The sequence below is a fragment of the Niabella terrae genome (genome assembly GCF_054783135.1).
In genome coordinates this window covers 1-57,671 of sequence record NZ_BAAGRD010000003.1, presented here as the reverse complement: position 1 = coordinate 57,671, position 57,671 = coordinate 1, and the positions used below count along the sequence as shown (strand labels likewise).

The 57,671-nt window shown below is 47.7% G+C and carries 47 protein-coding genes (1 of these 47 running past the window's edge); 22 read left to right on the top strand and 25 right to left on the bottom strand.

Translation table 11 applies throughout. The features are described from left to right. The 6 genes from nadC to ACYVI9_RS02975 all read left to right on the top strand — a co-directional run. Nucleotides 1–65 carry the 3' end of a carboxylating nicotinate-nucleotide diphosphorylase gene (nadC, locus tag ACYVI9_RS03000; RefSeq protein WP_460760476.1) on the top strand. 796 nt of this gene lie to the left of the window's left edge, so 65 of the gene's 861 nt are visible here — the last part of the coding sequence; the start codon falls outside the window, past its left edge; its stop codon occupies nucleotides 63–65. 18 nt (nucleotides 66–83) lie between these two features. Continuing rightward, nucleotides 84–425 carry a translation initiation factor gene (locus tag ACYVI9_RS02995; protein WP_460760474.1) on the top strand — a complete coding sequence of 114 codons (342 nt, stop codon included), beginning with the start codon at nucleotides 84–86 and terminating at the stop codon, nucleotides 423–425. Between the two features lie 107 nt (nucleotides 426–532). After that, nucleotides 533–919: a Co2+/Mg2+ efflux protein ApaG gene (gene apaG / locus ACYVI9_RS02990; RefSeq protein ID WP_460760471.1), complete on the top strand. Its 387-nt coding sequence runs from the start codon at nucleotides 533–535 to the stop codon at nucleotides 917–919. A gap of 176 nt (nucleotides 920–1,095) precedes the next feature. After that, nucleotides 1,096–1,713: a 2'-5' RNA ligase family protein gene (locus tag ACYVI9_RS02985; protein WP_460760469.1), complete on the top strand. Its 618-nt coding sequence runs from the start codon at nucleotides 1,096–1,098 to the stop codon at nucleotides 1,711–1,713. Nucleotides 1,714–1,745: 32 nt separating this feature from the next. After that, on the top strand, nucleotides 1,746–2,855 hold the full coding sequence (locus ACYVI9_RS02980) for a PA0069 family radical SAM protein (protein WP_460760466.1): 1,110 nt from the start codon (nucleotides 1,746–1,748) through the stop codon (nucleotides 2,853–2,855). Nucleotides 2,856–3,124: 269 nt separating this feature from the next. Beyond that, nucleotides 3,125–3,613, top strand: coding sequence for a ribonuclease H-like YkuK family protein (locus ACYVI9_RS02975; protein WP_460760464.1), 489 nt, complete (start codon nucleotides 3,125–3,127; stop codon nucleotides 3,611–3,613). Between the two features lie 290 nt (nucleotides 3,614–3,903). Here the strand turns inward: ACYVI9_RS02975 and ACYVI9_RS02970 are convergent, their stop codons facing one another. The 11 genes from ACYVI9_RS02970 to ACYVI9_RS02920 form a co-directional block, all read right to left on the bottom strand. After that, a complete protein-coding gene (locus tag ACYVI9_RS02970; RefSeq protein WP_460760461.1) occupies nucleotides 3,904–5,901 on the bottom strand; it encodes a SusD/RagB family nutrient-binding outer membrane lipoprotein in 1,998 nt (665 codons plus the stop codon). Between the two features lie 20 nt (nucleotides 5,902–5,921). Continuing rightward, nucleotides 5,922–9,080: a SusC/RagA family TonB-linked outer membrane protein gene (locus ACYVI9_RS02965; protein WP_460760458.1), complete on the bottom strand. Its 3,159-nt coding sequence runs from the start codon at nucleotides 9,078–9,080 to the stop codon at nucleotides 5,922–5,924. Nucleotides 9,081–9,578: 498 nt separating this feature from the next. After that, on the bottom strand, nucleotides 9,579–10,328 hold the full coding sequence (locus tag ACYVI9_RS02960; RefSeq protein WP_460760455.1) for a DeoR/GlpR family DNA-binding transcription regulator: 750 nt from the start codon (nucleotides 10,326–10,328) through the stop codon (nucleotides 9,579–9,581). Nucleotides 10,329–10,447: 119 nt separating this feature from the next. Beyond that, nucleotides 10,448–11,866 carry a glycoside hydrolase family 10 protein gene (locus ACYVI9_RS02955; protein WP_460760453.1) on the bottom strand — a complete coding sequence of 473 codons (1,419 nt, stop codon included), beginning with the start codon at nucleotides 11,864–11,866 and terminating at the stop codon, nucleotides 10,448–10,450. Nucleotides 11,867–11,896: 30 nt separating this feature from the next. Next, nucleotides 11,897–13,324, bottom strand: coding sequence for a DUF4623 domain-containing protein (locus ACYVI9_RS02950; protein WP_460760450.1), 1,428 nt, complete (start codon nucleotides 13,322–13,324; stop codon nucleotides 11,897–11,899). 26 nt (nucleotides 13,325–13,350) lie between these two features. After that, nucleotides 13,351–15,159 carry a RagB/SusD family nutrient uptake outer membrane protein gene (locus tag ACYVI9_RS02945; RefSeq protein ID WP_460760447.1) on the bottom strand — a complete coding sequence of 603 codons (1,809 nt, stop codon included), beginning with the start codon at nucleotides 15,157–15,159 and terminating at the stop codon, nucleotides 13,351–13,353. Nucleotides 15,160–15,178: 19 nt separating this feature from the next. After that, a complete protein-coding gene (locus tag ACYVI9_RS02940; RefSeq protein ID WP_460760445.1) occupies nucleotides 15,179–18,583 on the bottom strand; it encodes a SusC/RagA family TonB-linked outer membrane protein in 3,405 nt (1,134 codons plus the stop codon). Nucleotides 18,584–18,614: 31 nt separating this feature from the next. Further along, nucleotides 18,615–19,364 carry a DeoR/GlpR family DNA-binding transcription regulator gene (locus tag ACYVI9_RS02935; protein WP_460760442.1) on the bottom strand — a complete coding sequence of 250 codons (750 nt, stop codon included), beginning with the start codon at nucleotides 19,362–19,364 and terminating at the stop codon, nucleotides 18,615–18,617. 259 nt (nucleotides 19,365–19,623) lie between these two features. Then, nucleotides 19,624–20,247, bottom strand: a complete 624-nt coding sequence (locus ACYVI9_RS02930; protein WP_460760439.1) for a SprT-like domain-containing protein — start codon at nucleotides 20,245–20,247, stop codon at nucleotides 19,624–19,626. Beyond that, on the bottom strand, nucleotides 20,240–20,647 hold the full coding sequence (locus ACYVI9_RS02925) for a hypothetical protein (protein WP_460760437.1): 408 nt from the start codon (nucleotides 20,645–20,647) through the stop codon (nucleotides 20,240–20,242). Before ACYVI9_RS02925 ends, ACYVI9_RS02930 begins: the two co-directional genes overlap by 8 nt. Beyond that, nucleotides 20,644–20,844, bottom strand: a complete 201-nt coding sequence (locus ACYVI9_RS02920) for an AtpZ/AtpI family protein (RefSeq protein WP_460760434.1) — start codon at nucleotides 20,842–20,844, stop codon at nucleotides 20,644–20,646. The genes ACYVI9_RS02925 and ACYVI9_RS02920 overlap by 4 nt, the downstream gene beginning before the upstream one ends. Nucleotides 20,845–21,011: 167 nt before the next feature. Between ACYVI9_RS02920 and ACYVI9_RS02915 the strand changes: the two genes are divergently transcribed. Together ACYVI9_RS02915 and ACYVI9_RS02910 are read left to right on the top strand one after the other, a co-directional pair. After that, nucleotides 21,012–23,438, top strand: coding sequence for a penicillin-binding protein 1A (locus ACYVI9_RS02915; protein WP_460760432.1), 2,427 nt, complete (start codon nucleotides 21,012–21,014; stop codon nucleotides 23,436–23,438). A gap of 30 nt (nucleotides 23,439–23,468) precedes the next feature. Continuing rightward, nucleotides 23,469–23,996, top strand: a complete 528-nt coding sequence (locus ACYVI9_RS02910; protein WP_460760429.1) for an RDD family protein — start codon at nucleotides 23,469–23,471, stop codon at nucleotides 23,994–23,996. A 234-nt stretch (nucleotides 23,997–24,230) separates the two neighbouring features. On the opposite strand, the gene atpC is transcribed toward ACYVI9_RS02910, so the two are convergent. Together atpC and atpD are read right to left on the bottom strand one after the other, a co-directional pair. Continuing rightward, nucleotides 24,231–24,488 carry an ATP synthase F1 subunit epsilon gene (gene atpC, locus ACYVI9_RS02905; RefSeq protein WP_460760427.1) on the bottom strand — a complete coding sequence of 86 codons (258 nt, stop codon included), beginning with the start codon at nucleotides 24,486–24,488 and terminating at the stop codon, nucleotides 24,231–24,233. A 36-nt stretch (nucleotides 24,489–24,524) separates the two neighbouring features. Further along, complete coding sequence (gene atpD / locus ACYVI9_RS02900) at nucleotides 24,525–26,024, bottom strand: F0F1 ATP synthase subunit beta (protein ID WP_460760424.1); 1,500 nt, start codon at nucleotides 26,022–26,024, stop codon at nucleotides 24,525–24,527. A gap of 279 nt (nucleotides 26,025–26,303) precedes the next feature. On the opposite strand from atpD, the gene ACYVI9_RS02895 reads away from it, so the two are divergent. Further along, nucleotides 26,304–28,223, top strand: a complete 1,920-nt coding sequence (locus ACYVI9_RS02895; protein ID WP_460760421.1) for a L,D-transpeptidase family protein — start codon at nucleotides 26,304–26,306, stop codon at nucleotides 28,221–28,223. Here the strand turns inward: ACYVI9_RS02895 and ACYVI9_RS02890 are convergent. Genes ACYVI9_RS02890 through ACYVI9_RS02880 form a run of 3 tightly spaced genes read right to left on the bottom strand, consistent with a single transcriptional unit; the run spans nucleotide 28,176 to nucleotide 32,716 of the window. Further along, a complete protein-coding gene (locus ACYVI9_RS02890; RefSeq protein WP_460760419.1) occupies nucleotides 28,176–29,705 on the bottom strand; it encodes a PepSY-associated TM helix domain-containing protein in 1,530 nt (509 codons plus the stop codon). The genes ACYVI9_RS02895 and ACYVI9_RS02890 overlap by 48 nt on opposite strands. A 45-nt stretch (nucleotides 29,706–29,750) precedes the next feature. Next, nucleotides 29,751–30,173 carry a hypothetical protein gene (locus ACYVI9_RS02885; protein WP_460760416.1) on the bottom strand — a complete coding sequence of 141 codons (423 nt, stop codon included), beginning with the start codon at nucleotides 30,171–30,173 and terminating at the stop codon, nucleotides 29,751–29,753. An 11-nt stretch (nucleotides 30,174–30,184) separates the two neighbouring features. Further along, the gene (locus ACYVI9_RS02880; protein ID WP_460760414.1) at nucleotides 30,185–32,716 is read right to left on the bottom strand and encodes a TonB-dependent receptor plug domain-containing protein; all 2,532 of its coding nucleotides are present in this window, start codon (nucleotides 32,714–32,716) and stop codon (nucleotides 30,185–30,187) included. Between the two features lie 292 nt (nucleotides 32,717–33,008). On the opposite strand from ACYVI9_RS02880, the gene ACYVI9_RS02875 reads away from it, so the two are divergent. Then, nucleotides 33,009–34,205: a hypothetical protein gene (locus ACYVI9_RS02875; protein ID WP_460760411.1), complete on the top strand. Its 1,197-nt coding sequence runs from the start codon at nucleotides 33,009–33,011 to the stop codon at nucleotides 34,203–34,205. 145 nt (nucleotides 34,206–34,350) lie between these two features. Here ACYVI9_RS02875 and ACYVI9_RS02870 read toward each other — a convergent pair whose 3' ends face one another. Continuing rightward, nucleotides 34,351–34,731: a hypothetical protein gene (locus ACYVI9_RS02870; RefSeq protein ID WP_460760409.1), complete on the bottom strand. Its 381-nt coding sequence runs from the start codon at nucleotides 34,729–34,731 to the stop codon at nucleotides 34,351–34,353. A 558-nt stretch (nucleotides 34,732–35,289) separates the two neighbouring features. Between ACYVI9_RS02870 and ACYVI9_RS02865 the strand changes: the two genes are divergently transcribed. From ACYVI9_RS02865 to ACYVI9_RS02840, 6 genes are all read left to right on the top strand, one after another. Continuing rightward, a complete protein-coding gene (locus tag ACYVI9_RS02865; RefSeq protein WP_460760406.1) occupies nucleotides 35,290–38,490 on the top strand; it encodes a SusC/RagA family TonB-linked outer membrane protein in 3,201 nt (1,066 codons plus the stop codon). A gap of 19 nt (nucleotides 38,491–38,509) precedes the next feature. Then, a complete protein-coding gene (locus ACYVI9_RS02860; RefSeq protein WP_460760404.1) occupies nucleotides 38,510–40,390 on the top strand; it encodes a RagB/SusD family nutrient uptake outer membrane protein in 1,881 nt (626 codons plus the stop codon). Between the two features lie 143 nt (nucleotides 40,391–40,533). Then, nucleotides 40,534–42,318, top strand: a complete 1,785-nt coding sequence (gene dnaX / locus ACYVI9_RS02855) for a DNA polymerase III subunit gamma/tau (RefSeq protein ID WP_460760401.1) — start codon at nucleotides 40,534–40,536, stop codon at nucleotides 42,316–42,318. A 192-nt stretch (nucleotides 42,319–42,510) separates the two neighbouring features. Continuing rightward, on the top strand, nucleotides 42,511–44,157 hold the full coding sequence (locus tag ACYVI9_RS02850; protein WP_460760399.1) for a pyruvate dehydrogenase complex dihydrolipoamide acetyltransferase: 1,647 nt from the start codon (nucleotides 42,511–42,513) through the stop codon (nucleotides 44,155–44,157). 73 nt (nucleotides 44,158–44,230) lie between these two features. Continuing rightward, nucleotides 44,231–44,701: a GNAT family N-acetyltransferase gene (locus ACYVI9_RS02845; RefSeq protein ID WP_460760396.1), complete on the top strand. Its 471-nt coding sequence runs from the start codon at nucleotides 44,231–44,233 to the stop codon at nucleotides 44,699–44,701. A 22-nt stretch (nucleotides 44,702–44,723) separates the two neighbouring features. After that, a complete protein-coding gene (locus ACYVI9_RS02840) occupies nucleotides 44,724–45,089 on the top strand; it encodes a CoA-binding protein (RefSeq protein WP_460760394.1) in 366 nt (121 codons plus the stop codon). 17 nt (nucleotides 45,090–45,106) lie between these two features. Here ACYVI9_RS02840 and ACYVI9_RS02835 read toward each other — a convergent pair whose 3' ends face one another. Then, entirely contained in the window at nucleotides 45,107–45,592 is a 486-nt protein-coding gene (locus tag ACYVI9_RS02835) for an META domain-containing protein (RefSeq protein ID WP_460760391.1), read from the bottom strand. A 124-nt stretch (nucleotides 45,593–45,716) separates the two neighbouring features. Here ACYVI9_RS02835 and ACYVI9_RS02830 point away from each other — a divergent pair, with 124 nt between their 5' ends. Further along, nucleotides 45,717–46,256, top strand: a complete 540-nt coding sequence (locus ACYVI9_RS02830; protein WP_460760388.1) for a YceI family protein — start codon at nucleotides 45,717–45,719, stop codon at nucleotides 46,254–46,256. A 220-nt stretch (nucleotides 46,257–46,476) separates the two neighbouring features. On the opposite strand, the gene ACYVI9_RS02825 is transcribed toward ACYVI9_RS02830, so the two are convergent. Further along, nucleotides 46,477–48,033 (bottom strand): DUF6600 domain-containing protein, encoded by a 1,557-nt coding sequence (locus tag ACYVI9_RS02825; RefSeq protein ID WP_460760385.1) that lies wholly within the window; start codon nucleotides 48,031–48,033, stop codon nucleotides 46,477–46,479. A 193-nt stretch (nucleotides 48,034–48,226) separates the two neighbouring features. On the opposite strand from ACYVI9_RS02825, the gene ACYVI9_RS02820 reads away from it, so the two are divergent. Then, nucleotides 48,227–48,868: a J domain-containing protein gene (locus tag ACYVI9_RS02820; RefSeq protein WP_460760383.1), complete on the top strand. Its 642-nt coding sequence runs from the start codon at nucleotides 48,227–48,229 to the stop codon at nucleotides 48,866–48,868. A gap of 47 nt (nucleotides 48,869–48,915) precedes the next feature. Continuing rightward, entirely contained in the window at nucleotides 48,916–49,620 is a 705-nt protein-coding gene (locus ACYVI9_RS02815; RefSeq protein ID WP_460760380.1) for a rhomboid family intramembrane serine protease, read from the top strand. 8 nt (nucleotides 49,621–49,628) lie between these two features. Here ACYVI9_RS02815 and ACYVI9_RS02810 read toward each other — a convergent pair whose 3' ends face one another. The 5 genes from ACYVI9_RS02810 to ACYVI9_RS02790 are packed head-to-tail and all read right to left on the bottom strand — an operon-like array spanning nucleotide 49,629 to nucleotide 54,036. Beyond that, nucleotides 49,629–50,396 (bottom strand): LytR/AlgR family response regulator transcription factor, encoded by a 768-nt coding sequence (locus tag ACYVI9_RS02810; RefSeq protein WP_460760378.1) that lies wholly within the window; start codon nucleotides 50,394–50,396, stop codon nucleotides 49,629–49,631. 5 nt (nucleotides 50,397–50,401) lie between these two features. Next, the gene (locus ACYVI9_RS02805; RefSeq protein ID WP_460760375.1) at nucleotides 50,402–51,499 is read right to left on the bottom strand and encodes a sensor histidine kinase; all 1,098 of its coding nucleotides are present in this window, start codon (nucleotides 51,497–51,499) and stop codon (nucleotides 50,402–50,404) included. A gap of 41 nt (nucleotides 51,500–51,540) precedes the next feature. Next, on the bottom strand, nucleotides 51,541–52,545 hold the full coding sequence (locus ACYVI9_RS02800) for an NAD-dependent epimerase/dehydratase family protein (protein ID WP_460760373.1): 1,005 nt from the start codon (nucleotides 52,543–52,545) through the stop codon (nucleotides 51,541–51,543). 43 nt (nucleotides 52,546–52,588) lie between these two features. After that, nucleotides 52,589–53,386 carry an SDR family NAD(P)-dependent oxidoreductase gene (locus tag ACYVI9_RS02795; RefSeq protein WP_460760370.1) on the bottom strand — a complete coding sequence of 266 codons (798 nt, stop codon included), beginning with the start codon at nucleotides 53,384–53,386 and terminating at the stop codon, nucleotides 52,589–52,591. Further along, entirely contained in the window at nucleotides 53,386–54,036 is a 651-nt protein-coding gene (locus ACYVI9_RS02790) for an SRPBCC family protein (protein ID WP_460760367.1), read from the bottom strand. The genes ACYVI9_RS02795 and ACYVI9_RS02790 overlap by 1 nt, the downstream gene beginning before the upstream one ends. A 213-nt stretch (nucleotides 54,037–54,249) precedes the next feature. On the opposite strand from ACYVI9_RS02790, the gene ACYVI9_RS02785 reads away from it, so the two are divergent. The 3 genes from ACYVI9_RS02785 to ACYVI9_RS02775 are packed head-to-tail and all read left to right on the top strand — an operon-like array spanning nucleotide 54,250 to nucleotide 57,210. Further along, the gene (locus ACYVI9_RS02785; protein ID WP_460760364.1) at nucleotides 54,250–55,827 is read left to right on the top strand and encodes a M1 family metallopeptidase; all 1,578 of its coding nucleotides are present in this window, start codon (nucleotides 54,250–54,252) and stop codon (nucleotides 55,825–55,827) included. A gap of 8 nt (nucleotides 55,828–55,835) precedes the next feature. Next, entirely contained in the window at nucleotides 55,836–56,621 is a 786-nt protein-coding gene (locus ACYVI9_RS02780; protein WP_460760362.1) for an SDR family oxidoreductase, read from the top strand. A gap of 4 nt (nucleotides 56,622–56,625) precedes the next feature. Further along, the gene (locus tag ACYVI9_RS02775; RefSeq protein WP_460760359.1) at nucleotides 56,626–57,210 is read left to right on the top strand and encodes a carboxypeptidase-like regulatory domain-containing protein; all 585 of its coding nucleotides are present in this window, start codon (nucleotides 56,626–56,628) and stop codon (nucleotides 57,208–57,210) included. On the opposite strand, the gene ACYVI9_RS02770 is transcribed toward ACYVI9_RS02775, so the two are convergent. Further along, entirely contained in the window at nucleotides 57,107–57,544 is a 438-nt protein-coding gene (locus tag ACYVI9_RS02770; RefSeq protein ID WP_460761694.1) for an RNA-guided endonuclease TnpB family protein, read from the bottom strand. The two genes, ACYVI9_RS02775 and ACYVI9_RS02770, sit on opposite strands and share 104 nt — an antisense overlap. Nucleotides 57,545–57,671: the final 127 nt, after the last annotated feature.

The following is a 57,671-nucleotide window of genomic DNA, read 5'->3' as shown; positions in this document are numbered from 1 at the left end:
TAAGTGTTGGCGGATTGATCCACCAGGCCCGTAGCCTGGACCTGAGTCTGAAAGCTATTGTATAATACAAATCAATACCATTTATGTCCAAAAATAAATCGAACAGTCCATTTGTATTCAGCACCAATCCTGATTTTAAATTTGAAGACGATAGCGCAACTGCCACCACCCTGCCGGCTGCGGCGCAAAAACTCCGGATACAGCTGGAGACCAAACATCGCGGCGGCAAGACGGCTTCGGTTATAAAGGGATTTATAGGAACTGACACAGACCTGCAACAGCTGGCCCGCCAGTTAAAATCCCTCTGTGGCACCGGCGGTTCAGCCAAAGAAGGTGAAATTATTATCCAGGGGGACCACCGCGAAAAACTGGTTACCTGGCTACAGCAAAAAGGCTATGCTCAAACCCGGAAAAGTGGCGGTTGAGGCCCTGAATCGCCTAGATTGTCCCGCTTTCTTCCCCCGCCCGGTAAAAGCGGGGTATCGGAACCAGGATCAATTAAAATATGTATATTTACTAAAACACATGGTTTATGGGCAGCATGATTTCCTCAGGCATTATGGTAAATGTGGAGGTTTTTTACCAGCCTGAATATAGTAATCCCTTACAGAATGAGTACATGTTTGCTTACCGTATCACGCTGGAGAACTATAATAGCCACCCGGTAAAACTGCTGCGTCGTAAATGGCATATTTTCGACAGCAATGGCACTTACCGGGAAGTAGAAGGTGAGGGTGTAGTCGGCGTCCAGCCGACACTGCAGCCGACAGAAAGTTATCAGTACATGAGTGGCTGTAACCTGAATTCTGATATAGGTAAAATGAGTGGTTTTTATGAAATGGAAAACCTCGATGATCATAAAAAATTCGAAGTTCAGATACCGGAATTTGTAATGATGCTTCCCGCAAAAGCCAACTAATCCGATCCATTTTAGGCCCATCTTAACGGCGATTTCCTGCTAGCAGGCCCGTCGCCTTCGTTCCATTTGTCCAACTGTTTCCCCGTCTATCGCTGTTCCGCTCAGAAAATTAAATTCGAATCAACCGTATTACTAATATATTTAGTATATTGCACTAATTTTATTAGTCATTTTAAATGGTCAATGATCCGTTAACGCTGTCCACAGCGCCGCCAATTCTTGCGGAATACCAGCTTACCCTGCCCCTTCGGGCAGATCTGGGGAATTTAATCCGCGACTTACAGCAAACTTTTATAGCACGCTATAAAGCCAGGGAAGCTTTTCGTATTCCTGCTGTGATCACCCTGCTACATTTTCATCAATATACTACCCTGGAAGCACGTATCCAACAGCGGCTGGTGCAATTTGCCCGACAGCAGCATCCGCTGATGATAACACTCAATGGTTTTGATGTGATGCCGACGCACAGCCTTTATATTCAACTGGGACCAAGATCCGTAATGCAACAACTGAGCAGCAACCTGAAAACCGGCTTACAGGGTCTGCTTAGTCCAGACAGGGAGCACAAAGCTTTTTTTCCGGATGCGACCCAGCTTACGATTGCCCGTAAACTGAAGCCCTGGCAATTCGATCAGTGCTGGCCCGACTTGAAATATCAGGAGTTCTCTGAAAGATTTATTGCCACTAAAATTTGCCTGATTAAAAAGCGCGCTAATGGCAAAGGCTCATCCCAGTTCAGGGATTTTGAATTTGAAGGGCGCGCCGCCGAATGCCGGCAGACAGCACTCTTTTAAATCCGGAATAACTCCGGGAAAAAACACGCAGTATGAAAAAAAAATTACCCCAGGACCCGTTGCCCGTCACGATAAACCAGTCGCAGTCAAAGAAACCTTATCTCAAAGGAAGGGGTGCCCAGATGAATACGCCCAACAGGTTTACCAAGACCGAACTGCGACAGGATGATCCCGAATGTATTGATGACTGGGAACAGCCTGATCCGGCAACGACTTATATCGAACAACAGGCCCGAAGCATTGTCAATAAAGTAGACAGCCCTGATGTGGGAATGGCGTATAGCATGAATCCCTATGCCGGTTGTGAACATGGCTGTATTTACTGCTATGCCCGGAATGCGCATGAATATTGGGGTTATAGTGCGGGGCTGGATTTTGAACGCAAGGTGATTGTAAAATTAAATGCGCCCCTATTACTGAGAAAACAGCTGATGCATCCCAAATGGGAAGTCATGCCGATCATGTTAAGTGGCAATACCGATTGTTACCAGCCAGCCGAACGAAAATACCGCCTGACCCGCCGCCTGCTGGAAGTCTGCAGGGATTTCAATCAACCAGTAGGAATCCTGACCAAAAACGCAGCCATTCTGAAAGATCAGGATATCCTGCAGGAACTGGCTTCCCGGAAACTGGTACGCGCGATGGTTTCCATAACCAGTTTTAATGAAGGGCTCAGAAGTGTGATGGAGCCCCGCACTACCACCGCTACACAGCGATTGCGGGTCATCGAACAGCTCAGCAACGCGGGCGTACCCATGGGTGTTATGCTGGGGCCCATGATCCCCGGACTGAATGATCATGAAATACCACGGATCATGCAGGCAGCCGCTGACGCAGGTGCCCGTTTCAGCGCTTATACTTTTATCCGCCTGAACGGAGCGATCAAGCTGCTTTTTCGTGACTGGCTTTATACCAATTTTCCGGACCGTGCCAACCGGGTCTGGCACCTTATTGAACAAAGTCATAAGGGGCAGGTAAATGACAGCCGTTGGGGACTGCGCATGCGCGGCGAAGGACCTGTCGCGGCAATGGTGGCAGCGCAGTACGCCCAGTATGGCAAAATGTATCAGCTGGACGGAGAACGGGTGCCATTGGATCGTACCATCTTTCAACGACCCGGGCAGCAGGGCCTGTTGTTTTAGGCAATATTCATCCTGTTTCCGTGAACTGTTCATTGGCCAAAGACCAATGGGCTTCGTGCTGCAGCGCAATTTGCTTACTGCTCCGAAAAGCTATAAGTCTTACTGTTTTTCCCTTTATCCACAGATTTCCGATAGTGGTGGATAAACTGATGGCGGTCCATCAGTCCGGTTGTTGTAATTTCCCTCCTAATTCCGAAGCACCAGAAAGCCGGTTCACAGTTCTTTCGTTCCTTGCAATAGTTCACCATCCAATTAATCAATCGATTCCTATGCAGTATCAACAGAAACAATGGAGAAAACTGACAGGCGAGTTTGTGAAAACGATTATTGAAGACGAAGTCAAAGAAGTCATTTTACGCGAAAAAGACCAGGGGCACCAGTTACGGGTTTGCATTGGCACGGACAGCCAGGTGAAAGGATCCGCCACAGAATTCGCGACCGCAATCGTATTTATCCGCAAAGGTTGTGGTGGCTTTATGTATCTGAACAAGGAAGTCTCCAATGAAAAAATGAGTATCAAACAGCGGATGATGAAGGAAGTGGCAAAGAGTATCGATGTGGCCTATCACCTGAGCGGTGTATTTACCAACCACAATATCGATATGGAAGTTCATGTGGATATCAACACCAGTCCTTTATTCAAAAGCAACGATGCGCTCCGGGATGCCATCGGTTATATTACAGGAATGGGATTCTCTTTTAAAGCCAAACCGGATGCATTCGCCAGTTCCAGTTGTGCCAATAAGGTGGTGCAGTAAACCTCCCATTCGTTAAGGACAGCAGGATTCCAACTTCAAGGCCACCAGCTCTCTTTAGCAAGTCTTAGCTAAGGCTCCGCCGTTGTAGTCGGAGCGTTTTGCCCCGCTCTTAATTCTCATTCAGTGATATTTTTCCTGCATTGAGGTCCCTGACCAAAGCATGTCCACTCGGACAGGTTTATGCACGCAGCCCCTTTTACCGACAAAGAAAATCCTGACCCCACCAAACTTTCAAAAGAAAATTCAGGGATCAGGATTTCCAGTGCCTGATTCGGTAATGAATCCTTGGCCTATTTCAAGTAGTTATAATACTCGTCATCGGTACTGCAATCCCACCAGATCGGCATGCTCCAGATATTATCATCTCCGGCGTGCGGATTCAGTGCCAGGGTATTGATAGAGTTGTAATTGATCTCATATGTAGGCGGTAAAGCCCAGCGACGCATCCAGTAGCGGGGATCAGTAGGCCCGGATCCGGTCAATTGGGCGTCACCGGAAAACAATGGTCCGCGTTTATAATCCGGGTAAATGACGCCATAGCTTCCGATATCGCCGGCACTGAAATTCAGGCGCCGCATATCATTCCAGTTTTCAATACTGCAACCCATCGCAATATACTTCTGCAACATAATATCAGACAGGGTGAGTGCTCCGGCGCTCTGGCAGACCGCGTTGCTTGACATATAAGTGTTGATGGCTGCGGCATCCATGGGTGCCATATCGGGATTGGAACTGGCAAACCCGCCCGCCTGCCATTCGCCCAATTTCACCTGCATCATATCCATATGCGCTCTGATCCCGTCTTTATAGGCAGTAAAAGCGTTACCCGTCTCCCCTTTTCTGAAATATACTTCAGCCTTAATAAAGCACATTTCATGGTAAGTCACCAGCTCCTGATCCGACACCGGACGTATCTGGAAAGAGCCTGTGGAACCGACCACACCTGCATTAAATGCAGCTTCAGACGGGTACCAGTTAACATTATTGGCCGGTTGCGCCGGTATGCCGGAAGTCGCCAACGCACTGCTGCGTAGATTTACATAAATGGTATCGCCCGCATAGAGGTAGTTGGTACTGTTGACATAAATAGATCCTTCAGGATACACCACTTTTACCTCTTCACCACTGGTGGTAAAAGTCTTGCCACCCGCTACCAATGCCGCAATAAATGCGCTCCGTTCGCCTGCGTCGCTGATCTTATAAGTTACCTCCGTATTTTCAGCGGCATACGATGCGGTAGCAATCGAGGTTGCACCGCCCTTGGTCAACCGGTTGGGACCCGGACCATAGGAATCCACACCAATGGAACGGTTCCAGGTATAAGAACTCACTTTGCCGCTGCCATTTAACTTCACATTCGCCATGGAGGCGGGTACGATTTTGCTCATGCGGGGATCTGTTACATTCGATCCACGTAAATCCGTCAGCAGGTCATAATAGTAGTGTGCAATCCGCTGGTTGCTGCCATAGGCGGCATAGTTAAAGTTGCCATTGGTAACCACAGGATCACCGATCAGATAGTCGGTAACGGTGCTGTTATTCAAACCTGGCCCCAACACATTGTCGGCTACCGATTGCGGGCCTTTGGACAAACAATACAAAATCGAATCCGGATTATAGAGATCAGATTTTTTTGACAATTTAAGCATATAACGGGCCTTCAACCCATAGCAGAATTTGATCCATTTACTCAAATCACCTTTATTGATCATATCCCCTTCTGACAGATCAGGTGCACCCGCCTGCTGCTGCATGTTGAACAGACTGATGGCGTCATCCAGCTTGGACATACATCCATAATAAATAGCTTTACCATCATCTGGTTTGGGACTGGGATTTCCTGTAGCAGCTTCCGTATAGGGCATTTCCCCATAAATATCCAGCATCTGCATAAAGCCCAATGCATGGAATACATTCGCAGCGCCCATATAATGGTACGCGCCTTTCTGTTCTGCAGATTTATACAGATCAACCACATTGGAAGATACCGCTACAAACCAGGTCTGGTAAGGTGTCGTGGAATTGGCATTAGAGCAGGCCCAGGTGGTACTAAAAGTATTCTGGGTTGCTGATCTGGCATAATAGACGCCTACCATACAGGCAGTCCGGTAATTGGCGACACCGGCGGAATACTGGTAAAAATGTTCGATCCAGGGCAGTCTGTTTTCTATTAAAACCGTCTGATTGTTGGGGTTATCCGGATCCGTATTCACATCCAGCCACTTCTTACAGGAACCCAGCGCCAATACCATCAGGAAGCCCAACAGAGTATATTTTAAACTATTCATAATCTAAGCTTTTTCAATAATTAAAATGTGAGGTTTATACCAAAAGTGAAACTGGAAACAGCAGGCACGCCTAAATAATCAATACCTGTGGATCCGGATCCTCCTGTACCTCCCGCGGCGCTTACTTCAGGATCCATTCCTTTGTAGTTCGTCAGTGTCAGTAGATTGGTACCTACAGCCGTCGCTGAAATACCCTTGATGATTTTACTGGATTTCAACATATCTGTAAAATCATAAGTCAGGGAAAGTGACCGGAGTTTGAGCCAGTTGACCGATGTAATCAGGTTGTAGGAATTAGCTGCGTAATTGGCCCAGTATTGCTGGATCATATATTGTCCGGAATAGGTGGTACTGCCAATCGTATAATTATCATTGGCATTATAAGTCTGGGTAAAGTCCTCGCCGGTCTGGCTGTTCACCCCGCTGACCGTCACCGATTGGCGATCATTGAGCAGGGTTTGAGGACTCAGTCCGTTGACCAGCAGGGCGTACTCCGTACCATTATATACATCACCGCCTTTCCGGAAATCAAACAGAATCGACATGGACAGATTTTTATACCGCAGGGTATTGTTGAAACCCAACAGAAAATCCGGTTCCCGGTTGCCCACCACCTGATCATTCGCAGAAGATGACAGCAGGTATAATCCGGTATTGGGATCCACTTTATAGCGACCGTTGGCAATTTCATTGCCGTCAGCGTCGGTTTCCCGCATCGCTTTACGACCAATCAGTGCCAGGAAAGCACCTCCATTGGGAATAGATGCGGCCCGAACGGTACCAAACTGTGCATCGGTCGGATAGAAATAGGCGATACCAGGGATAAAAGCACCCAGGGTGCCTTCATTATGAGAATAGTTCAACATAGATTCCCAGGTAAAGTTCCGGCCTACTACCGGCTTACCGGTCAGTGCGATTTCCATACCCTTATTAATTACGGTACCGGAGTTCAGGGTACTGAAAATAAATCCGCCCGACTGCGCCAGACGGGGTTGACCGATCTGGTTCTTGGTCTGGCTGTGGTAATAAGTATAATCCAGGTTTAAGCGGCCTTTCAGGAAATGAAACTCACCGCCCACTTCCCAGGAATCCTGTATCTCCGGAATTAGGATGGGATTACCCGCTGCCCACTGATTCCCAACGGCAATATAATCACCAATGGAATAGGGCGCCCAGACATAAGTATTGGTTGCATAAGGATTGGCGTCCTTACCTACTTCGGCCCAACTTGCCCGAACCTTACCAAAAGACAATATATCGTTCTTAGGCATCAGTTCCGTAAATACGAAGGAACCGCTGATGGAAGGATAGAAATAGGACCTGTTTTCAATAGGTAAAGTGGATGACCAGTCATTTCTTCCGGTCAAAGTCAAATACACCATATTCTTATAAGAGGCACCGAATTCCCCGTAAGCACCCACCAGTCTTTTTTTCGTGGTGGCATCCGTGAAAAATTTATTCTCGGTGCTGATATTATTAAAGCTGATGGTACCTGCCGTTATAAAACTGTATCCCCAGTGATTCTGTGTCAGCCATTCCGTGCTTTCAGAAGTCGTTCCCAACATCAGGTGGGTATCAAAATCCCCAAATTTCTTGTGAAAATTACTCATCAACGTAGTGGAAATATAACTGTAATCCAACATGCTCTTGCTCAGTCTTCCGTTCTGATACAAAGGCGCTACGGCAGAGCCTGGTGCGATATAAGTATAATCGTCCGTGCCGTACTGATCATATCCCAGTCGTCCGATCAGGTCCCACCATTCAGCTATTTTGAAATTGGCATTGATACCTCCGGTAAACCTTTTTGTTTTGGAAGTCAGTTTATCCTGATTGATGATCCAGTACGGATTGTCAATATCGTCTTCCAGATCGGTGATATTACTGGCGTAAATCCGATGCTGTGATCCGTCTTCGTTGATATAGTTTTTGATGTCAAAAGTTGTCGGCCAGGTATACAGGGCGCCCATAGTTCCATTACCGCCGCCTGAATACAGACCTGCTGTGGTCAGGGTCCGGTCAGTGTTGGCGATGGAATAGGCCACGTTGGCATTCAAAGTCAGCCTGCCATACTTCTGTTCCCCGTTAAACCGAAAAGTAGTCTTATCATAGCCGGTACCCGGGACGATCCCTTTTTGATCAAAATTGGACCCGGACAGATAAAAGGATCCGTTTTTGGTTCCCCCGGAAACATTGACATTATTATCCAAAACAGTTCCGTTACGGAAGAAGCGGCCGATATTGTCATAAGTTTCGCCGGAAATTTCCTGCCCCCAGCTACTGTAACTGATATCGTTAAATACGCCGTTACTGGAATAAACACCATTCCCGAAGCGGGACTGGACTTCAGGTAATTTATTCGCCCATGAATTACTGACCTTGCTGTTTACACTCACCGTCACGCGACCGGCAGCTCCCTTTTTCGTCGTGATGATCACGACGCCGTCAGCCGCCCTGGATCCGTACAAAGCTGCGGCAGCAGCCCCTTTCAATACGGAAAGGGTTTCTACATCCTCGGGGTTAATATCCATGATCCGGTTGGAATAAGTGGTATTGCTGCGTGACATACCATCAGTGCCGGTATTGCCCGTAACCGAAGTGGAGTTATCATAAATAATACCGTCGATGACAAAAAGCGGCTGGTTCTGCCTGCCTTCGGAAGTAGAGTTACCACCCCGGATTGTAATGGAGGCACCGGCACCGGCCGCCCCGCTGAACTGGGTGATATTCACCCCAGGTACTTTACCGGTCAGCGAATTGACGATATTGGTATTCTTATTCTTCATGAGCTCCTGGGAGCTTAGATCCGATACGGCATAACCCAGTGCTTTACGCTCCTTTTTGATACCCATCGCTGTTACCACCACTTCTGATTCCAGGGTACCTGTGCCCCGTACCAGTATGATCCGGATATTATTATCGGTCCCTATGGTATACTGCTGGGGCAGGTACCCGATGGAAGTAAATTCCAGTACCTGCCCCGTCTGGACTTCAATGGTGAATTTTCCTGACTCATCCGTAGCAGTCGCATCGCCGGAGCCGGCCACGGTGACTCCTGCAATCGGACTTCCGTCTTCTCCTACAACCGTTCCGGTTACCTGCCTGGTCTGGCCGAAGGCAACTCCGACACTCACAAAACAGAGCAACCAAAGCGCTGCAAACTTTAGAATTGTTTTCCGCATAAATATTAATTTAAAAAAGTAAGCTAATCAATCGACTCCAAAAATGCCGGTCATCCTTGCCCCGGCCAATGACTCCAAAATACCAACCGGCTCTCCATTAATCCCTAACCGGCCGTTAAACAACCTCCGTGTTTAGGGGACACAACGACCCGAATTGAATTCTCGGAGAACTGCCGGAATTTGCATTAGCGATCGGATGGTGGAAAAGGATTGCTGCTCTCCTGCCGTTCCGCAGGTATGGAACAACCGGTCTTCCGTTGAGGGGGCATTTGCTGTCCCTGGAAATTTTCCGGACAAAACTTTAGCTGCCATTGGCCCAGCAGCCAATATGCTGTTAGTCGGGTTGAACAAATGACACCCATTTTCCGAAAGCAGATATCTAAGCAATGCTTGAGAGAATTTGTTAATTACTCATTAAAGGTAATGCAATTTCATGCACAAAAACGCAAAAACCGGAAAAATATTACGTTGCGAAAACAGGGGTACTTTGCCCGCAGTTTAGAGAATCCGGACCCCCTTCGACTGAAAGGGTCGCAACTGGGAATCTTCAGGTTCCAGTTCGGTAATCAGGTAATCGATTTGTTCAATTCCACATACAGTAATCGGCTGGTAGGTTTCCAGTTTCTCCGAAATGGTCATCGAAATGACTTTATCCGCCGCCTGGATCATTGCTTTTTTTACCTGTACCACTTCCCAGTCATTATCGGTCAGTCCATGGGCTACGTCAATCGCATTGGTTCCCAAAAAACAGAGATCTGCATTGACCTGATGGATTCGGGCAATGGCTTCGGCACCAACTGTCAGTTTCGAATCCTTGGAAAGCCGGTCGCCAATAACCATTACATCCACATTGGGATGGGAAAGACACTCATTAACAACAGGAATACTTCCGGTAACAACGGTAACCTGTAACTGGTTCGGCAGACTGCGGAACAATTCCAATATGGTGGTCCCGCCGGTAGTCAGGATGAACATGCCATTCTCAATCAGCTTCAGGGCCTTGTTGACGATATTTCTTTTATTGATCTGCGAGTAAACACTCCCCGATTCAAATTTTACCTGACTGAACACATTGGACAGGGCACCGCCATGCACTTTGATCAGCTGACCGGCACCGGCCAGTTCCAGCAAATCCCTTCGAATGGTATCTTCGGAAACGCCAATTTCTGAGCTCAGATCGGCAGATAATATTTTGTTATGCAGGTTCAGTTGGTGCAGGATATATGCCTGCCTTTCTTTCTTTAACAAGGTAAATTATTTGAGTTAAAGATATGTAATCGCCCGAAATCAGTAAAAAGCCTCCTGAAATAATTCAGGAGGCCTTTGGCGCAGACCTGTTCAGGAACTGCACTTATAAGTCATTATCCTTATTTTTTCTGAACCGGATTCGTAGCTGCACTTTGTTTGTTATCCGCATTCAAAGTTACGACGGCATAATATCCCGCTGCTGATACCGACAGCTGCTGTTCCGTAGTAATTGTCAGCACTTTGGCAGTATTCTTTAAATCGGAGGTAAAATATACGACGGATCTGAGGTTGGCGCCACGGCTCCATTTAAGGATACCGCCTTCCAGTCGCAGGTTGGTGGCAGTCGTGGGATCAGGTGCAATGGCCCGACCCAGAAATGGTATAACGGCAGGATCTGCAAAGCGGTCCTTCACTATATCTGCCATCCCGGCTTTGGTATACAGGAAATGCGCACTGTAAAGCAGGTTACCCATGACCGCTTTCTTCAAAGCCGTCTGTTGCAGCTGGCTGCCGATCTGGGCTACACTAGACAGATCCAGTGAATGCCCGACCATTAGCGGTGGTTTATTGTTAAACCGGTCCCACTCGGCCAGTTTACTGGCAAAAGTATTGTCATGGTATAATTGCGGAATCACGATATCCATCCAGCCTTCACTGGCCCATTTCACGACATCAGCATACAGGGTATTCTTATTGGTCGTAAAATCTGAGCCGGGCGAAATTGAAAATACGACTTCCGGCTTATTGGCGACGATTACATCGTGGACCAATTCGATCGCCTTATCAACATTTCCCCTTCTAAAATCCTCAATCGTACTGTAGCCCGCACCGTAAGTCTGATAGTCCGCCTGATCGGAAACCATCTGACCGGCCTGGCTCGGATACGGATAAAAATAATCATCAAAATGAATCCCGTCCACCTCATACTTGGTAATGATATCCTTTACGATATCGGCCAGTCGCTGACGTACTTCCGGCACCGCCGGATTATAAATCTGTAGCTTCTCATGACTGACGACCCAGGAAGGATCCACCGAAGGATGGAGTGCCGGATAAGGCACACCGCTATTAGCTCTGGTCCCGATCCGGTAAGGATTCAGCCAGGCATGAAATTCGATGTCACGGGCATGGGCTTCATCGATCATAAACTGCAGTACATCATAACCGGGATCCTGGCCCCGGGTGCCGGTAATGGATGCACTCCAGGGCTCATACGCAGAATTATAAAAGGCGTCTCCCTTGGCTTTGACCTGTACAAATACCGCATTCATGTTCATTGACTGAAACAGCTCGAGATAGTCGATATATTGCTGTTTCTGGGTGGCCGCATTATGGTCACCGCGTGGCCAGTCCAACTCGAAAACAGTTGCCATCCAGGCTGCCCGCAATTGATTTTTGGGCAATTTCATGGCACCGGTGGGTGGCGGATCCGGATCAGGATCCGGATCGACGGGATCCGGCCCTGAACCGCTCTTACTACAGGCCTGCAGTAGCAACACAAAAAGCAGGGCCAGCAGGTAATATGTACTTCTTTTCATGGTTACTCAGATTAAAAATCAGAAACCTAATTAATCTTCCAGTTTCTTTTTAGGAAAATCAATCAATACAAATCCGGCATCCGCAGAAGCCGTATAAATCGTCAGCCTTTCATCTTGACCTTCACCATCTTTGGTAACGGCCCAGCCTGTTTGTGTTGAAGGCGCACTGTTGGCAGGTCCCAGCAAAGGATATTCGAATATGGCATTGTGGCTACTTTGTTCATCAAAGAGCTTTAATGCTTCGGTGGTATTACTGCCCTTCGTGATATCATATATATATAATACAACGGCATCAGAGCCACTTCGGGCTGCCGTAGTCATGATCAGGTAGCGTTCACCGTTAAACTGAACAATCCTGGCATCCGAACCCCGGATCGGCACCGTCGTACTGCCCAGGGTATAACTGATACCGGCCGATTCATTCGCCACGCGGATGGGTGCCTCGTATCCGGTAAACAGATAGTCGTCGGTATTGCCCACCCGGTTAAAGGACATTACAAAAGTGGCTCCGGCTATACTCGGCAAAATGGTCGGATTGGTGACCGTGGTAAAATTGGCAACTTTTAATCTCAGGATAGAAGTGACGGCATTGTCTCCAAAATACATATAACCATTACCGTTTTCATCCAGACTCAATGACATATTATCGCCATGCCGGTTGCCGGCACCCGGTATCGTCGCAATGTTTAAATCAGCAATCAGTTCCGGTGCTGCAGCCGGATCCGTCCAATGATAGATTCTGAAAGGTGAAACCTGACCGCCTGAAAGGTTGGCAATATAACTATGCCCGTTAATCTGTGCGCCCACGTTAACCGGGAAAGTACCGCCGGATACACCGGTCAGGTTCAGTGGAATCGGTTCGATTTTGTTCTGACGAAGATCGTCCGCTTTCAACAAATGCGACCCGTCACCGGCGCGGGTAACGATCAGTACATGTTCCCCGTCGAATCCGGAGCCTCTTGTCTGTAAAGACACGAAACTGGGATACACCGGGCTGCCCAGATCGTTGTTCGTGTAATCAAATATTTCAGGCTGGGTAAAATCAGCACCAAAAACCGGAATATTCAGCCGGATGGTTGCCAGATATTCCCGAAATCTTTGATTGTTCACTACTTTAATGATCATCCCTTTAGAGGATTGGCCGGGATCAAAGGAGATGGCATAGGATTCCTGATCCAGTTTGGCGCCATTAGACATGACCGCCTCAAACATCAGATTGCCAAAATCCGTCAGCGTATCAAGGCGCGGAAAGGATATGGTTTTCTTGTTCTCGTCAATCGTACCTTCCACTACCGTATTGCCACCAGCGCCGGCGTTGGTAATCTTTATGGATTCCAGAACGACCAGATCGGAAGATTCCACATTCCCGGGATAATCTTTCTGACAGGCCGGCAGCAAAAGCAGCATGGCTGCTAAAAATACCAACCCGGATTTGAGTATGTTTCCTAATCTTTTCATGAGCTATAAAATTTGCAGTTACCGATTTAATTATTTTGAGGCCAGCCCTCGGTTTGTTCCAGCACATATCCATGACTGGCATAATCATCCATCTGTACTTTTCCTATCGGCGACAGATAGGGGTTGACATTTGTTTGATTAAGATAAGGCAGGCGGCCATTGGTATTGGTGAGCCGGAAAAACCCTTTAAGTGCTGCACCATTGTTGCCGTCATAAACGATGACATTACCATCCAGGTCCACCACAGAAATTCCCGATTTCAGTTCACTGGCAGGCAGTTCCGATGTAAAGTTCACCCAGCCGCCCGACAGCAGGTCTCCGTCTGTGTCTGTATCCATATAGGCCAGTTTGCTCCAGCGTTTCAGGTCTTCAAACCGGGAATGCTCGAAACTCATCTCCATCCGGCGCTCGCGGCGGATCTCCCAGATCAGCGCCGGCACCGTCGCATCGCGGGATGGATCCACTGGCAGACCGGCCAGCATCAGGTGCGCTGTTTTCTTCACCCCCTTATCGGAAGCTTCTTTGGCAAGTGGCCGGTCCCGGATCTTATTGACTGATCGGTCCAGATCATCCTGGGTGACAGCAGACCCGCCAACAGTGGCCAGTTCCGCTTTGGCTTCTATCCAGTTCAGCAATACTTCCGCATAACGGAGGACCGGATAGTCATTGATATTATTCTGACTCGTATAAGGAATGGGTGCGGTACCGGTCGCTTCGACTTCTGCAATGGCTGATCGCGGTATAAACTTGATCGTATACCAGTAAGCAGCCCGGTTTTTGGAAGTAGGCTCATCATAAAAAGTAGCTTCCAACCGGGAGTCACGGGTGGTAATCATTTTAGACAGTGTAAAATCATCGGCATCCGCTTCCGAAGAATTCTGCCAGGCCTGACCATCTGCACAGATAAAGGATTTGATCAGTGCGGTGCTTGGCCCGAAAGCCAGTGATTCAGAGAGATTATTATAGGATGCGACGGAATGCCGGATGCCCACGGCTTCATCATAAGCCCGGTACAGTAAAACATCCTTATTACCGGCTAAATTTTCTGAACCAAATAGCGTACGGTAGTCAGAAACGATATCGTATTTCCCACTGCTCATTACGATATTACCGGCTTCAACCGCCAGGTCCAGAAACTTTTTTGCACGCTCGTTATTATGATAATAATATTTCTGCCAGGTACCCTCATACAGCGCCAACCGGGAAGTTAAGCCTGCTGCGATATAGCGATTGATATACTGAGCACCGTCATCGTTGCGGATATTTGCCAGCGCAAAAACCAGATCCTCATAAACCGCGTCCATCACATCATTACGCGGTGTACGTGGCATATATAAGGTTTCCAGGTCTTCGGCATCAGGCACAAAATTGATATAGGGTACATCGCCATAACGGGTCGCCAGTTCGCTATACTCCATCGCCCGGAACAGCCGACCAACACCCAGCCAGTGATTGCTGGCCTCTTCTTCCAATATTCCGCTCATCCGGGTTTCGATACGATCCAGTAAAATATTGATGGCCCGGACATTCGAATAGCTCCAGATCGCACTGGCAGGCACGGCGCGGGTGAAATTTCCCTGATTGCCCATCACAAAAATATCATCGCTGAACTGGTAGCCCATATAGGCTGCCCCGGCGGTATTGAAACCCTGGCCATATCCCGGAAAAAAACCGGTATAAAAGCTATTGGCATAGAGCCGCACATTGTCTTCTGATGTCCAGGCGGTCTCATCGGTTACTTCTGAAAGTGGAGGCCGTTCCAGGAACTTTTTACAGCCTGTGCTAACAGTAATCAACAAAACCATCCAGATTGCATATTTATTAATGTATTTCATATTCATTACCGTTTAGTATTTATAAGGAAATATTCAGACCCACTGATGCGATTTTGAAAACAGGGGTAGAAGTACCGGTACGACCCAGGTTGTAGTTCCCATTCAGCATGGATTCACCCGAGATCGCTTCCGGATCAATGGGCAGGCCGCGGAGTTTATCAAATGTGATAAAATTTTCCAGAGACACGAATACACGTGCCTGCCGGAGCCGGATTCTTTCGAGTATCTGGGGTGCCACATTATAACCGAGTGTGATATTCTTGATCCTGAAATAAGACATATTCAGCAGGTAGCGGGTTTGTGGTACCATCACAAAACCGGAATTGCTGCCGTTGAGGTTCCAGGCCCTGGGATAAAATGCATTGGTGCGGTCTTCACGCCAGTAATCCTCAGCGATGGCCTGTGGCATGGCACCGTCCTTCACGTGATAACCGGGTATCGCCAGCTGACCAACGCCCCAGATATGTCTTCTGCCTACACCCTGTGCCATGACAGAAAAATCAAAGGATTTATAGTCAAGACCGATTCGGAAACCGTATTCATAGCGCGGGAAAATATTTCCAATCACTGTCCGGTCGCCGGTATCTCCAAAAGTGCCATTGCCCGGCGTGATATAGCCGTCTCCGTTGAGGTCCACAAATTTCACATCACCCGGACTGATCAGCAGGATCTGGTTACCGTCCTCAAAATATGTCTGATAGACCGGATTGGCTCCGGCCAGTTTATTGGTGACTTTGGCAGATCCCTCCCAGATAATGGTTTCCTGCACAAAGTTGCCTGCATCATCATATACAAAATCTTCTTTCTGGAACAGGCGGTCGGTCACGTACCCATAAATATCACCATAACGCTTGCCGGTGGTAAAGGATCCGCCAACAGAACGGTTCGCCCAATCGATATTCCAGTCCGGTCCGCGGGTAACATCGGTCACCGCATCAGATATATTGGCCCTCAGGTTGATACCCAGCCCGCTCTGGAACCGGTGGTTGAAATCCACAATCAGTTCCCAACCCCGGGTCTTCAGGTTGCCATAGTTGCCCAGCGGGGCACTTGCTCCGAAGGTATTAGGCGGTGTCAGGCCCGCCACAATCATATTTTTTGTCTGACGCTCAAACCAGTCAAAAGTGACACCCAGTTGCCCTTTCAGGAAACGCAGGTCGGCACCCAGGTTCAGGGTGACAATATCCTGCCAGGTCAAACCGCCCAATACCGGACGGGGCTGGCCCAGGTAAAAAGTCTGCGCGCCCTGACTATTCAACCAACTGGTTTTTCCGATATCCAGCACCGGCATATATAAATCATTGGCTACTGACTGATCCCCGATGGAACCCCAGGATCCCCGGAATTTGGCAAAGCTGATCACAGAACTGAGGTCCTGCATAAAATCTTCTTCGGAAAGTACCCAGCCCGCAGAGAAGGAAGGATACCATTTCCAGCGCATAAATGCCGGAAAAGTAGAAGTCGCATCGTAACGCAGATTACCTTCCAACAGGTATTTATCAGCAAAGGCATAGTTTACCCGGCCGAAATAACCCAGCTGGGAACTCCAGTTGGCATAACCGCCCGATGTTTCTTCGCCCACGGCAAAGGCAAATTCCGGCTTGTCATTAGAAATCAACTCCGTTCTTTTGCTGTAGTGGTTGTCCCATTTATTAGCGACGATATTGCTACCCAACATGAACTTAAATGCATTCTTTTCATTAAGGTTCAGCCGATAAGTTGAATAAGCATTGACTGTATGCCTTTTTTCGGTGGCTGTACTCTGATAGACATAGGACTGGGCCTTCCCGAAATACTCACCTACCGGGAACCGGAAGCCGGGTATACCACCGGTATCGGTAATATTACCTTCCTCATCTACATAGACCCGGTCGCCGTTTTCGTCAAACCATTCCACAGGTTTATACCAGTGCTGGGCACCGGTAAAGGTCGGCATCGAAGACTTCAGGCTTTCCTGACGGACATCATAAGTATAGTCCGCAATGATGTCCCAGTTGCTATTTAATTGAATAGTGGTTCCAAAATTATAATTGCTGTATTGCTTATCCAGCACGGCCGTATGGGCGTCTTTGGTATCCCAGTAAGGATCCCGGAAACGTTCCCCGTGTTCAGTTACTCCGGTGGGGAAATAACGGCTCCAGCGATACAGGTACAGCCAGGGATCAGCGCCGAAGCCGGTCGCGGAATTCGCATAGCGTTTCACCCTGTCGGAAAACAGCACACCGCCACGGATGGTGATAAAATCAGTGACTTCGGTCGAAAGTTTCAGATTTGCGGTATAGCGCTTGTGATCATCGTATGGCGCTGGCTTCATCATCCCTTCCTGGCCCAGAAAGCCCACACCGGCATTATAAGTTGTTTTACCCGTTCTACCGTTCAGCGATAAATTGTGATTCTGTGAAAACGTTTGGTCCTTGATCATGGCTTTTACCGGGTCATAAATCCGGATACCAAACTTATCAGCGCCATCATAGTACCAGTCTCTTTCAAAAACCACAGGATCAAATGCACCTACCGTGCTACCATATTTCTCCTGCCATTCTCTGGACTTCTGCAGGCTTTCTTCGCTGATGCGCCAGAAACCACCCGCGGGACCGCTGGCTTTCATATTATTATGCGCATCCAAAGTGTATTGCAGGCCATCGATCCCCGCTATTTCATGTTTTTTAGCAGATTGTTGCCAGGAGAGATTATTGGAGTAATTCAGCTCGATTCCATCCTTCCTTGCCCCTTTCTTGGTGGTGATCAGGATGACACCAAATGCCGCTTTGGCACCATAGATCGAAGTCGCCGATGCATCTTTAAGTACACTAATGGAGGCAATATCATTGGGATTAATCAGCTGGATGCTGGGAACTTCCACATTGTCTACCAGGATCAGCGGCTGACTGGATCCATACTGGGATCCTACAAAACCCCGAATACGCATCAGGGGATCCGAACCCAGCTCCCCATCCGGCAGTCTGACGGACAGGCCCGGTACCACACCCTGCAGGCCCCGGCCTGCATCCGCGATCGGCCGATCCCCGAATTCCCTGGCTATATCCACATTACTGACAGCCCCGGTAATATTCGATTTTTTCTGGGTACCATATCCCACAACAATCACCTCGTCCAGATCAGTTGTCCGTTGCGCCAAGATCACGTCAATCGCACCGGCCGCAGTAACAGTTATCTGCTGGGTTTCGTAACCGGTTGAACTGAATTCCAGCACCTCTCCGGTTGCAGCAGCGATCGTATAATGACCCGCCGCATCTGTAATAGTGGCACGGGGCGTACCCTGTACCGCAACGGTTACGTTGGACAGCGCGGTTCCCTGCGCCGAACTTACCGTACCCGTAATGTCTCTGGTTTGTGCCATCACGGAAAAGCTGCATAATAATAAGAAGGGCAGCCATACTCCCAAGCATACTAATTTTCTCATACACTTACAATTAAAAAATTAAACTTGATTCCTACAGCACCGAAATACCGGTGTCTGCAAATGCATGAAGCTGGTCATTCTCAGGGTCCAGCTCCGTTATTAAACAATCGATTTTATTCATCTCACATACCTGAATGGGTTGTACGGTGTTGAGCTTTTCAGAAATAGACAGGCAAACCACTTTAGCCGATGAAGCTACCATGGCTCTTTTTACCTGCACCACTTCCCAGTCGTTATCAGTCACGCCCCGTTTCAGATCAATCGCATTGGTACCCAGAAAACAGAGATCAGCATTCACCTGGCTGATTTTTGAAATCGCACCCGCACCCACCGTCAGTTTGGCATCTTTGGACAAGCGGTCACCTATGACCACCACCTCAATATTGGAATGGGAGAGACAAGCATTAACAACCGGAATACTTCCGGTCATAACCGTAATTCTGAGTTGGGGGGGCAGGTTGCGGAATAGCTCCAATATGGTGGTACCCCCACTGGTCAGAATAAACATACCGTTTTCGATGAGCCCCATGGCTTTGCCGGCAATACTACTTTTGTGATGCTGGGAATAAATGTGTTGGGGTTCGAACTGTACCTGATTAAAAGCCATGGACAGCGCACCACCATGTACTTTGATCAGATGTCCGGTTGTCGCCAGTTCATTCAGGTCTCGTCTGATGGTATCCTCTGAAACAGCGATCTCCTTGCAGAGATCACCGCTCAATACCTTGTTGTGCAGATTGAGCTGGTGAAGGATATAAGCATGTCGTTCTTTCTTAAGCAATTCGTTAGAATTTTGTTATCAGTATCCTAAAGATAGGTAAAAAAAATGCAGAATACCGCAAATTCCAGAAAATATTTGCAAGCCGTACTCAGTTTTTAACGCTAAATACTTCATTTTCTGAGACTAATAAAAGCAGCCTTTCTCAAAATTCCGGAGAAATTCCAGCTGAAAAACCGCAGAAAGCCGCTAGGAGCCGCAAGGTAATCAGGTCAACGCATACAATGGAAACGAGCAAGAGCGCACCCTCGCAGGAAAGTCCCTAACCTACCCGGGTGCTTACTTCATATACCCCGCTAAACAGATAAACTTTATTGGTAGCCAGTTCGGTACAATAGTAGCGCTTGGTACGCTTCTCTCCCCGGCGGAACACCCGCCCTCCCTTAATCATAAATAAACTGCCCACCGGCAGATCTTCGATCAACGCCATATGCGGTTGCGGCGGGTCATAACGGCGAAGGATTCTTTGCAGGCCCTCTTCGGCACAGGTGGAAGCGCCGGGGTTGTGCAGACTCTGCCGGAGCTCAGTGGCTATATCCGGTGGGAAGATGTCTTTTTGAAGGAAACGGGCCAACAGGTTGCCATACAAAGACTTCCATTCCTTGCCATGGGCGGCAATACGGGCGCCATATTGCTCAAATGCCACCAAATGCGCCAATTCATGCAATAAGGTAATCAGAAAAGCATAGGGGTTCAGGCTGCCATTTACACTGATGCGGTGGTGGCCGCCCGCGGCTTTGAACCGATAGTCTCCCAGTATACTATTGCGGGCTTTGGCAATGGTCAGATGTACCTTATAATGATTCAGATAAGACAAGACAGCTTCATAGGTATCCGGCGGCAGATAAGCAGCCAGTGCCGTCATAGGAACTTCTTTTTTAGGCATTTTTGTTCAGATTCAACGCTTTCTTCAGGGAGCGTACTTCTATAAAAGCATAGAGCACATAAATCCCGAGGCAGGCAAACAGCGAAGGCTTACTTACCGGCCCATCCGTAAAATAGATATATAGAAATGCCGCAACGGCACAAACAAAAAGCCGCAGGATAAAGCCTCCATAGAAGACCCGCACAAAAACATGGGGATTTGAGTGCTCAATCGCTTTCAGACCGCTGCGAAGGGTAAACAGCCCCACCAGGAACAACACCAAATTACCCCCCGCTACTACCCGGTAATCGACGCCCGCATTCGCCAACAGAGCTTTTGCCAGGAAGAAAAAACTGCTCAGCAGCACAAATACCAGGATCATCAGTTTAACGGGATTGAATTTTTGTTGTTCTTCACTCATTTTTTGGATTTTCTTTTATTATTCTCCCGGAGCAGCTTATAAAATACACCCACCAGGGCCAGCAAAGGTAGGATAATCGTCAAAGCAGGGCTCAGGTTCCAACGATCATCCAGCCGGATGCCCACATATACGGCAGCACCAATCAGTACCAGCAATTCGGCCGTCAGACCAAGGTATCGTAACCAGGGGTTGTTCATTGCATTTAAAACTGCCTAAATTACAGGTCTACAGTCATTTGACAGCCGCTGTCGACCGGCATCAGGTGGTCCACAGCTTTATTTGATTTTTAACAAAAGAAATAATTACTTTGAACTGTGGATTTTGGGCTATTTTGCTTCCTTCCACTGAGCGCAAAATTATAATAATGAAGAGAACTGTACGTATATTCTGGAGATTGTTTTTTATTGGTTTCGGATTGCTGATCGCCATTTTCCTCCTGGCTAATTTCGGGGTATTTGGCAAAATGCCCTCCCTGGCGGAGTTGGAAAACCCGTCAATTTCCCAGGCTTCGGAAGTATTTGCGGACGATGGCACGCTGATGGGTAAATTTTATCTGCCCAGCGGCAATCGCAGTATCGTAAAATATAAAGAAATTTCACCCAATGTAATTAATGCGCTGGTTGCCACAGAGGACAAACGTTTTTACGAACATTCAGGCATCGATCTGATTGGTACGGCCCGGGCAATCAGCAGCGCCGGCGCTGCCGGCGGGGGTAGTACTATCACCCAGCAGCTGGCATTGGCCCTGTTTAATAAGCGGGCCTCCGACCCTTTCCAGCGTGTCATGCAGAAAATCAAGGAATGGATCATTGCCGTAAAACTGGAAAGAAACTTTACCAAAGAAGAAATTCTGGCCTTGTACCTGAATGCGGTTCCCTATCCGGACAATGTATTCGGTATCCGCAATGCTGCCCGGACTTTTTTCCAAAAGGAACCGGACCAACTCAATGTAAGTGAAGCTGCCATACTTGTCGGTTCCATTAATGGACCGGGGATCTATAATCCCCGCCGGAATCCCAAAGCCGCAATGGACCGCCGGAACCTGGTGTTGAACCGGATGGCAGAGAACGGCAATATCTCGGCGGGGGAAGCCGAGCGATTGCAGGGCCAGCCCATCAAGCTGAATTATCAGAAACCCAGTGAAGAACTGGGTTATGCACCTTATTTCCGGGTAGTCCTGCGTTCAGAAGTCCGGAAACTACTCGAGGATATTACAAAACCCGACGGCTCCTCCTATAATATCTATAGCGACGGATTGAAAATTTATACTACGATCAGTCCTCAAATGCAGATCTATGCCGAGGAAGCGGTAGCCCAACAGGCACCCAAATTGTATCGGAATGTTATCCGGCAGGGCTTTATAAAAAACGGTTCGGTGTGGAAGACCCATGAGAATGTTCTGGAAGCGGCGATGAAAGCCAGTGAACGTTGGAAAAATTCAGCGGAAGACGGCCTGAGTGATAAGGAAATACGGGCGAGCTTCAATGAGAAAACACCCATGAAAGTCTTTGCCTGGAATACGGAACGGTCCAAGGATACCGTTATGACGCCCTACGATTCTATTAAATACCACCGGTTATTTACCCAGGCTGGATTCATGGCGATGGATCCGGTTACGGGTGAAGTGAAGGCCTGGGTCGGCGGTATTGACTTTAAGACTTTCAAATACGACCACGTCAATATCAATACCAAACGTCAGGTCGGTTCCACGATAAAACCATTGCTCTATGGCGAAGCGGTAGAGGAACTCGGTTTTACACCAGAAACCCAGGTACAGAATACCGCCCAGTATTTTCCCGGTAACGGTTGGGTGCCTGCCGGCAGAAGCTGTGGCGGGGGTTCGATGTCCATGGCCAATGCCCTGGCCTGGTCCAAAAACTGTGCGACGGCCTATATCATGAAACAGGTGACGCCACGGCGATTTACGGAATTCCTGAAACATATTAATATACCCACCGATATCAAACCCTACCCTTCCATTGCACTTGGTTCCTGTGAACTATCACTATTTGAAATGATGTGGGCCTATACCATTTTCGGTGGCAGGGGTTTTTCCACCAAACCCTATTTTATCAGTCGGATCGAAGACCGCAACGGCAATGTTATTCTGCGCCCGGATTTCAGCGCCAACCGGAAGGAAGCCATCAGTGAAGCAACGGCCTATATTATGAGTCGGATGATGCAGGGAGCCGTGGACAAGGGAACTGCCCGTGGACTCAGGGCGCGCCTGGGCGCAGCAGAAATGGCCGGCAAGACCGGTACCACCAATGATAACAGTGATGCCTGGTATATGGGATTTGTTCCCCAGCTTTTGGCCGGTGTCTGGACAGGCAGCGATGACCGTTTTATCCGGAATGAAGGCTATGGAGGATTTGGTAATGATGCTGCCCGGCCGATCTGGGAATATTTCTTTAAGAAAGTATACGCCGATAAAAATCTGGGTATTTACAAGGACGAGAAATTCATCGAACCGCCCAGCCTCAGCAATGAATCAGTAAGCGCCGATCCTTCCTTGTATGTTACGGAAGACAATCCGGAACCTACCGCCGAAGGACAGGATTTTGGAGTTGGCACGGAACAGGATTATATGCTGAACAACGACGGCGAATATATCGGTCCGGAATCCGCACCTTTACCGGAGGATCCGAACAAGAATAAAGTCGTTCCTAAAAAAGACACGGTAAAAAAACAGCCTGAAGTAAAACCAATCGGTTCTGAAGATGAACCCAAAAAGAAACGAGGGCTGTTTAAAAAAATATTCGGCAAGAAAAAGGATAAGGATGACAATTAGACCGGCATAAAAAAAACCAAACGATTCGATATGTCAGAACCAACATCAGGAAATCTTTATCAGGGGGATTCGGATTTATTTACTCCCAGAATGGGCCGTACGGTCCCTTACGCGAGCTTTGCCCAGCGACTGGCGGCATTCCTGATCGATTTTGTTATCCTCTGGGTAGTTGGTTACTTCCTGCAGCGTGCTTTCGGCGTACCCGACAGCCTTATGGTGTTTCAGGTCCAGGAGGAAGGGTTTTCTGATCCTGCGATGGGTTCTAACAGCTTCCTGCCTTTCCTCGGTTATTCCTTTACCTCGCTGATAGTGAACTGGCTCTATAGCGCCCTGTTGGTTTCTGGGCCATGGCAGGCTACGCTGGGTAAAAGGGCCATGGGACTGGAAGTGACCAATCTTCAGGGAGAACGGATCAGTTTTCTGAATGCTACCGGGCGCTATTTTGCTACCATGCTTTCAGCTATGATCCTTTTTATTGGTTATCTGATGATTTTTTGGTCCGACAAAAAACAGTGCCTGCACGATCAGCTGGCTGGTACCCTCGTCATCAAAAAATAATCGCGCATCGATCATCTGGTTTTTTCCAACAGTGATTCCATCCCGGTTTTTTTCTACCGTGAAAAAATTCAGCGCGGAAAATTGTGGGGAAACCGGGGTCTGGCGAACATTTCTGAGTAGGAAGTTTCCCGGTCGCATGAACCTATGTCGGGATACAGTAAGCGCTGGGGGTGAAGAAAAAAAATCCGCAACAGCAAAGACTGTTACGGATTTCAAAATGTAATATTCAATTTTTTACGCCTTACTGGCACCTTCAACTAATACAGTAACCTGGTTATTCAACACTTCTACAAAACCTCCCTGTATATTATAAAAAGTAGCAGGACCAGAAAGGCTGTTCTGGAGCACTTTTAATTTCCCTTCACGTAAGGCAGCGATCAAAGGCGCATGGCGATCGAGCACTTCGAAGGAGCCGGTGACACCGGGCATCTGCACGCCGTATGCTTCACCGCTGTAAATGCTGCCTTCAGGCGTTAATATATTGAGTTTCATTATTGCGTTTTAAAAAAATCAGCTTTAAAAAAGTGATTATGCTTCTGCCTGAGCCAGTAATTTTTTACCTTTTTCAATCGCATCATCGATATTTCCAACGAGGTTGAACGCAGCTTCAGGATAATCGTCGACTTCACCGTCCATAATCATGTTAAATCCGCGGATGGTTTCGTCGATCGGAACCAATACCCCTTTCAGGCCGGTGAACGCTTCTGCCACGTGGAAAGGCTGAGAAAGGAAACGTTGCACTTTACGCGCCCGGGCTACGGTCATCTTGTCTTCATCACTCAGTTCATCCATACCCAGGATGGCAATAATGTCCTGCAGTTCTTTATAACGCTGTAAAATTCTTTTTACTTTGTTGGCACAGTCGTAATGGGCATCACCAACGACCTGCGGCATCAGAATCCGGGAGGTAGAATCCAGTGGATCCACCGCGGGATAAATACCGAGATCCGCAATCTTACGGCTTAACACCGTAGTCGCATCCAGGTGGGCGAAAGTGGTCGCCGGCGCCGGATCGGTAAGGTCATCCGCAGGTACATAAACCGCCTGTACCGAGGTAATGGAACCATTTTTGGTAGAAGTAATTCTTTCCTGCATCAGTCCCATCTCAGTCGCCAGGGTCGGCTGATAACCCACGGCGGAAGGCATCCGTCCCAACAGGGCAGATACTTCAGAGCCGGCCTGGGTAAACCGGAAGATATTGTCTACGAAGAAAAGAATATCCCTACCCTTGCCTTCACCGTCGCCATCCCGGAAATACTCCGCAATAGTCAGACCGCTCAAGGCAACCCGGGCACGGGCTCCGGGGGGTTCATTCATCTGTCCGAATACAAAAGTTGCTTTGGAATCAGCCAGCTCTTCAGGATTCACTTTACTGATATCCCAGCCGCCTTCTTCCATGCTTTGTTTAAAGGCTTCGCCGTATTTCATAATTCCGGCTTCAATCATCTCACGCATCAGGTCATTCCCTTCACGGGTACGCTCACCCACACCGGCAAATACAGAAAGTCCACCATGCCCCTTGGCAATATTGTTAATCAGTTCCTGGATCAAAACCGTTTTACCCACACCGGCACCACCGAAGAGTCCGATTTTACCCCCTTTGGCATAAGGTTCAATCAGATCGATCACCTTGATTCCGGTGAACAGCACTTCCGAGGCAGTACTCAGGTTCTCAAAAGCAGGCGGCATGGCATGAATCGCACGGCCGTTTTCTTTCGAAACCGCGGGCATACCATCTATCGGATCACCGGTAACGTTGAACAACCGGCCTTTGATAGCTTCTCCGGTAGGCATGGTGATTGCCTTCCCGGTATCCCTTACTTCTGTTCCTCTCACCAGACCTTCCGTTCCGTCCATCGCGATGGTACGAACGCTGTCTTCTCCCAGGTGCTGCTGTACTTCCAGTACCAGTTTCTCGCCATTTTCTTTGGTCAGTTCCAGGGCATTATAAATTTCAGGGAGGGCATCGCTAAACTGTACGTCAATAACCGCTCCGATAACTTGCTTTACTTTACCAACTTTTGCCATAAATTTGAGGTATGGTTAATTTTAGGCTGCAAAAGTAAGGTTTCTACGCGTATTATTATGCAGGAAAGAGACAAATTATTCACATCTGATGGCCTTCGGCAGGCCCTGGACGCAAGCTGGTACCTGTAAAAAACGGAGGCTGGCGGCCCAGGAGCATCACAGGGGGAGAAACGGACCATCCCCACCCGTAAAATTACGGCTTAAAATCACTAAAATCAGGGAAGCCGCCCAATTGGAATAAAGCATAAATTTGTGTCGAATTGACTATTATCCCGACTTATGAATCGTAACATATCACTGCTTTTAACAGGCTGTGCCTTAACCATTATGGCCGGTTCCTGTCAACTATTTGACCGAAAAAGTCAACCGGAAATCAAAGAAGAAAAACCGGTGACCCGGGTAGATGTGACCATTGACACTACCAATTCCTTCAATTCGTTGTTTCTGGACAGCAATCAGGTCAATGAAATGCTGATGCTCAGCCAACTGGGTGATACTTTGACCAATCGGATCAAGAGCTTTTACAACAGCCGCAATTATCAATTTGCCTGGTTTTCCGGAGAAGGACTGCCCGAACACAGCATATCATTCTGGAACCTGTTGAAAAATTACCTGAATTACTCCAAGGATTCCTCGGTTTATGACCCCTGGCTGACCCAGAAAATGGAAACCCTCATACGGATTGGGAAAATCAAGCCAAAAAATGACTCGTTGTACCGCAATACCGAACTTTTACTCACCCGCTACTTTTATATTTATTATGACCATGCTTACCGGGAAGACCCGCAGTTTCATATTAAATCCCTGGAATGGTATATCCCCAAGAAAAAACTGACCCTGGAAGCCACACTGGATTCGGTACTGACCCACAGCGGTCAGTATGCCGATCAGTATGCGCCGCATAATCCCCAGTATTTACGGCTCCGCAACCAGCTCCTGAAGTATAAACGCATAAAGGATCGGGGTGGATGGCCGGTTGTATACAGTAAAGTGGAAGTGATGCATAAAGGCTACCGGGACAGTGCGGTTAAGGTTTTGAGAAAAAGACTCCAGATCGAAGGATTTCTGGACCAGGCCGACAGCCTGATGACCAGCACTTATGATTCGCTGCTGGCTACCGCCGTCAACGCCATCAAAATCAGTTATGGTTACAAACCCGACGGTACGGCTGGTAAAACCTTTCTCAAAGACGTGAATGTTCCGGTTGAGGAAAGAATTCAGCAGATTCTTATCAATATGGAGCGGATGCGCTGGCTGCCCAGCAATACCCGGGATACCGGCCGCTCCATCATTGTGAATATTCCGGAATTCAAGTTACATGTTTATGAAAGGGGCCAGCCGGCATGGAATATGAATGTGGTCGTGGGTAAAGAAGGCAACAGTACCACCATTTTTACAGGCCGTCTGAGCAATATCGTTTTCAGCCCCTACTGGAATGTACCGGCCAGTATCGTTAAAAATGAAATGCACGGCAAACCCAGTGCTGCCTATTTGCGCAGAAATCATATGGAAATCATCAAGGGGCGGGTACGTCAGAAACCCGGTCCCTGGAATTCACTGGGCCTGGTCAAATTCCTGTTTCCGAACAGCTATAATATCTATTTTCACGATTCTCCGGCCAAATCCCTGTTCAACCGGGATAAAAGAAGCTACAGCCATGGTTGTATCCGCCTCAAAGAACCCGCGAAACTGGCCCGTTATATTTTGGATGATACTGTACGCTACAGCGAAAGAAAAGTGGACAGCCTGATGCATACCTATAAAGAAAAATATGTGCGGGTTAAAGATCCCATCCCGGTACTGATTACCTATTTTACCTCCTGGGTCAATGACAGCAGTGTACTGAATTTCAGAGAAGATATCTATGGCCATGATGCCATCATTGCCAGAAAAATGTTTCTAAACAGCGTCGGAACAACTTACAGCAGACAAAAAGCCATCAAGGACAGTTTACAGAAACTGAAGGACCAGGCCCGCCAAAAAGAACAACACCGAAAGGATTCTCTGAAAAAAGTCCGGACCAGGGACAGTCTCGCAGCTTTAAAAAACGCCAGGCTGCCGGCCGGCAAAACCGACGATAGCCTCCCGGAAAAAAGACGGCAAACAGATCCACCCTCCCGTCAGGTAAATTTCCCGGACAGCCCCGGCACCTTAAAAAAGCGTCAGCCCACTGTTGGCGATCAGGAGCAGCGCCGGTAAAAATACCAGCGCCAGCGCGAGGGAATAAGCGGCATATCGAAACAGGATCCTTCCGGATTCGAATGGCACAAAGAATAACAAATTGATGACCATGGCCAGCAGGGCGATGATAAAATTTATCAGGATACAGATACCGCAATACAGTACCGAAAAAACGGCCGGCTCGAGCCAAATGCCGCTGATCAGTCCATAGAGTGCGCCGGACAGAAAACAGCAGAGCAGCAGGATCCCTCCGTATTTAAGGCCTTTACGAAATTCGCATTTAAAAAATGACCACAGTGATTGGGGCAATGCTTCCGGACCAGTCGTCTTTTTCAAGTTCCGGTCGACACCCTTCCGCTGTTTTCCCTTCTGTTTTCGATATCGCGGCCACCAGATGATAAACCCTGTAATATATAGCAATAAAGGAATCAACCCGCCCAGGCATGCCAGAATTCGTGTCGGCATTCCGCCAAAAGTGCCGTAATGCAGCGGCACCAGCCAGCCCAGATAGCTGTTGCCAATATTGGGGAAATCTTTTTCACTATTGAGCAGGAGCTTGCCGCTGTACTGGTCAAGTGTAAGCATGGCCCGCCCGCCGGTATGAGCGGTTCCCGGCATCCGCATATCTATACGATACACCCCCGCTTTCCCGTCCGGAATGGCGATACCTTCTACCCTGCCTTGGGGCAGGGCCTGTGTTGCCAGCTTGGCAACCCGCTCGGGATGCAGCGGCGCCTGGTGCAGGGTGGTATCTGAAGTCTGAGAAAATATACTGGCAACTGACTGGGGTGAATTGCCGGTTAAAAGAAACAAAAAGGCGATAAATACCGTGCTGAAAGTGATGGCAAAACCTGTGATGGAAAGCAGGATAATAACCGGCGAAGAGTAAAAGCCAAGCACATTATGCCAGTCAAAATTCTGGCGCTTCCAACCCGATCTGAAGTTAACGGTGAGCACGGATTTCCATTGTTTCCAGCGGTTGAGGCGCGCCGGAATCCATAAACGCAGGCCACTAATGGTCAGTATCAGCAAGCATAATGTAGCGAGTGCTACAATATACCTGCCCACAGGCGGCAATAGCAACTGCCGGTGCAGTCCCATGACCACCCGTACAAAAGAGCTGCTGGTGATCCGCTTGCCGCAGAGGGTCAGGTCATAAGGATTGATAAAAAACTCACGGTCGTTTTTCAGGTCATAGAACCGGTAGGAAGCATTGGGATTGTTCCGGTCCACATACATCGCATAATCAAAATTCAAATCCGGATATCGATCCTGTACCAAAGGAATACTGGCTTCAAGGCTGTATTTTTTTTGTGTTGCCATTACCCGCAACAAGTCTTTATTCAATGCCGCATCTATTTCATCCTGAAAAACCAGGATACTACCCGTCAGACCAATAATGCAGAGCAGGGCACCGGCAATAATACCCAGGTATAAATGCCATTTCCCAAACCATCGTTTCTGATGGATGGCCCATTGTAGTTTTCGAGATTTTCTCATATAAAACGCATTTATAAAGCGCGCATCCCGGCTTCTGTCATTTTCTCAGGCTGGTGGTACCGCCGGTGATTGCCGCAACAGTTTCCAGCATTTCCTGCTTTCCAGCAACAGCATCAGATTCAGCACCACAATAAAACTCAGCAGGGCCAGTTGGGAATATTCTTTCCATTCAGAAGCGATGGTTCCTCCCAGGTGCACAATATTCAGTATCAGCAAAAGCATCGCCCAGACATAACTTGATATGAAAAACCTTTTCCCGCGACCATATAGTGAAGTCAGGAAAAAAACCAGTACCGAGAGGTCCACCAGCAGGCGGAACAGATGTGTCGCCATGGGTACTTCTCCTGCCGCATCGGGCAACTTGATATCAATGCCAAAAAACAATTCTGACAAATGGTAGATGTTGTGCAGTATATAGCAAACCGTAATTGAGAACCATAAAAAACTCAGCCGTACAAAAGAATTCATCTGCGTTGATTTTAAAATTTATAGGATACTGTCCCAATCCACTGTCTTGGCATCTGGGCAATCAGATTGCTCCAGCCCATCCAGTATCTTTCATTGGTCAGGTTGTTGCATTTCAGCGCAAATCGAAATGCTTTCGTATCATAATTGATATGGGTGCCGAGGACCGTATAAGCCGGCATGGTCAGGGCGCCGTCGGGCCGGAGGTTAAATGCGTTCGTACGACCTGCGTGGTTGATACTAAGCCCCAGACTCAGTCCCTGTAAAACCGCCTCGGTAAAACTATAGTTGGTCCAGAAATTAAAACTATGATAGGGACCTGAACCTACCGGTCGCAACCCTTCCACGTCAGCATCTGCCCGGGTCATTTTACTGTCGTTATAGCCGTAACCGCCCAACAGGGTCCAGCCTTTTACGGGGTTGACACTCAAGTCCAGTTCGATGCCACGACTGAGCTGCGCACCATCCTGAATGCTGAACATCGGGTCGGTGGGGTCCTGCCGGACAATATTGTCCACCAGAATATGGTAGTAACTGATACTGCCCGAAACCTTATTACTCAGGGACTGGTATTTGATACCTGCTTCTTTCTGACGGGCATCTTCAGGCATAAATGAACGGCCCTCCTTATCGGACCCGAACTGGTTGGTAAAGGAATGTTGATAATTACCGAAAATACTCAACCGGTCCTTGACCGGCATCAGAATCAATCCAAATTTTGGGGACCATTTGGTCTGATTGGTTTTGTCGATATCATTTCTGAAATGATCACCACGCAAACCGGCTGATACAACGGCGTAGGATCCCAGATTGACGATGGTATTCAGGTAGGCCGCCAGTATGGTAGAAGCATCATCATAAACCAATTGGCTGTTGGGCCGGTTGGCAAAAGCATTCAGTACATTTCCTTTGGTAAAATCATCCATCCAGTCCACCGTACCAGCTACATCGACGACATCAAACACATCCACATAGGGAAATGCATTGAACAGCATTCCCTGAAACCTGTTATAGGTCACTTTCGATTTATAGCCAACGGCATCCAGTCCCAATACCGTCCGAAACCGGACCTGGTTCAAACGATAATCGGAAATGAAGTTTTGCTGAATATTATAAGTCCTGTTCTTACCTACCGGATTCCAGACCATCCGGCCAATGGAATCAGCACCTGCTGTTCCTGGTGTCAGTGTATTGATAAAACTACTGAGATAATTAGGGAAAAGATACTGGTAGGCCGTATAGCCCTTATTTTGACCACGGCCATAAGTTAGTGAGGTCTGTGAAGTCCAGTTGCTGTTGAACTTATAAGTAGCAGTAGTATATATAGTATTCTGACCGGTTGTCGCATAGATATCATTATTCAGGAAGGAACGGTTATAAGAAATCGGGAGTTCCTCAGCCTTATTGGTACCGAAAGCCTCCTTGAAATTCCGGGGTATCTGTGCCAGTACGCCTTCGATCATCTCTTCGGAAGCTCCCTGCGCCTCCATGGCGCCGCGCAGCGCCGGTGTCAGTACGGCATTAATAAACGAAGGGTTGGCGACAAATATAAAGTTACCGCCGTTACTGTTACCACGCGTATTATTGAACTCTGCATCCAGGTGAACAGCGAACCGACTGTTGGGTTTATACAGGAAAGATGGCGCAATCAGCAGGCTCTCCTGAAATCCCTGATCCTGCCAGGATTCCTGATGCATGCCGCCAACATTCAGGCGCATCGCCAACCGATCCTTGATCAGGACCTGGTTGAGATCCGCTGCGGCCCGCATAAAATTATAGCTGCCGTAAGATAAATCGACCATACCATCATTATAAAAATGCGGGGTTTTGGTCACCCGGTTAATGATGCCTCCATAGGAGCCGATTACATTCCCGAACAAGGTGGCGGAAGGCCCCTTGATGACTTCTATGCGGTCCAGATTAACCATATCCACATTGGTATTTACCGTATTAGGAAGTCCGTTACGGGCTTTGGTCACCGTCTGGAATCCACGGCTGACAAAAATGGAACCGCCATCGGGCCGGCTGGTGGCGTCCCATAATTTGGTGACACCCGGCGCGTTCTTTAATGCGTCTTCCAGGTTCATGGCATTTTGCTTGCGTAAGACCACATCGCTGATATTATTGACTATCTGAGGTGATTCCAGATTTGCAACCGGAAGTTTATTGGCTGTAGAAGCCGCCTTGTTCATAATGCGGGTGGCTTCTATCACTACGGCGTCGATTTCCTTATAATTCTCTTCCAACATAAAATTCAGTTCAGTCTGGTTTCCCGCGGTGAAGGCAGCCGTGCGAACACTGCTTTTCAGTCCGGTAAAGGAGGCCTGAACTTTCCAGTTTCCTGGTTTGATATTAGATATCTCATAGCTGCCATCTTCGCGGGTCAAAGCACTGCTGCCTTCTTCCAGAACGACCACATTGATATACTTTACCGGCTGACCGTCACGTGTCGTCACTTTACCATATAATGAGGCGGTCTGGGCATGAAGACTGCCGGCGATCAGCAGCAGCACAAAAACTAAAAATGCAGGGAAAGATAATCTCATGTATTTCTTTGATTTTGGTGGGCAAAATTATTTGGCTTTCCACGGTACTGTTTACGAGATCCGGAAAACCGGTTTACGAATTCCGGAAATCCTAAGGCCCCTGCTCAATTTGATCGCAATTTTTGGCATACCGCCGGACTTTATCGGCGGTGCCGACTCGCTTCCCTGATGATTTTTCGATGGCGTCCAGGCGCCTTTTCTGTCATGAATTTCTATAATGGAACAGAGTCCTTAGTTTTGTGTCCTCCGTCTTACAACCCGAAGCAGCGGAGCAGGAAAAATTATCCCATTCATGCAATTAACAGAGGTCACCAGTGCCGCACTGGAAAAAGCGTTTTTAGAAGTCAATGTCGTCATTAACCAGGAGGACCCCAATTATATTCGTCCACTGGATAAGGACATTACCGGGGTTTTTAACCCTGAGAAAAATAAGGCTTTCCGATTCGGCCAGGCTATCCGTTGGATACTTAAAGACGACCAGGGCCGGCTGATCGGCCGGATTGCTGCCTTCGTAAACAAAAAATATAAGACGAAAGGAGATGAAGGTCCGGTGGGTGGAATGGGATTTTTTGACTGCATCAATGATCAGGCTGCAGCCAATTTGCTACTGGACCAGGCCCGCAACTGGCTGGAAGAACAGGGGATGACCGCCATGGACGGCCCAATTAATTTTGGAGAAAGAGATACCTGGTGGGGTTTGCTCGTAGAAGGATATGAACCGCCGCTCTACCGCATGAACTATAATCAGCCTTACTACCGCCAATTATTGGAAACCTATGGTTTTCAGCCGTTTTTTAACCAGATATGTTTTGCCATGAATGTTCAGGTGCGGTTGCAGGAAAAATTTTACTCCCGCCATGCACAGCTTTCCCGCGACCCGGACTTCTCTTCGGATAATATTAAAAAAAATCAGCTGGAAAAATACACCAAAGACTTTACGACCGTTTACAATAAAGCCTGGGCCGGCCACGGCGGGTTGAAGCAGCTGGACGAACGTACCGTACTCAAAATGTTCAGGTCGATGAAAGCGGTCATGGATGAACGGATTAACTGGATTATTTATTATAAAAAGGAACCAATAGGTATCTGGATCAACCTACCGGACCTCAACCAATGGTTTCGTTTCCTGAATGGAAAATTTTCCCTGCTGGACAAATTAAAATTCCTCTGGTATAAAAAAACCAAACCCTGCAATAAATTTGTGGGACTGGTATTCGGTATTATTCCCGAATTTCAGGGAAGAGGGGCCGACGCTTATATGATCATTGAAGGATGCAAGCTGATTCAGAATTTGAAGATTGAAAATGGCAACTACCAGATTGGCAATCCTATTTACGAAAAATATGAACTGCAGTGGATTGGAGACTTCAATCCCAAAATGATCAACGTAGCTGAATCGCTGGAACCTTATCGCAGCAGAGCCCTGATTACCTATCGATATAATTTTGATCGGCAAAAACCATTTAAACCCCATCCGATACTTAATTAGATTTACCTTCCTCGGAATCATGCAGGTAGATGTGTTTACGTTCAGTTTATTTCAATAAGTCCGAAAAAATAAAACCGCCTTCAAACTTCTCCTTTATTGGAAAGGCCTGAAGACGGTCCTGAATTATTTATAATTCCTACCCGGATTAGCGGTCAGCTTCAGCATTCCAGGCGGCATTATCCTTGGTAACATGAATGGAAAGATGACCTGCATCGATGGTTATTACACCCGTATAACCATTGACTTTTCCCACATAGCCTTCGTCTCCTTTTGAAATTTCAATATCGGTAATGGTGGGGATATCTCCATTATCTTTAAAATCAAAACGATATTTATCTCCAACTTTCACGACTGTCACTTTTCCCGATCCGGCGCTTACCGATGTACCGGTTGAAGTATAACTGGTTTCGCCAGAATAAGTACCCACAAATAAATTGTTGTCCGCAGGATTATCATCTTTGCTGCAGGCAGTAAATAATAAGACGGCAAAAATTCCAATCCCTAATAAGTTCAATACTCTTTTCATAAAATAGGTTTAATGATTAATTGTTTCCTAACTGAAACTGCAAACCCCGTACCAAAGCCGTTCGGCACTATAAATACTAAACCTAATACATTGACTTGTAGCAGGTTCCATTTCAATTAAAGGACTTATTTAAATCCTTTAATAACCAGCCTTGCGGCAATAGAAATTTTAAAAAGTTCTTAGTGATTGTATCTCAGACTTATAGGCATTTATTTATATACAGCAGCTAGTTTTTTTTGGATTTTATTTCTGGCAATTATATATTTATCAGATAATAGTCTTTTAAACAATTTTACATAAGAAATAAAGCCGCCCGAATATCTGAGATTCTGTGAGCCATGATGAATGCCGGCAATTGGATAAAAATTCCTGTAGGTAACAATCAGTGAAAAAACCAGAGAAAAACTTTTAATTTATTACTGAGTTACCTGCCTTCGTCGTTTAAACGCTGTCGTGTCGGTGTTACATAAATAACGCCGCAACCAGTTTCCTATACGTATCAGTTCAATAATCAAGAACGATTTCTCTTAACCATTAAAATCAAAAACAGCTCTTTCTATGGAACCGAAAACTTGCCCCAAATTCTTCAGGCGTATTTACCTGCTCCTGATATTCCTGTGTATGTTCTGCACCAGCAACCTGTTTGGCCAACAGGTATCCGGCACCGTAAGTGCCAATGGCCAACCCGTGATCGGTGCTACTGTAACGGTCGGTGGCTCATCGAACAGCACCCAGACCGACAGCAGTGGTCATTTCACTATTGCAGCGGCTGCCAATGCACAACTCATTTTCACCCACGTGAATTTTCTTCAGAAAACCGTTCCGGTAAATAACCAGACTTCGCTGACGGTGGAAATGGAAGCCGCTGCCAACAACCTCGATGAAGTTGTAGTCGTAGGTTATGGCACCCAGAAAAAAGTCACCCTCACAGGTGCCGTTGCCGACGTCAAGGGTACGGAGCTGGCCAAAACCCCTACCCTGAACCTGACGAACTCCCTGGCCGGAAGACTACCGGGCATCACCGCCCTCAACGGCAGCGGAGAACCCGGATATGACGGATCCACGATCCGTATTCGGGGCACCAATTCCCTGGGGAATTCGAGTGCCTTGATCGTAATCGATGGTGTGCCCGACCGCGAAGGCGGAATGGAAAGACTGAACCCGAATGATATTGAAAGTATGTCGGTGCTGAAAGATGCCTCTGCTGCTATTTACGGTTCCCGGGCCGCCAATGGCGTCATCCTCATTACCACTAAAAGAGGTAAAAGCGGCAAACCGCAACTCTCCTATACATTTAATCAGGGCTGGGCCCAGCCTACCGTGATCCCCGAGCTGACAGATGCGATAGAATATGGCACCCTGAGGAATGAACTGGCAGTCTACGAAAATGTTTCACCCGCCGAATGGGATGCGGCCTGGGACGCATTGATTAATACCGGCACCTATGTCACCAACGGTGGCGCCACTGTTAATTCACCGGTAGGCTTTTTTCCGGAAGACATGGAAAAATACCGTGATGGTTCTGATCCCTGGGGCCATCCCAATACTGACTGGTTTGGCGCCACTTTCAAGAACTGGTCGCCGCAGACAAGACATTATCTGACGCTTTCCGGCGGTTCAGAAAACGTCCGGTACATGGGCTCACTGGGCTACCAGAATCAGGACGCCTACTATAAGAATTCCGCAACCGGTTATAAACAATACGATCTCCGCCTCAACCTGGATGCCAAACTGAATGAATACATGAATCTGCAACTGGGCATCGCCGCCCGGGAAGAATACCGCTTCTTTCCTACCGACGGCGCAGGTGAGATTTTCCGGATGCTGATGCGGGGCAAACCCAATGAACCGGCCATTTGGCCCAACGGATTGCCCGGTCGGGATATCGAATATGGTCAGAATCCCGTTGTCATTGCCACCAATCAGACAGGATACGACCGCGATAAAAGAGACTATGTACAATCCAACGGTAAGCTGGAAATCAAAGTGCCCGGCATAGAAGGACTTAAACTCACAGGTACCGCCGCTGTTGACAAGTATTTCCGCAATCGGAAATTATTTGAAACGCCCTGGTATCTTTATTCCTGGGATAAGGCCAGTTATGAAGACGACGGCGTAACGCCGAAGCTCACCAGAGAACTCCGATCGCCTTTCACGGATCCCCGTCTGTCACAGGTTGCAGAAAACACCCTCAATATCAACCTGTCTGGTTTAATTAATTATGACAGAACGATTGGTGATCATACGCTGAACCTGCTGGCAGGTGTCCAAAGGGAAACGGAGGACTATGAAGGATTTAATGCCTTTCGTCGTTATTATCTGTCCAGCAAAATTGATGTACTGAGCGTTGGTGGTGATTTGGAGAAAAACAATGGCGGCGGCTCTTACCGCCGCGCACGACTGAGCTATTTTGGAAGAATGGGCTATAATTTCCGTCAGAAATACCTGTTTGAATTCCTGTGGCGGGTGGACGGATCCTATATATTTCCTCCCGAAAACCGCTTCGGATTTTTTCCAGGTGTGACTGCCGGCTGGCGGATTTCAGAAGAACCCTTCTTTAAAGATCATGTTGCTTTCGTTGACAACCTTAAACTTCGGGCTTCCTGGGGACAGATGGGTGCCGAGCCTTATTTCGGAGGCAATCTGGCAGAATACCAGTTTATTTCTTCCTACCCCTTTGGTACCTATGTCATCAATGATGCGGTGGTACAGACCCTATATGAAACCCGGGTTCCCAACCAGAATTTCACCTGGGAAGTGGGTAACAATACCAATATTGGACTGGACGCGGCCTTCCTGAACAACCGGTTGTCGGTGGAACTCGATTATTTCTACAATGTCCGGGATCGGGCGCTGATCGCAGAAGTCGGACTGGTGCCGCAGAGTACGGGCATCTCGAATAAACTGCCACCTGTGAATAAGGGCAAGATGTCCAATACCGGAGGTGAATTCAAAATCTCCTGGAATGACAATATCGGAGAAGTAGGCTATAATCTGAGCATCAATGGGGGCTATGCCAAAAACAAGGTCATTTACTCCAGTGAAGCTGCCGGGGTTCCTGAATGGCAGCGTGCTACCGGAAGGCCCTATGGCACCAGTGGCTTTACCATCGTGGCCTATGAATATGCCGGCGTATTCCGTGATCAGGCAGAAATAGACGCCAACAGTATCGATTATTCAGCCCTGACCAGTAACCTCCGTCCTGGGGACATGAAGTTGAAAGATTATAACGGCGATGGAAAGATTACGGCAGATGATATGGTGGCGCTGGATAAAACCCGGGATCCGGTATTCACCGGAGGTTTCAACGGCAGTCTGCGTTATAGGAATTTTGATTTCAGCTTTATGTTCCAGTGCGCCATGGGTGGCATGTTATTCTTTGGTACGGAATCGGGTGATATCGGCAACTACCTGAAATACTCCTATGATCACCGCTGGTCAATCGACAATCCCAGCAGTACCGATCCGCGGATTGCCAGCAGAGGTAATACCTACTATACCGGTGGTGCAGCAGCGCGCAATACATATTTCCTGCGCAGCAGTAATTATTTACGGTTGAAAAACCTGGAAATCGGTTATAACCTGAACATGCCGGAAAAAGTGAGGAATATCATCAGCAATGTCCGGCTTTTTGCCAATGGTCAGAATGTGATCACCTGGGATAAAATGAAACTTTGGGATCCTGAAGCAACCAGTACCAACGGTCAGTACTATCCCCAATCTCGTATACTCAATATAGGTGCCACCGTTAACTTCTAATTCCAAAATAATTAATAATATGAAACGCAATATATATACTCCCTTACTGCTGGTCCTATTTGCTGCAGTCCTATTTGGCTGTAAAAAGGACTTTTTAAATATCGACCCGACGGACCAGGCTCCGGCAGGCACCACCTGGCAGGATGAAGCACTGGCCGAAGCCTTTGTATCAGGAATCTATAATCAGTACCTTGGCGTAGGCGGCTTTAATGAACAAATGCTCGCCAGCCTTTCCGATGAAGCGGTGTTTACGCATACAGGCCGCAGCATCAATACGATCAATGAAGGCAGTGCGAATCCCAGTGCCATAGGCTGGGTGCCGCCGAACTACGAGTGGCAGAACATGTATAATGGGATTCGCGCAACCAATATTGCAATTGCGCAATTACAGGCGCCCCAGATTGATACTTCCTTCGCCAACAAACTGAAGGCAGAAGCGCATTTTCTACGGGCTTTTTTCTATAATCAGTTACTGAGTTATTACGGTGGCATCCCGCTGATCACAAAAATTTTCAATCTAAACGAAGATTATGAAACGCCCCGCAACAGTTATGAAGAGTGCGTGAATTTTATTACGGCAGACTGTGATTCAGCCATCTGGCTCATCAATGACAAATCCATGGACAAAGGCAGAGCTACGGTATTGTCGGCACTGCTCCTGAAATCCAGGGTGCTGGTCTATGCCGCCAGTGACCTGCATTATCTGCCATTGGCCAAAACCAAATTTTCGGAACTGGGCTCCCATCCCAATCCGGAATTATTCGGTTATTCGGCCGGCGACCGGTCTGCACGCTGGCAGGCCGCCAAATCCGCTGCCAAAGCGGTACTGGATTTGGGCACCGGCTATAAAATGGACCTGAATGCGCCAGTTTCTGCTGCCGAAGGCACCAACAATTATATGTCCATAGCCATGAGCGGATACAGTAAGGCGGCTGGCCTGGATGCGTCAGCATCGGTGGAGATGATCTGGGGAAGGTATTATAACCTGAACGTGAATTCCGGAGGCGGGGTCAGCATTGGCCTGTACAATGGGCCTAACGGTTACCATAATTGGGCGGGCAACACACCGCTGGGACTTTTTGTAGATGATTTTGAAATGGCCAACGGTCAACCGTTTAGCTGGGGTGAAGCCAGTCATAAGGCGGCGCCTTATAAGAACAGGGATCCCCGGTTCTATGCAACGCTGTTATATGATGGTGCTGACTGGAAACCCCGGGATTTGGTGTCAGGCAATGTAGATCCTGCCAATCAGATCCAGACCGGGAGATACGACTTGATACAGGGTGGCGGAAAAATTACTTTCAACGGCCTGGATACCCGAAGCAGCTCGATTGAAGACTGGAACGGCAGCCGGACCGGTTACTATTTCCGGAAATTCACCGATCCCGATCCTTCAATTTCTGAAGCCAATACCAAGCAGTTGATACCCTGGCCTTTCATGCGATATACCGAAGCCGTATTCAACTACGCTGAAGCCTGTATTGAACTGGGACAGGATGCGGAAGCCCGTTTATGGCTGAATCGGATCCGCTACCGTTCAGGCATGCCTGCAATTGCGGATGCAGGAACGGCACTGAAAAATCGATTCCGCAATGAGAAAAGAATCGAAATGAGTTTCGAAGAGCAGCGTTATCATGACGCCCGCCGTTGGATGATCGCTCCGGCAACACTGGGCCGCAAACTCACTTTCATCAATATCGTAGGTGCATTTAAGCCAGGCAAACAACTGTCAGCCCCTTACCGTCATGATGAAACCATTTATAATTATACGTATACACCGGTTACGGACCAGGCGCATGAAAACCGCAAATGGGTCAATAAAATGTATTTTGCACCCATTTCCAGAGACGAGATGAACAAGAATACTTCGCTGGTACAGAATCCTGGATACGAGGAATAATACAAAGTCAATACCATTTGAAAAGAGGCTACGGCCTCTTTTTTTGTACCCTTCTTTCAAAACCTCAGGTCAATTTTCCACACCCTGCGCCGGCAGAACAAATCCAGCTTTAATTATGTTACATTTGTCTCGAGGAACAGTCCATGGATAAATTTTTAGTATCAGCAAGAAAATACAGGCCCCAGCTTTTTGACACAGTGGTGGGCCAGTCGCATATTACCACAACCTTAAAAAATGCCATCAAACAAGAGCAACTGGCACATGCCTTCCTGTTTTGTGGTCCCCGGGGGGTAGGAAAGACAACCTGTGCCAGGATCCTGGCTAAGACCATTAACTGTGAACGTCCCAGTGCCGAGGGCGAAGCCTGCAATGAATGTAATTCCTGTAATGCATTTAACCAGGGCAATTCCCTGAATATCCATGAACTGGATGCCGCGAGTAATAACTCAGTAGACGATATACGTGTGCTGGTGGACCAGGTGCGGTTTACACCTCAGGCAGGTAAATACAAGGTATATATAATAGATGAGGTTCATATGCTCACTGCCCAGGCCTTCAATGCGTTTTTGAAAACCCTGGAAGAGCCACCTCCCTTTGCTATTTTCATACTGGCTACCACCGAAAAACATAAAATCTTACCCACCATATTAAGCCGTTGCCAGATTTTCGATTTTAAACGGATTACTCCGGACGATACGGTGGAACACCTGCAGGCCATTTGCACCAAGGAGGGCGTACAGGCTGAAAAAGCCTCCCTGCAACTGATTGCGCAGAAAAGCGAAGGCTGTATGCGTGATGCCCTGAGTATCATGGATAAAATTGTGAGTTTCAGTAATGGCGAACTCAGTTATGCCCATACCCTGGAACATCTCAATATCCTGGACGAGGATTATTATTTCAAATTCATGGAACTGATGCGGGCGCAGGATCTCAGCGGCGCGCTTTTATTATTCGATGACATCAATCGCAAAGGTTTTGAGGGCGACATGGTGCTCAACGGGATGGCAGCTTTTATCCGCAACCTGCTGGTCTGCAGGGATCAACAGGCAGCCGTTCTACTGGATACCGTGGAGCGGTTTAAAACGAAATATCTTTCGGTGGCGGAACAGCTTCCACCGGCCTATCTGCTGAGCGCACTGAACCTCCTCTCCCAGGCAGAGATCAATTACCGGACGGCCCGAAATAAGCGCCTCCATGTAGAACTGGCACTTATAAAGCTCTGTTACCTGCAACAGGCCCTGCAACTCAGCTCCGACGACACCGCGGTTATTAAAAAAAAAATAGCTGAAAAGACGGGTGCACTGCCCTTTCGCAACATCCGCCCCATAGCCGTGAAAACAACGGCTCCGGACACAACAACAACCGGAGGCGCCCGACTGACGATTCAACAGGAAAAAAAACAGGTTACAAAGACGGCATCCGCCAGCGAAGTGCCCGATAAAATTCCGGAACCGGCGACAGCAAAAACCAAACCTAATACAGGAGGCAAAATCAGCAGCCTGGAGAAATTAAGAAAGCAGTTCCATGAGAAAGTAGAAGATATTGCGGATCAGCCATTGGTAGCGGACCAACTACAGGAGGCCTGGGAGGCATTCGCCCGACACCTAAAAGAGAATAAAAATTCGGCGGCCCAGAGCTTTGAAATGGCCCGGCTTCAGATTATGGATGCCAATTCCTTTGTAGTGAATACTTCCAGTATCATTGAGCACCGCTTCGTGGACTTTAATAAGGTAGAAGCTTCCGAATTCCTGCAAAAAAGACTCCGGAATAGTCAATTACAATTTGTGATAACAACTACCGTTCAATCGACGCCCGCTGCGGAAGGCACTGCGCCGCTGACCTCCGTACAGCAATACCAGGAACTGATCGCAAAATATCCGCTGGTCCGGGAATTTAAAGAACAGTTGAAACTGGAATTGAACCGATAGAGCAACAATCGGACTTTGCGTTTTTTTCATTTTTACGGGTTTTGGGACCGGCGGCCCCCGAAAGCCCCTTCGCTTCCGGGGGCCTGAACCGTCCGATCTGAACCAGCCCGGTTTAGGGGCAGGCCCTACTCTAGTTTTTAACCGACCAACTTTACAGAGAATTCACTAATTTCGGGCGAAATATTTTGATTCATGGCTGAAAAAATTTTAATGCCCCGGTTGAGTGATACCATGACAGAAGGGGTGATTGCAGACTGGCATAAAAAAGTGGGAGATCCTGTAAAAAAAGGTGATTTATTAGCTGAAATTGAGACAGATAAAGCCACTATGGAGCTGGAAAGTTACAAGGACGGCACCATATTATATCTGGGCGCAGAAAAAGGTGGTAAACTGAATGTGGACGACCTGATGGTCATCGTAGGTGACAAGGGCGAAGATATTTCCGGCCTGATCGATGGCAAGGGGGATCAAAAACCCGCCGAACAGCCCGCAAAAAGCGAAGCAGCGCCGGCGCCGACTGAACCCGCCGCTCCTGCGGCTGCACCCGAAACCAAAAGCGCAGGTGCAGATCTTACCAAAATGGATGAAGTTGTTTTGATGCCGCGGCTCAGTGACACCATGACCGAAGGGGTAATTGCCAGTTGGGCAAAAAATGTTGGTGAAGACATTAAAAAAGGTGATTTATTGGCTGAAATCGAAACCGATAAAGCCACCATGGAACTGGAAAGCTATAAAAACGGCAAACTGCTTTATCAGGGCGCCAAGGCCGGTGAAAAAATACAGGTTAATGAACTGTTGGCCATCATCGGTGAAGCAGATAAAGTAGACGTAGAGGCGATCGTAGCAGCGGTGAAAGGCGGTAATGCAGGTGCTACAGCAGCACCGGCTCCACAGGAACCGGCCGCCGAGGCGGCGCCAGCCGCTCCTGCAGCAACCGCTGCGGAAGCTGAAACATCCGGCACAGCCGATGGCCGTATCAAAGCTTCTCCGCTCGCCAAAAAACTGGCTGCCGAAAAAGGCATTGATCTGGCCGGCGTTTCGGGTAGTGGCGATGGGGGCAGAATTATCAAAGCAGATATTGACAACTACAAACCCGGCACCCAGGCTTCCCAACCTGCTGCAAAAGCAGCAACGGTAGCGGCAGCCCCTGCGGGTCAGGTTTCCTTCGAAGACCGTCCGGTATCACAAATGCGCAAGGTGATCGCCAAGCGACTGGCAGAAAGCAAATTTACGGCACCCCATTTCTATGTTACCATGAGTATCGATATGGATGCCGCGGTGGCCAGCCGGGCGAAACTGAACGAAACCAGTCCTGTAAAAATTTCCTTCAACGACCTGGTGCTGAAAGCCTGTGCGATTGCCCTGAAACAACACCCGGCAATTAACAGCAGTTGGCTGGGAGATACCATACGTACCAATCAACATGTCAATATAGGTGTAGCAGTAGCCGTGGATGAAGGTTTGCTGGTGCCCGTCGTTCGCTTTGCAGACACCAAATCGCTTTCCCAGATTGCGGCGGAGGTCAAAGATTTTGCCAAGAAGGCCAAGGACAAAAAATTACAGCCTTCGGATTGGGAGGGCAATACCTTTACCATTTCAAATCTGGGCATGTTTGGTGTTGATGAGTTTACGGCCATCATCAATCCTCCGGATGCCTGCATTCTGGCCATCGGTGGTATTTCTCAGGTACCAGTAGTGAAAAATGGCGCTGTTGTGCCAGGCAATATCATGAAAGTCACACTGAGTTGTGACCACCGTGTAGTGGATGGTGCCAGTGGCGCCGCATTCCTGCAGACTCTGAAAAGCCTCCTGGAGGAACCCCTCAGAATGTTGGTATAATTAATTTTTGACAATATTAGAAAAGCCACTTTCAGTAAGAATGTGGCTTTTTTTAATCCCTTAAAATAGTACCATGTTGCAAATTATCCGTCTCGGCCCCGGTCAGGAAGATCTGGTAACGAAACTATTCGACCAGTACCGTGTATTTTACAAACAACCTTCAGACCTGATATTGGCCCGGTCCTTCCTAAGGGAACGATTGGATCATAACCAATCCGTCCTATTCCTCTGTCAGGAATCCGACACCAGGGAACCCCTGGGATTTACCCAGCTTTACCCGGTATTTTCATCTATGCGGGTCAGTAAAAACTGGATACTAAATGACCTTTATGTGGTTTCGGAACAACGCGGAAAGGGTATTGGCAGAAGGCTGATCGGGACGGCCCTTGACTTTGCCCGTCAGGATGGCGCCAGCTGGGTCCAGCTTTCCACCGCTACCGATAATGTAACCGCCCAGGGTCTGTATGAAGCGGTTGGATTCAAAAGACTACAGCCCGACCCCGCGTTTTATGATTACCGTATACCGGTCAACCCAATTTGCTGAGAATTATCTACCTTCAAATCAAATGCAACAAAAGAAAACACTGGTCATGGGCGCTTCGCCCAACGAATCCCGGTATAGTCACCTGGCTGTTAACAAATTACGGCAGCACGGACATGATGTCGTTGCGGTAGGGCGCAGAAGTGGCCGTATAGCAGATGTGGCCATTCAGCAGGAACTGCCCCTTAATCAGGATATAGATACGATTACGCTGTACCTGAACGCCAACAACCAGCAGGCCTATGAAGCGGATTTACTCGCATTGCAGCCAAAACGAATTATATTCAATCCCGGTGCTGAAAATCCCGCATTGGCTGCAAAAGCCAGGGATGCCGGAATCGAACCATTGGAAGCCTGCACCCTGGTATTGTTAAGTACAGGCCAGTATTGACAAAACACCAAAGAAACTCAAAGTACGCGCTGTCCTTCCATCACGATATTACTGATGCCATCCCGGAGCAGGAGTCGGTTGCCTTCAATAGTGAACGCACTGATCCGGTTCTCCAACAGATCGAGAAAAGCTGTTTCCTGTTCCATATTGTCGCAGGCCATCCGGGTCGCGCCGATATCGGTAAACCGGATGCTGTAGCCTTTTAATTGCAGGTTACCAAAAATCCGGTTACAGGGCGCTTTGCCGGTAAACCTGGTGGAAGTATCCTGAAAAACGAGTTGCACGCCGTTGAGGTTTTCCAGTTCGGCTTTCTGTTGCCGGCGCATACTTAGGATATTCCAGGTGCCTGCCAGCTCTTTCTGGAAAGATTTCGCTTCGACCCTCGGCACAATTACATCACCCGTCCCCACAATACCTTTACCGGTCCCGGAAGATTGGGACGGGGAACTGCATCCAGGCAAAACCATTAATACAAAAACTGAATAAAATAGTAATTGTCGCATAATTGTAATTTTTAATCCGGGGAATGCGGATACCGATCCTAAGTTAATCAATTTGTGAACTATTTATGTATTATTGCGTTGTAGCTGATTATATTTAATACAGGTAAAAAACATTTCCAATACCATGATCAAAAAAACAGGATTTTTATGGCTGCTATTACTGGGTGTTCTGGCTGTCAGCGCACAATCACTGCAACCTTCGCCGCAGAATAGTAAAATTGAGTTCTCGATAAAAAACATGGGCATTACCGTGAATGGCAGTTTATCAGACCTGAAAGGGAAAATGGCATTCGATCCACAGCAACTAAAAAGCAGTAGTTTTGATGTCACCGTCGGGGTGAATACGATTAATACGGGCAACCAAAAAAGAGATGCACACCTCAAAAAACCGGATTTTTTTGACGCGGCAAAATATCCCACTATTGGTATAAAGACGACCAGTATTTCGGCGAAAGGGAATAATACCTATCTGGCCACGGCCCGGTTGACGATGCATGGCGTTACCAAAGCAATTCAATTTGAATTTACCGCCCAGTCACAAAACGGAGGATACCGTTTCAAAACCAAATTTACAATCGACCGCAAAGATTTTGGCGTGGGAGGTAACAGCATGACCATGGGCGATGACGTGCAGGTAAGCCTGGACGTTATCGGCAACAAATAAGCCGCGGGCGTTCCGCCTATTTTCCTGAAACAAGCATTTTTTATGGCTGCTTATTAAGCGGTAGCCGCAATACGACCGTCCCGTCTGGTGGCTTAGGTTTTCGCCCACCGACAAGCTACAGACCAAATTTACCAGTGTCCTGGCAGAAAGAAAAAAGCAGTTTCGGGAGACGAAACTGCTTTCAAACTTTAATATGAAAAAACTAAACCTAAGTACGTATCTATCTTCTGCTGCTTCTCACGTTACCGCCTCCGCTCCTGCTGGAAGAACTTCTTGAAGAATGTGAAGAACTCCGGCTTTGCACGGAAGGAGATGATCTCCTGACACTGGACTGATTGCTGCTGCGATTAACGCTTGAACTCCGCTGACGGGACTGAACGCTGCGCTGTTGAGCTTGCTGGCGTTCGCGCGACTGAGATTGCTGGCGAGCGCGGGCTTGTTCACGCGCCTCAGATTGCTGACGGGCCTGTGCACTACGTTGTGCCTGCTGGCGTTCACGGGACTGCGCCGCCTGACGGGCACGAGACTGTTCACGCGCCTGTGATTGTTGACGGGCCTGTGCGCTGCGTTGTGCCTGCTGGCGTTCGCGGGACTGAGCCGCCTGACGGGCACGAGACTGTTCACGCGCCTGTGATTGTTGACGGGCCTGGACGCTGCGTTGTTGTGCCTGTTGACGTTCCCTTGCCTGTGATTGTTGGCGGGACTGGACGCTGCGTTGTTGTTGCGCTCTGGAACGGGTCTCAACGCGTGAATTTGGTTGCGACTGTGAGCGACTCCGCTGCATGGATTCCCTGCTGCGGCTGGACGGACTGGTAGACCTGCCTTCGACGGAACGGCTGCGTTCACGATTCGGGCTAACAGACCTGCTGTTGGTGTTCCCACGACTGTTCCGATTCGTTACCGCATCCTGCCTTCTGGGGCTGGTATTGGTCCGGTTCTCTGTGCCGCGAACGGATCTGCTATTCGTACGGTTTTGGCTGCGACTATATTGTTGTACAGAGCGAGGTGCATAGCTCCTTCTGTCTGAAGATCTTTGGACAGCAGGGCGGTATACGGATACTGAATTCCGGCTCATCGACGCTCTCCCCGGAGATCTGCGGTCTCTTACTGATACCGACCTAATTCTGCCGGTGTAACGTTCCACATCTGTCCGGCGGGGACCGTTGATATAGGTCCTGCCACCGCCACGGCGACCATGATAATTATTGATAATCGTTGTCCGGTTAATGATTGTTACATTATTCCTATAAGGATAATAATAACGGCCGATGTATCTGGATGTCATGTAACGGCCCGGCGCAAAAGTCCAGTAATCATAAGGACAATTGTAGTTGTTGAAACCTACATTAATACTGAATCCAGGACGCAGTGGTGCCCATCCGTAGTAATCACCGCCGCCTCTCCAGGCAACCCAGGCCGGTGACCATTCATAACCGGGGACCCACATCCATCCGTAATAAGGATCTTGAAACCAGCGGCCATAGTGGAAGGGGGCCCATCCCCAATCATAACCGGAATTCCACATCCAGTCATAATCGTTGGTGTACATCCAGTAACCATTGCTGGAATAGGGACGGAAATCGCCACCTACCCGGGGTCGCCAGGCGTACCCGTATTCAGGGTAATCGATCCATTCGCCGTAGGGGCTCAACTGATCGTAGAACGTCTGAAAATTAATGCTCACCCCAACCCGGGGTTGTGCATCAACTGGCCTGGCTACCAGCACAGACATCGCAATCATCAGCGTGATGCCCAGGGAGTTGATTATTCTTTTCATTTGCTATTTATTTAAATTATTTAAGATATTGTTCCTAATGCATCTTGGCATTCTAGAATATTGACCGAAAAATGGTACATAAAGTTGCGTCTCAGCCGGTTCAGTTGCCCGGAGCGGGCATTTTTGTGATTTTCTTTAACATTTTAACAACTGCTTGCCGTGAAAACCAGGATTTTAATGAATTTTGTCCGCTATGATCGATTATTATGAACTGTTGCAGGTATCCCCTTCGGCCCCCCTGAGTGAAATAAAATCCGCTTACAGGAGACTGGCACATTTATATCATCCTGACAAAGATCCCGGCAACAAATTTAAGGCGGCACAATTTGAATTGATCAAAGAAGCCTATGAAACCCTTTCTCATCCTGAAAAAAAAGACAGGTACCTACAGGAACGCTGGTTGTCCAGGGCGCAGGGCCAACCTTTTACTCAGGAGCTGAATACCCCCATTCAATTATTACATAAGGTACTGAAAATTAGCGACTCCGTAAGCGGACTGGATATTTATCGTATGAATAAGGAAAGCGTCAGGGATCTTTTTAGTGAAGTCCTGAATACGGATACCATCGACATGTTAAATGCATTCAACGAAACCTCTGTCAATGATGCGATTGTTGGTGAGTTGGTCCGAATTATTCCAGTGCTGGGCACGAAAAACGAATTGAGCCTGATCTCAGATATTCGCCGGATTCAGAGCAATTATGAATCGCAGCTGGACAGTCGCCAGCAACGGCTGGAGAACAATTTATTCTGGGAAAACTGGAAACCCGCATTCGTCATTCTGGTGGTATTGCTGCTCTGTCTCCTGATCTGGGGTACTTCCCTAAAAAACTGATAACAATCAGACAGAATGGCTTAACTTTCCTACACAAAATAGCGGCTATGTTACCTATTGGAGATGATAATTCAGGGCGCACAATTACCCCTTATATCAACTATCTTTTGATCGCAGTCAATATTCTGGTCTTCGTCTTTGCACAGGGCCTCGGCTCCAACGAAGCATTTTTGCTTAGTTATTCCACTGTGCCGGCGGAAATACTTACCAATTCCGATGTCGTCGGTCAGGGATTGCTGCCGACACCGATCCCCGTGTATGGGACGATTTTTACGGCCATGTTTATGCACGGCAGCATAGCGCATATATTCGGCAATATGCTCTACCTGTGGATTTTCGGCGACAACCTGGAAAATGTAATGGGGCATTTCCGCTACCTGGTATTCTACCTTTTATGTGGCATCATCGCCACCCTCTGTCATGTATTTTTATCTGCCTATACCGATTCCGGCCTGCTGATTCCCAGCCTGGGTGCATCGGGTGCGATTTCCGGTGTCATGGGAGGCTATATCATCCTGTTTCCCCGCAACCGGGTTAAGGTATTCGCACTGTACAGTGTATTCTATGTCAATGCCATCCTGGCGCTGGGCATCTGGATCGTCATGCAGGTGATCAATGGTTTGGGTACGATGGGTAATGAAAGCGCTGGTGTGGCTTATGCGGCGCATGTGGGCGGGTTTTTGGCAGGAATGCTGCTGGTAAAATTCTTTGCCAGACCACAGTTGCGTTCCTCCCAACTGATCAGGCGTTGATAACAGCTTCAGGCGGAAAGTTCCTTACCCTCCAACCAGTTCTTAAAGGAAGCTACCCGTTCCCGGCTGATCACAATTTCCGCATCAAAAGCGGGTGCTAACTGCAGTGCCAAGCGACTGTTATAATAGGTATTAATTTTCCTGATCGCATCAATATGAATAATCATTTTCCGGTTGATCCGGAAAAAAAGCGTCCGGTTAAGCATTTTCTCCATCTGTTCCAGGCTATAGTCCAGTGGTGTTTTCTGATTGCTGAAAGTAACGGCTTTGGTAAATCCGTCAGCAGTATAGACATAGGCAATATCGCTGGCCTTTACCGTAACCAGCTGACTATTGGTTTTGCCCAAAAAGCGGGTATGTTCTTTCTTATAGAATGCTTCAGCGATCTTACTCAGGTCAAAAGACGGCGGATTGCCGGCGCTAAAAAAGCGGAATTTTGACAGCGCCCGTTCCAACTCCTCTTTACTAACCGGTTTGAGCAAATAATCTACACTGTGCACCTGGAATGCCTGCAACGCAAAATTATCATAGGCGGTAGTGAATATAATAGGTAATTGCAATTTGAGTGCTTCAAAAATTTCAAAACAATTCCCATCGGACAATTGGATGTCCATAAAGGCCAGATCCAGCTTGTCGCCATTTTGCTGCAGCCAGGCAACGCCCCGGGCAACCGATTCTATTACCTCCAGTATCTCTATCTGCGCATCCACCTGGCCGAGTAACTGTATCAGTCTTTCCGCATTATGTTTCTCATCTTCAAAAATGACAACTTTCATGATTCTCAGGTTTCGTTTACAATTAGCAGTTGGCCGGTTTTAAGTATCGGGAGCTTCACCAGAAATTTCCCATCCTCTTCCGCAACCTCCACCCTTAACGTGCTCAGTAATTCATAACGTTTACGGATATTATACAAGCCAATTCCCGTGGAACTCATAATACCGGTGCGCTTTCTCAATTGGTTCTCTACGATGATATATGTGCCATCTGCATGAATATATATTTCCAGCGGTTGTTCAGAGAAAAATGTATTATGTTTTACCGCATTTTCTACCAGCATCTGTAAGGCCGCGGGCGGCAACCAGGTTTCTCTGACAGTTTCATCCAGGTCAATTCGGAACTGGATATTATCCTGATGTCGGATATTAATTAAAAATATATAGGATTGCAAAAAAGACAATTCTTCCTGAACGGTCACCAGATACTCCATCTTCTTGTCCAGTATATAACGATAACATTTTGACAATTGAGTAATATATTCGGCGGACAGGTCAGCACTTTTATAGACCAGGTTGGTCAACACACTTAAAGAATTAAAGAAAAAATGGGGATCAATCTGATTCTGGAGCACCTCATAACGAGCCTGTATATGCTGTCTGCGTAATTGTTCCGCCTTTAACTGCGCTTCCTGCCAGTTCCTGAAATAAAAAATAATACCGTTAAAACCGAGTATGAGCAGGTAAAAAATAAATGCACCGAAAATCAGATCATAACTCAGCACGCTGAAACTCTCCCAGGCTTCGTAGCGATTGAAGATGACAATATCAAATACGGAGTAAACCAGACCGAATAAAAGGGCACCCAGAATACCAAAAGCACCCATCGACAGACAAAGGGTAGTAACAAAAAGCACTGTAGGTCCTGCGGCCATTCTCTTCTGAATCAGCCGGGAAAGCCGGGAAGCGCCTTCCCATATAATAAGTCCGACGACAACCATCATCAGGCTGAACAACTGCCCTCTTAAAAACGTAGAAACATAGGGCCGGTTAAAGCTCATATCAAAAGTCCGGAATACAACACTCAGGCAATAGAGTACCAGGATGCGCGCAATATACCTGAATAAACGGCTCTGCAAAAAATTATCAATCTGGGACCTGTTCATTTTTCTTAAAATTAAGATCAAAGCAGTAATCATCATAAGCTTTAAGAAAATTTATGGATTTTAAACCAGTCCAGTGCATCAGTTATTGCCTGTTCTGTTTTGCGATATTTCAGACCAAAAGTTCTGGCCGCCTTGTTGCCATTGTAGTAATTCTGCAAACAGAGTAAGCGGGCGGTACCGTAATGCAACCGGCAGCTATTTCCCCTGAACCTGCGAATGATGCTACCTGCCACTCCCGCCAGCATCAGTAAAAACGCCGGTAGTCGGATCAGCCGGGGCCGTCTGCCACTGCAATCGGCCAGTTTAATAAAAAAATCCCTGTAACTCAGGTTCTCTCCCGCAACCAGGTACCGCTCTCCAATGGGCGCATGACGAATCGCTTCGGCAATACAATGGCAGACATCGGCCACATGGACAAAATTTTTACCCCCGGGAGGGCAATAAACAAACTTATTGTGCAGGCCATACTGCAACAGGGCCCCCGAGCTGGGCTTGCTGTCATAAGGCCCGATCATAAAAGTGGGATGAATAATAATAGCCGGCAGATTACGGCTGATAATATGTTCCATGACCAGTTGCTCCGCAACATACTTGGTGTCGATATAGGGTGCGCCGATGGAAAAAAGACTGAAACCGCCCAGTTCTGTTCCGGGATGTTCCATTGTACCCGGGGCCAGTGTATTGGCGGTACTGATATATATCAGCCGCTGAACACCATGTTCCAGGCAGGCATGGATCACATGACGGGTGCCTTCAATATTCACCTGTTCATAGGTCTTCCGGTCTATGCCCCATTGGCGGGTTACAGCTGCCGCATGTACGACGATATCGGATCCGGCAACCGCCACCAGTACATCTTCCTGCCGGGTAATATCGCCGTAAACATAGGAACAGGGCAAGCCCTCCAGCACCCCCAGATCGGCATCCCTGCGAACCAGCACTGAAATCGCATAACCCTGCCGGTACAAAAAAATTGCCGCGTTAGCACCCAGCAGACCGGTAGCGCCGGTAATCAGTACTCTTTTTTCTCTGGATTGATGTTCCATTAATTGATCGATTTATTCTTAAATACTGAATAGTTGAATGGAGTTATGCTACCGGTATCAACTCTTTTCTGATCTGTCGCGACACCGTTTTGGTTTTGAAACTGAGGGGCAACCATTTCATCAATGAATATTGAAATGCATTCCATCTGCCGGGAACAATGATCGCCTTGCCTTCGAAAGCTTTCTTAAGCACGAGCTGTGCAATCCGGGTCGTAGGCATCAACCCGAGCTTTGCCTTAAGTCCCTGTAACAGGATACGCTGTGCGGTACCTGCATTGGTCATCATAGGGCCGGGACAGGCCACAGATACGGATACACCGGTGGTCGCCAGTTCCTCACGCAGACCCAAGGAAAAAGAAGTCAGAAAGGCTTTGGTCGCCGGATAAACCACCTTGTAGGCGATGGGGGTAAAAGCGGCCATGCTGGAAATATTAATAATATAAGCCACAGGCTGTCGCATCAATACTGGCAATAAAGAACGGGTCACTAAAGAACTGCTTCGGATATTCAGTTGGATGGTTTTATCCATTAAATCAACCGGATAGGTCAGTATTGAGGCCGTCCCACCCATACCCGCATTATTAATCAACAGACTCACCGGGAACTGTGCTTTGACAAGGTTGATATGATAGAGCAACCTGTCCAGACGGGTCATATCAAATTCATAATATACCACCTGGATGCCATACCTCCGGGACAGCTCATCCGATAAAAGGTTCAGCCGGCTCCCGGGAAGGGCGATCAGAATCAAATGATAGCCACGGCCTGCGCATTCGACAGCAAAGGCCTTACCCAATCCGGCTCCGGCGCCGGTAATCAGTGCAAAGGTTTTAGTTGCCATTATTCCGCATTTTTAGTGGATTGGTCCAATAAATTTTTGAAACTGTTCAGGGTATGGAACAAATTATCATATACAATGGGATCAGTAACCCATCGTGGCAGACTGGCACTTTTATCGGTCATGATCTGATAGGTAATTTGTAATTGGTTTGCTGGTAGTTGCTCTGCCAGCCAACTACCCAGGGTGCCGGTAATCCGGGTCACATTTTTCTGTTTCGGAAAATCGGGATGGGTGCTGCTTTTAAAATCCACTTTACAAATATGGGCAGCAGATGGATTGAACCTGCTTTGATATAACAGACAGTCCTCCTGATCATTCATCGGCCAGGGCAATTTATACCGAATATAGCTGTACCAGTGCTGTGGTTGGACGCCCGGTCTAATGACCACTTTAGCAGCGCTGACATTCCAGATCCGGGCCAGTTGCTGATTTTTCAAAAGGGGCAGCACCTGACCGGCATCCACCTGACTGACCTGAAATACGGCTTTCAACTGCCGCACTTTATTGCCATGGTACGTCACCCATCGTTCATATAAAGTGATGCCCATCCTTTTTTCAACGAACTGATAACCTGGTCCGGTTGCCGCCCCTGCCCCATATCCATGGAGGAGTAGAATCAGACAGATCAGCATTAATCTATTAATCATCATTTTAAGTGCTTTTGCAGCAAACCTAACTGAAGACCCGGGCCCGGGAAGACAAAATAAGGCCCAACCGTCTGATAAAAACCCTGAATTGTAAGGACGGGCAGTCAGGTCGTCAGACGGCGCGGCGGCGTTAATTTCTCCTTAAGTTTTCCTTTTAAATTCATTAACACTGCGGCCGGTAAACCTGAATTATACTTATCTTCCCAAAAAATATTTATGCTAAAAACAGTTTTATGTACAGTGTTCATGAGCGTCGGCCTGATCGCAGTCGCACAGGACGGTTACTGGCAACAGGAGCTCAATTACAATATTGAGGTGAAATTGGATGACAAGAAAAATGCCCTCGATGGAAAAATCAGTATTGATTATAAAAACAATTCACCGGAGACCCTGGAATTTATCTGGTTTCATATCTGGCCCAATGCCTATAAAAATGACAAAACAGCCCTTTTTCAGCAACTGAAGAATGATCCGACCAATCGTGACGATGTTTCCGGCATCGCTCCTGGTTTTATAGACGGACTGAAATTTACGGTAGGCGGTAAAGTCGCCAAGACCGAACCACATAGCAACCCGGATTATATCGACATTGTCAAACTCATCTTACCAAAGCCTTTACAGCCGGGAACAACGATCAGCATTGCCACTCCTTTTCATGTCCAGTTACCCTCGTATTTTTCCCGTTCAGGATTTGCGGATGGTCAGTTTATGGTAACACAATGGTACCCCAAACCAGCTGTTTATGATAAGAGCGGCTGGCATGAATTCCCCTACCTGAGTATGGGTGAATACTATAGTGAATATGCCAACTATAATGTAAAAATCAGTCTGCCCGGTGATTATGTTGTTGGTGCCACAGGTGTGCTGCAGGATAAAAAAGAACTCGATAACTATAAGTCAATCGGTGCAAAAAATGCCGCCAACCGCGATGCACAGCCCGCGTTGTATTCCAACCAGTCTGCCAGCAAAACCCTGAATTATACGGCCAGTAAAGTGCCGGATTTTGCCTGGTTTGCCGAAAAGAATATCGTAATTCAATACGATACCCTGCAGCTGCCTTCCGGCAAACTGGTGGATGCATTTACCTACTATAAAAACAAACCCGGAACCATCTGGAATAACAGCATCGATTATGCCAAGGATGCCACAAGGTTCTACAGTAAAAGTGTCGGTGAATATGAATACCCGACCGTACAGGTTTTTGAAGGCCCCAAAAACAATTCCAGTGGCGGTATGGAATATCCGATGATTACCTTAATTACTGTTCCCGACGCCAGCAAGGAATACCTCGATGGGGTTATCGCCCATGAAATCGGACATAACTGGTTCATGAGCATGCTGGGCAGCAATGAGCGTGCCCATACCTGGCAGGATGAAGGCCTGAATACCTATTATCAATTTCGTTATGAAGCAGAAAAATACCGCTACAATTCTATATTCCGGGATCAGGTACCACCGGAACTCAAGAAATTCCCCCTGGAAAGATTCCAGGAAGCTATTTACGGCGCCATGCGACAAATACCCATGGAGGGTATAATAGACCAGCCCGCCGGTGATTTTAAATCATCGGAAGAATACGGACTGGTCTCCTATATTAAAACCGCCCTTTGGGTTTACGAACTGGAAAAACAGGTGGGCAAAGTCCGGCTGGATGAAGCTTTTCAGCATTACTTCAAACAATGGCATGATAAACATCCCCAACCTGAGGATTTGAAGGCCTCCTTTGAGAAAACGCTGGGCACCAATCTCGATGCCTGGTTCCAAAAACTGGAAACTGCCGGACCGCTACAATAACTGTTATTATGATCATCAATTTAGAAAATAAAACAGCATGGGTTGGCGGCGCCAGTTCCGGATTGGGTCTGGCTGCTGCCCGCCAGCTGGCTGCCAGTGGGGCGACCGTCATCCTGGTTTCCAGAAATGAACAGAAGTTAAAGGAAATACTGGCGGAGTTGCCTGCACCACAAGAACAACAGCACCGCTATCTTCAGGTGGATTTTACGGACTTTGAATCATTTCAATCAATAGTCAGTAAATTTTTCGAAACCAACCAGGTGGACATCATGGTCAATAATACCAGCGGTCCCCCCGCGGGCGCGGTACTCGCGCAAACGGATACAGCTTATCTGGAGGCATTCAGTCTCCTGTTCAGAACCGTGCAGTTCAGCAGTTCCCTGGCCCTGAAACATATGCAGGACCGCCAGTGGGGCCGCATTATCAACCTGACTTCGAGAACGGTGAAAGAACCGGCGGCCAACCTTGCTCTCTCCAATACCATCCGGGCTGCAGTAACCACCTGGGGCAAGACCCTGGCCAGTGCGGTAGCTTCTACAGGTATTACGGTTAATAATATATTAACGGGTAATTTTGACACAGAAAGGTTGCGGGAACTCTTCGAAAAAACCGCTGCAGATCTGCAAGTGCCGGTGGAACAGGTTTATGCCCAATCCACCGACGCCATTCCGATGAAACGGCTGGGGCGGCCGGAAGAATTGGCCCAGGTAATTACTTTCCTGGCTTCTGAACAGGCTTCCTACCTGACCGGTACGAGTATTGCCGTTGATGGCGGATTGATTCGCAGTCTTTAATCATATGAAAAGGTTATGCTTCTTACTTATATTACTGCTCCCGGCAATATTACAGGTCACCGGACAGCTTAAGATAACCGGGACCGTATTGAACCAGGATCATCAACCCCTGGCCTATGTCAATATCGGTATCCGGGAACAAAATATCGGCACCATTTCAGATAAAAAAGGGGCCTTCCGTCTTACTATTCCTCCCGGACATCTGCAGGATTCCCTAAGTTTTTCCAGCGTGGGCTTTAAAGTAAAAACCCTGGCATTGGCAACGCTTTCAGGCATCTCCAGCCTCAACATTGTTTTGGAACAAGATACGCTCACATTGGAGCCGGTCATCCTGCGACCTAAAAAAACGCGCATCAGAAAAATCGGAATCCGGTCCTACAGCCCTTTCCTGTTCGCGCCGCCCGTCAACGAACAGTCAAAAGATATTATAGAATTTGCACAAAAAGTGAACTACCCATTGGCTAAAGACCAATGGGCTTCGGACTTCAACGCCCTGTNGGACAAGTCCACTGTCTTTCCGAAAGATGTAGGTTCTGATGGATATAGCCACATTCGTTACAGGTTTTTGAAGATGGGTAGAAGCGGTTGATTTTAATTATTCGCTTATCGTTCCAACTTGCTTTATATTCAAGTAACCTGACGAATGTTCCCCAACTTGCATCTGCTATATGCTTTGCAAGTTTATGGTTTGCCATCATTCCTTTTACGTTCAAATCTTCCAGACATATGATATCATACGCATTGATTATCTGTGTAGATACCTTATGTAACAGGTCAAGCCTGGTATTGGCAACTTTTTCGTGTATTGCCGCAACTTTAAGCCTTTGCCTGTTTCGGCTACTTGAGCCTTTTACCTTTCTTGAAAGGTGTTTTTGTGCTTTTGCTAACTGACTTTCATATCTCTTTAAATGACAGTTATTTATAAGTAAACATCCAACGAGGACGGCCTATGATATTTGAATAAAAATCTGTATGGGGAGCATTTTCCCGGCTGCTTTTAGGATTCCGGTTAAAATCCTGAACTTTACTCCTATAATATTATTTCAGGAT

What these genes read in the sequence shown, in the direction of transcription:
- ACYVI9_RS02895 (WP_460760421.1), top strand. Translation starts at nt 26,304, where the DNA reads ATGAATCGTAACATATCACTGCTTTTAACAGGCTGTGCCTTAACCATT.
- atpD (WP_460760424.1), bottom strand. Translation starts at nt 26,024, where the DNA reads ATGGCAAAAGTTGGTAAAGTAAAGCAAGTTATCGGAGCGGTTATTGAC.
- ACYVI9_RS02910 (WP_460760429.1), top strand. Translation starts at nt 23,469, where the DNA reads ATGTCAGAACCAACATCAGGAAATCTTTATCAGGGGGATTCGGATTTA.
- ACYVI9_RS02920 (WP_460760434.1), bottom strand. Translation starts at nt 20,844, where the DNA reads ATGAACAACCCCTGGTTACGATACCTTGGTCTGACGGCCGAATTGCTG.
- ACYVI9_RS02995 (WP_460760474.1), top strand. Translation starts at nt 84, where the DNA reads ATGTCCAAAAATAAATCGAACAGTCCATTTGTATTCAGCACCAATCCT.
- ACYVI9_RS02830 (WP_460760388.1), top strand. Translation starts at nt 45,717, where the DNA reads ATGATCAAAAAAACAGGATTTTTATGGCTGCTATTACTGGGTGTTCTG.
- ACYVI9_RS02975 (WP_460760464.1), top strand. Translation starts at nt 3,125, where the DNA reads ATGCAGTATCAACAGAAACAATGGAGAAAACTGACAGGCGAGTTTGTG.
- ACYVI9_RS02985 (WP_460760469.1), top strand. Translation starts at nt 1,096, where the DNA reads ATGGTCAATGATCCGTTAACGCTGTCCACAGCGCCGCCAATTCTTGCG.
- ACYVI9_RS02925 (WP_460760437.1), bottom strand. Translation starts at nt 20,647, where the DNA reads ATGAGTGAAGAACAACAAAAATTCAATCCCGTTAAACTGATGATCCTG.
- ACYVI9_RS02890 (WP_460760419.1), bottom strand. Translation starts at nt 29,705, where the DNA reads ATGAGAAAATCTCGAAAACTACAATGGGCCATCCATCAGAAACGATGG.
- ACYVI9_RS02815 (WP_460760380.1), top strand. Translation starts at nt 48,916, where the DNA reads ATGTTACCTATTGGAGATGATAATTCAGGGCGCACAATTACCCCTTAT.
- ACYVI9_RS02940 (WP_460760445.1), bottom strand. Translation starts at nt 18,583, where the DNA reads ATGAGAAAATTAGTATGCTTGGGAGTATGGCTGCCCTTCTTATTATTA.
- atpC (WP_460760427.1), bottom strand. Translation starts at nt 24,488, where the DNA reads ATGAAACTCAATATATTAACGCCTGAAGGCAGCATTTACAGCGGTGAA.
- ACYVI9_RS02805 (WP_460760375.1), bottom strand. Translation starts at nt 51,499, where the DNA reads ATGAACAGGTCCCAGATTGATAATTTTTTGCAGAGCCGTTTATTCAGG.
- ACYVI9_RS02980 (WP_460760466.1), top strand. Translation starts at nt 1,746, where the DNA reads ATGAAAAAAAAATTACCCCAGGACCCGTTGCCCGTCACGATAAACCAG.
- ACYVI9_RS02880 (WP_460760414.1), bottom strand. Translation starts at nt 32,716, where the DNA reads ATGAGATTATCTTTCCCTGCATTTTTAGTTTTTGTGCTGCTGCTGATC.
- ACYVI9_RS02825 (WP_460760385.1), bottom strand. Translation starts at nt 48,033, where the DNA reads ATGAAAAGAATAATCAACTCCCTGGGCATCACGCTGATGATTGCGATG.
- ACYVI9_RS02780 (WP_460760362.1), top strand. Translation starts at nt 55,836, where the DNA reads ATGATCATCAATTTAGAAAATAAAACAGCATGGGTTGGCGGCGCCAGT.
- ACYVI9_RS02785 (WP_460760364.1), top strand. Translation starts at nt 54,250, where the DNA reads ATGCTAAAAACAGTTTTATGTACAGTGTTCATGAGCGTCGGCCTGATC.
- ACYVI9_RS02810 (WP_460760378.1), bottom strand. Translation starts at nt 50,396, where the DNA reads ATGAAAGTTGTCATTTTTGAAGATGAGAAACATAATGCGGAAAGACTG.
- ACYVI9_RS02915 (WP_460760432.1), top strand. Translation starts at nt 21,012, where the DNA reads ATGAAGAGAACTGTACGTATATTCTGGAGATTGTTTTTTATTGGTTTC.
- ACYVI9_RS02930 (WP_460760439.1), bottom strand. Translation starts at nt 20,247, where the DNA reads ATGCCTAAAAAAGAAGTTCCTATGACGGCACTGGCTGCTTATCTGCCG.
- ACYVI9_RS02850 (WP_460760399.1), top strand. Translation starts at nt 42,511, where the DNA reads ATGGCTGAAAAAATTTTAATGCCCCGGTTGAGTGATACCATGACAGAA.
- ACYVI9_RS02965 (WP_460760458.1), bottom strand. Translation starts at nt 9,080, where the DNA reads ATGCGGAAAACAATTCTAAAGTTTGCAGCGCTTTGGTTGCTCTGTTTT.
- ACYVI9_RS02795 (WP_460760370.1), bottom strand. Translation starts at nt 53,386, where the DNA reads ATGGCAACTAAAACCTTTGCACTGATTACCGGCGCCGGAGCCGGATTG.
- ACYVI9_RS02945 (WP_460760447.1), bottom strand. Translation starts at nt 15,159, where the DNA reads ATGAAATACATTAATAAATATGCAATCTGGATGGTTTTGTTGATTACT.
- ACYVI9_RS02865 (WP_460760406.1), top strand. Translation starts at nt 35,290, where the DNA reads ATGGAACCGAAAACTTGCCCCAAATTCTTCAGGCGTATTTACCTGCTC.
- ACYVI9_RS02860 (WP_460760404.1), top strand. Translation starts at nt 38,510, where the DNA reads ATGAAACGCAATATATATACTCCCTTACTGCTGGTCCTATTTGCTGCA.
- apaG (WP_460760471.1), top strand. Translation starts at nt 533, where the DNA reads ATGGGCAGCATGATTTCCTCAGGCATTATGGTAAATGTGGAGGTTTTT.
- ACYVI9_RS02875 (WP_460760411.1), top strand. Translation starts at nt 33,009, where the DNA reads ATGCAATTAACAGAGGTCACCAGTGCCGCACTGGAAAAAGCGTTTTTA.
- ACYVI9_RS02820 (WP_460760383.1), top strand. Translation starts at nt 48,227, where the DNA reads ATGATCGATTATTATGAACTGTTGCAGGTATCCCCTTCGGCCCCCCTG.
- ACYVI9_RS02840 (WP_460760394.1), top strand. Translation starts at nt 44,724, where the DNA reads ATGCAACAAAAGAAAACACTGGTCATGGGCGCTTCGCCCAACGAATCC.
- ACYVI9_RS02845 (WP_460760396.1), top strand. Translation starts at nt 44,231, where the DNA reads ATGTTGCAAATTATCCGTCTCGGCCCCGGTCAGGAAGATCTGGTAACG.
- dnaX (WP_460760401.1), top strand. Translation starts at nt 40,534, where the DNA reads ATGGATAAATTTTTAGTATCAGCAAGAAAATACAGGCCCCAGCTTTTT.
- ACYVI9_RS02835 (WP_460760391.1), bottom strand. Translation starts at nt 45,592, where the DNA reads ATGCGACAATTACTATTTTATTCAGTTTTTGTATTAATGGTTTTGCCT.
- ACYVI9_RS02800 (WP_460760373.1), bottom strand. Translation starts at nt 52,545, where the DNA reads ATGGAACATCAATCCAGAGAAAAAAGAGTACTGATTACCGGCGCTACC.
- ACYVI9_RS02955 (WP_460760453.1), bottom strand. Translation starts at nt 11,866, where the DNA reads ATGAAAAGAAGTACATATTACCTGCTGGCCCTGCTTTTTGTGTTGCTA.
- ACYVI9_RS02885 (WP_460760416.1), bottom strand. Translation starts at nt 30,173, where the DNA reads ATGAATTCTTTTGTACGGCTGAGTTTTTTATGGTTCTCAATTACGGTT.
- ACYVI9_RS02790 (WP_460760367.1), bottom strand. Translation starts at nt 54,036, where the DNA reads ATGATGATTAATAGATTAATGCTGATCTGTCTGATTCTACTCCTCCAT.
- ACYVI9_RS02970 (WP_460760461.1), bottom strand. Translation starts at nt 5,901, where the DNA reads ATGAATAGTTTAAAATATACTCTGTTGGGCTTCCTGATGGTATTGGCG.
- ACYVI9_RS02870 (WP_460760409.1), bottom strand. Translation starts at nt 34,731, where the DNA reads ATGAAAAGAGTATTGAACTTATTAGGGATTGGAATTTTTGCCGTCTTA.
- ACYVI9_RS02950 (WP_460760450.1), bottom strand. Translation starts at nt 13,324, where the DNA reads ATGAAAAGATTAGGAAACATACTCAAATCCGGGTTGGTATTTTTAGCA.